The 55974-nt window shown below is 63.5% G+C and carries 57 protein-coding genes (1 of these 57 only partly in view); 27 read left to right on the top strand and 30 right to left on the bottom strand.

All coding sequences use genetic code 11. From position 1 onward, the window contains the following. Nucleotides 1–148 precede the first annotated feature (148 nt). On the top strand, nt 149–346 hold the full coding sequence (locus tag PQR32_RS29875; RefSeq protein WP_408235547.1) for a hypothetical protein: 198 nt from the start codon (nt 149–151) through the stop codon (nt 344–346). Between the two features lie 26 nt (nt 347–372). Here PQR32_RS29875 and PQR32_RS29880 read toward each other — a convergent pair whose 3' ends face one another. From PQR32_RS29880 to PQR32_RS29895, 4 genes are all read right to left on the bottom strand, one after another. Beyond that, a complete protein-coding gene (locus PQR32_RS29880; protein ID WP_408235550.1) occupies nt 373–1227 on the bottom strand; it encodes a helix-turn-helix transcriptional regulator in 855 nt (284 codons plus the stop codon). A gap of 131 nt (nt 1228–1358) precedes the next feature. Next, nucleotides 1359–2027, bottom strand: coding sequence for an OmpA family protein (locus PQR32_RS29885; RefSeq protein WP_408235553.1), 669 nt, complete (start codon nt 2025–2027; stop codon nt 1359–1361). Between the two features lie 72 nt (nt 2028–2099). Next, nucleotides 2100–2864 (bottom strand): flagellar motor protein, encoded by a 765-nt coding sequence (locus tag PQR32_RS29890; protein ID WP_408235556.1) that lies wholly within the window; start codon nt 2862–2864, stop codon nt 2100–2102. Between the two features lie 72 nt (nt 2865–2936). Beyond that, entirely contained in the window at nt 2937–4178 is a 1242-nt protein-coding gene (locus PQR32_RS29895) for a Crp/Fnr family transcriptional regulator (RefSeq protein ID WP_408235559.1), read from the bottom strand. A gap of 467 nt (nt 4179–4645) precedes the next feature. On the opposite strand from PQR32_RS29895, the gene PQR32_RS29900 reads away from it, so the two are divergent. The 3 genes from PQR32_RS29900 (at nt 4646) to PQR32_RS29910 (ending at nt 6118) form a co-directional block, all read left to right on the top strand. Continuing rightward, a complete protein-coding gene (locus PQR32_RS29900; RefSeq protein WP_165923924.1) occupies nt 4646–4795 on the top strand; it encodes a hypothetical protein in 150 nt (49 codons plus the stop codon). A gap of 64 nt (nt 4796–4859) precedes the next feature. Further along, the gene (locus tag PQR32_RS29905) at nt 4860–5210 is read left to right on the top strand and encodes a DUF4148 domain-containing protein (protein ID WP_408235562.1); all 351 of its coding nucleotides are present in this window, start codon (nt 4860–4862) and stop codon (nt 5208–5210) included. A gap of 113 nt (nt 5211–5323) precedes the next feature. After that, complete coding sequence (locus tag PQR32_RS29910; protein ID WP_408235564.1) at nt 5324–6118, top strand: alpha/beta hydrolase; 795 nt, start codon at nt 5324–5326, stop codon at nt 6116–6118. Nucleotides 6119–6168: 50 nt separating this feature from the next. Here the strand turns inward: PQR32_RS29910 and PQR32_RS29915 are convergent, their stop codons facing one another. From PQR32_RS29915 to PQR32_RS29940, 6 genes are all read right to left on the bottom strand, one after another. Next, nucleotides 6169–6669 carry a lysozyme inhibitor LprI family protein gene (locus tag PQR32_RS29915; RefSeq protein WP_408235567.1) on the bottom strand — a complete coding sequence of 167 codons (501 nt, stop codon included), beginning with the start codon at nt 6667–6669 and terminating at the stop codon, nt 6169–6171. Nucleotides 6670–7331: 662 nt separating this feature from the next. Beyond that, on the bottom strand, nt 7332–8183 hold the full coding sequence (locus tag PQR32_RS29920) for a carbohydrate ABC transporter permease (protein ID WP_012426475.1): 852 nt from the start codon (nt 8181–8183) through the stop codon (nt 7332–7334). A gap of 10 nt (nt 8184–8193) precedes the next feature. Continuing rightward, nucleotides 8194–9177, bottom strand: a complete 984-nt coding sequence (locus PQR32_RS29925; protein ID WP_408235571.1) for a carbohydrate ABC transporter permease — start codon at nt 9175–9177, stop codon at nt 8194–8196. A 46-nt stretch (nt 9178–9223) separates the two neighbouring features. Beyond that, nucleotides 9224–10477, bottom strand: coding sequence for an ABC transporter substrate-binding protein (locus PQR32_RS29930; protein ID WP_408235574.1), 1254 nt, complete (start codon nt 10475–10477; stop codon nt 9224–9226). 87 nt (nt 10478–10564) lie between these two features. Continuing rightward, nucleotides 10565–12550 carry a beta-galactosidase gene (locus PQR32_RS29935; RefSeq protein ID WP_408235577.1) on the bottom strand — a complete coding sequence of 662 codons (1986 nt, stop codon included), beginning with the start codon at nt 12548–12550 and terminating at the stop codon, nt 10565–10567. Nucleotides 12551–12561: 11 nt separating this feature from the next. Beyond that, the gene (locus PQR32_RS29940; RefSeq protein ID WP_408235580.1) at nt 12562–13716 is read right to left on the bottom strand and encodes an ABC transporter ATP-binding protein; all 1155 of its coding nucleotides are present in this window, start codon (nt 13714–13716) and stop codon (nt 12562–12564) included. Nucleotides 13717–13909: 193 nt separating this feature from the next. Between PQR32_RS29940 and PQR32_RS29945 the strand changes: the two genes are divergently transcribed. The 5 genes from PQR32_RS29945 to PQR32_RS29965 all read left to right on the top strand — a co-directional run bounded on the left by PQR32_RS29945 (nt 13910) and on the right by PQR32_RS29965 (nt 19732). Then, nucleotides 13910–14941 (top strand): LacI family DNA-binding transcriptional regulator, encoded by a 1032-nt coding sequence (locus PQR32_RS29945; protein ID WP_408235583.1) that lies wholly within the window; start codon nt 13910–13912, stop codon nt 14939–14941. 578 nt (nt 14942–15519) lie between these two features. After that, the gene (locus tag PQR32_RS29950; RefSeq protein ID WP_408235586.1) at nt 15520–16524 is read left to right on the top strand and encodes a sugar ABC transporter substrate-binding protein; all 1005 of its coding nucleotides are present in this window, start codon (nt 15520–15522) and stop codon (nt 16522–16524) included. Nucleotides 16525–16616: 92 nt separating this feature from the next. Then, nucleotides 16617–17603 carry an ABC transporter permease gene (locus PQR32_RS29955; protein ID WP_408235589.1) on the top strand — a complete coding sequence of 329 codons (987 nt, stop codon included), beginning with the start codon at nt 16617–16619 and terminating at the stop codon, nt 17601–17603. A 74-nt stretch (nt 17604–17677) separates the two neighbouring features. Further along, complete coding sequence (locus PQR32_RS29960; protein ID WP_408235592.1) at nt 17678–18475, top strand: ATP-binding cassette domain-containing protein; 798 nt, start codon at nt 17678–17680, stop codon at nt 18473–18475. Nucleotides 18476–18505: 30 nt separating this feature from the next. After that, nucleotides 18506–19732, top strand: coding sequence for an ROK family transcriptional regulator (locus PQR32_RS29965; protein WP_408235595.1), 1227 nt, complete (start codon nt 18506–18508; stop codon nt 19730–19732). 52 nt (nt 19733–19784) lie between these two features. On the opposite strand, the gene PQR32_RS29970 is transcribed toward PQR32_RS29965, so the two are convergent. Beyond that, the gene (locus PQR32_RS29970) at nt 19785–22865 is read right to left on the bottom strand and encodes a transglycosylase domain-containing protein (protein ID WP_408235598.1); all 3081 of its coding nucleotides are present in this window, start codon (nt 22863–22865) and stop codon (nt 19785–19787) included. 195 nt (nt 22866–23060) lie between these two features. Continuing rightward, nucleotides 23061–24044: a LysR family transcriptional regulator gene (locus PQR32_RS29975; RefSeq protein ID WP_408235601.1), complete on the bottom strand. Its 984-nt coding sequence runs from the start codon at nt 24042–24044 to the stop codon at nt 23061–23063. A gap of 162 nt (nt 24045–24206) precedes the next feature. Here PQR32_RS29975 and PQR32_RS29980 point away from each other — a divergent pair, with 162 nt between their 5' ends. The 5 genes from PQR32_RS29980 to PQR32_RS30000 all read left to right on the top strand — a co-directional run bounded on the left by PQR32_RS29980 (nt 24207) and on the right by PQR32_RS30000 (nt 29133). Next, a complete protein-coding gene (locus tag PQR32_RS29980) occupies nt 24207–25139 on the top strand; it encodes a dihydrodipicolinate synthase family protein (RefSeq protein WP_408235604.1) in 933 nt (310 codons plus the stop codon). Nucleotides 25140–25579: 440 nt separating this feature from the next. Then, nucleotides 25580–26149 (top strand): RNA polymerase sigma factor, encoded by a 570-nt coding sequence (locus tag PQR32_RS29985; RefSeq protein ID WP_408235607.1) that lies wholly within the window; start codon nt 25580–25582, stop codon nt 26147–26149. Beyond that, nucleotides 26149–26931, top strand: coding sequence for an anti-sigma factor (locus PQR32_RS29990; protein ID WP_408235610.1), 783 nt, complete (start codon nt 26149–26151; stop codon nt 26929–26931). Before PQR32_RS29985 ends, PQR32_RS29990 begins: the two co-directional genes overlap by 1 nt. Nucleotides 26932–27062: 131 nt before the next feature. Continuing rightward, entirely contained in the window at nt 27063–28343 is a 1281-nt protein-coding gene (locus PQR32_RS29995) for an NAD(P)/FAD-dependent oxidoreductase (protein WP_408235613.1), read from the top strand. 94 nt (nt 28344–28437) lie between these two features. Continuing rightward, the gene (locus tag PQR32_RS30000) at nt 28438–29133 is read left to right on the top strand and encodes a TetR/AcrR family transcriptional regulator (protein WP_310818013.1); all 696 of its coding nucleotides are present in this window, start codon (nt 28438–28440) and stop codon (nt 29131–29133) included. Nucleotides 29134–29208: 75 nt separating this feature from the next. Here the strand turns inward: PQR32_RS30000 and PQR32_RS30005 are convergent, their stop codons facing one another. Genes PQR32_RS30005 through aroQ form a run of 3 tightly spaced genes read right to left on the bottom strand, consistent with a single transcriptional unit; the run spans nt 29209 to nt 31980 of the window. Then, a complete protein-coding gene (locus PQR32_RS30005) occupies nt 29209–30588 on the bottom strand; it encodes an MFS transporter (protein WP_408235616.1) in 1380 nt (459 codons plus the stop codon). Nucleotides 30589–30637: 49 nt separating this feature from the next. Continuing rightward, entirely contained in the window at nt 30638–31528 is an 891-nt protein-coding gene (locus tag PQR32_RS30010) for a shikimate dehydrogenase (RefSeq protein WP_408235619.1), read from the bottom strand. After that, nucleotides 31525–31980: a type II 3-dehydroquinate dehydratase gene (aroQ, locus tag PQR32_RS30015; protein ID WP_408235622.1), complete on the bottom strand. Its 456-nt coding sequence runs from the start codon at nt 31978–31980 to the stop codon at nt 31525–31527. Before aroQ ends, PQR32_RS30010 begins: the two co-directional genes overlap by 4 nt. 317 nt (nt 31981–32297) lie before the next feature. On the opposite strand from aroQ, the gene PQR32_RS30020 reads away from it, so the two are divergent. From PQR32_RS30020 to PQR32_RS30030, 3 genes are all read left to right on the top strand, one after another. Further along, nucleotides 32298–34181, top strand: a complete 1884-nt coding sequence (locus tag PQR32_RS30020) for a bifunctional sugar phosphate isomerase/epimerase/4-hydroxyphenylpyruvate dioxygenase family protein (protein ID WP_408235625.1) — start codon at nt 32298–32300, stop codon at nt 34179–34181. A 190-nt stretch (nt 34182–34371) separates the two neighbouring features. Then, nucleotides 34372–34704: a hypothetical protein gene (locus tag PQR32_RS30025; protein ID WP_408235628.1), complete on the top strand. Its 333-nt coding sequence runs from the start codon at nt 34372–34374 to the stop codon at nt 34702–34704. A 146-nt stretch (nt 34705–34850) separates the two neighbouring features. Beyond that, a complete protein-coding gene (locus tag PQR32_RS30030) occupies nt 34851–35111 on the top strand; it encodes a hypothetical protein (protein ID WP_132377678.1) in 261 nt (86 codons plus the stop codon). Between the two features lie 113 nt (nt 35112–35224). On the opposite strand, the gene PQR32_RS30035 is transcribed toward PQR32_RS30030, so the two are convergent. The 6 genes from PQR32_RS30035 to PQR32_RS30060 all read right to left on the bottom strand — a co-directional run bounded on the left by PQR32_RS30035 (nt 35225) and on the right by PQR32_RS30060 (nt 40322). Continuing rightward, a complete protein-coding gene (locus PQR32_RS30035) occupies nt 35225–35554 on the bottom strand; it encodes a hypothetical protein (RefSeq protein ID WP_007177862.1) in 330 nt (109 codons plus the stop codon). 10 nt (nt 35555–35564) lie between these two features. Continuing rightward, complete coding sequence (locus PQR32_RS30040; RefSeq protein WP_408235631.1) at nt 35565–36332, bottom strand: AraC family transcriptional regulator; 768 nt, start codon at nt 36330–36332, stop codon at nt 35565–35567. A gap of 281 nt (nt 36333–36613) precedes the next feature. Beyond that, nucleotides 36614–37903 carry an FAD-dependent oxidoreductase gene (locus tag PQR32_RS30045; protein ID WP_408235634.1) on the bottom strand — a complete coding sequence of 430 codons (1290 nt, stop codon included), beginning with the start codon at nt 37901–37903 and terminating at the stop codon, nt 36614–36616. A gap of 67 nt (nt 37904–37970) precedes the next feature. Then, on the bottom strand, nt 37971–38249 hold the full coding sequence (locus PQR32_RS30050) for a (2Fe-2S)-binding protein (protein WP_408235637.1): 279 nt from the start codon (nt 38247–38249) through the stop codon (nt 37971–37973). After that, nucleotides 38242–39369, bottom strand: a complete 1128-nt coding sequence (locus PQR32_RS30055; RefSeq protein WP_408235640.1) for an NAD(P)/FAD-dependent oxidoreductase — start codon at nt 39367–39369, stop codon at nt 38242–38244. The genes PQR32_RS30050 and PQR32_RS30055 overlap by 8 nt, the downstream gene beginning before the upstream one ends. Further along, entirely contained in the window at nt 39366–40322 is a 957-nt protein-coding gene (locus PQR32_RS30060; protein WP_408235643.1) for a 4-hydroxyproline epimerase, read from the bottom strand. The genes PQR32_RS30055 and PQR32_RS30060 overlap by 4 nt, the downstream gene beginning before the upstream one ends. Before the next feature lie 349 nt (nt 40323–40671). On the opposite strand from PQR32_RS30060, the gene PQR32_RS30065 reads away from it, so the two are divergent. Next, nucleotides 40672–41577 carry a dihydrodipicolinate synthase family protein gene (locus tag PQR32_RS30065; protein WP_408235646.1) on the top strand — a complete coding sequence of 302 codons (906 nt, stop codon included), beginning with the start codon at nt 40672–40674 and terminating at the stop codon, nt 41575–41577. A 20-nt stretch (nt 41578–41597) separates the two neighbouring features. On the opposite strand, the gene PQR32_RS30070 is transcribed toward PQR32_RS30065, so the two are convergent. Beyond that, nucleotides 41598–42338, bottom strand: a complete 741-nt coding sequence (locus tag PQR32_RS30070; protein WP_408235649.1) for a response regulator transcription factor — start codon at nt 42336–42338, stop codon at nt 41598–41600. 394 nt (nt 42339–42732) lie between these two features. On the opposite strand from PQR32_RS30070, the gene PQR32_RS30075 reads away from it, so the two are divergent. Together PQR32_RS30075 and PQR32_RS30080 are read left to right on the top strand one after the other, a co-directional pair. Further along, nucleotides 42733–44034, top strand: a complete 1302-nt coding sequence (locus PQR32_RS30075; RefSeq protein WP_408235652.1) for an MFS transporter — start codon at nt 42733–42735, stop codon at nt 44032–44034. Nucleotides 44035–44179: 145 nt separating this feature from the next. Further along, a complete protein-coding gene (locus tag PQR32_RS30080) occupies nt 44180–45664 on the top strand; it encodes an MFS transporter (RefSeq protein WP_408235655.1) in 1485 nt (494 codons plus the stop codon). Nucleotides 45665–45780: 116 nt separating this feature from the next. On the opposite strand, the gene PQR32_RS30085 is transcribed toward PQR32_RS30080, so the two are convergent. The 6 genes from PQR32_RS30085 to PQR32_RS30110 all read right to left on the bottom strand — a co-directional run bounded on the left by PQR32_RS30085 (nt 45781) and on the right by PQR32_RS30110 (nt 48689). Further along, nucleotides 45781–46053 carry a hypothetical protein gene (locus tag PQR32_RS30085; protein ID WP_106277247.1) on the bottom strand — a complete coding sequence of 91 codons (273 nt, stop codon included), beginning with the start codon at nt 46051–46053 and terminating at the stop codon, nt 45781–45783. A 64-nt stretch (nt 46054–46117) separates the two neighbouring features. After that, nucleotides 46118–46549 (bottom strand): DoxX family protein, encoded by a 432-nt coding sequence (locus PQR32_RS30090; protein WP_408235659.1) that lies wholly within the window; start codon nt 46547–46549, stop codon nt 46118–46120. Nucleotides 46550–46762: 213 nt separating this feature from the next. Further along, on the bottom strand, nt 46763–47170 hold the full coding sequence (locus tag PQR32_RS30095) for a VOC family protein (RefSeq protein ID WP_408235662.1): 408 nt from the start codon (nt 47168–47170) through the stop codon (nt 46763–46765). Nucleotides 47171–47324: 154 nt separating this feature from the next. Next, on the bottom strand, nt 47325–47789 hold the full coding sequence (locus PQR32_RS30100; RefSeq protein ID WP_408235665.1) for an RbsD/FucU family protein: 465 nt from the start codon (nt 47787–47789) through the stop codon (nt 47325–47327). A gap of 78 nt (nt 47790–47867) precedes the next feature. Next, nucleotides 47868–48293 (bottom strand): hypothetical protein, encoded by a 426-nt coding sequence (locus PQR32_RS30105; RefSeq protein ID WP_408235668.1) that lies wholly within the window; start codon nt 48291–48293, stop codon nt 47868–47870. Nucleotides 48294–48320: 27 nt separating this feature from the next. Then, the gene (locus tag PQR32_RS30110; protein ID WP_408235671.1) at nt 48321–48689 is read right to left on the bottom strand and encodes a nuclear transport factor 2 family protein; all 369 of its coding nucleotides are present in this window, start codon (nt 48687–48689) and stop codon (nt 48321–48323) included. 277 nt (nt 48690–48966) lie between these two features. Between PQR32_RS30110 and PQR32_RS30115 the strand changes: the two genes are divergently transcribed. The 7 genes from PQR32_RS30115 to flhC all read left to right on the top strand — a co-directional run bounded on the left by PQR32_RS30115 (nt 48967) and on the right by flhC (nt 54105). Next, on the top strand, nt 48967–49338 hold the full coding sequence (locus tag PQR32_RS30115) for a type II toxin-antitoxin system RelE/ParE family toxin (protein WP_408235674.1): 372 nt from the start codon (nt 48967–48969) through the stop codon (nt 49336–49338). Beyond that, a complete protein-coding gene (locus PQR32_RS30120) occupies nt 49335–49637 on the top strand; it encodes an addiction module antidote protein (RefSeq protein ID WP_408235677.1) in 303 nt (100 codons plus the stop codon). Before PQR32_RS30115 ends, PQR32_RS30120 begins: the two co-directional genes overlap by 4 nt. A gap of 165 nt (nt 49638–49802) precedes the next feature. Next, nucleotides 49803–50669, top strand: a complete 867-nt coding sequence (locus tag PQR32_RS30125; protein ID WP_408235680.1) for a helix-turn-helix domain-containing protein — start codon at nt 49803–49805, stop codon at nt 50667–50669. 72 nt (nt 50670–50741) lie between these two features. Then, a complete protein-coding gene (locus PQR32_RS30130) occupies nt 50742–51278 on the top strand; it encodes a GNAT family N-acetyltransferase (protein WP_408235682.1) in 537 nt (178 codons plus the stop codon). A 167-nt stretch (nt 51279–51445) separates the two neighbouring features. Then, the gene (locus tag PQR32_RS30135; RefSeq protein WP_408235685.1) at nt 51446–52669 is read left to right on the top strand and encodes a YeeE/YedE family protein; all 1224 of its coding nucleotides are present in this window, start codon (nt 51446–51448) and stop codon (nt 52667–52669) included. 531 nt (nt 52670–53200) lie between these two features. Next, nucleotides 53201–53521, top strand: a complete 321-nt coding sequence (gene flhD, locus PQR32_RS30140; protein ID WP_007177882.1) for a flagellar transcriptional regulator FlhD — start codon at nt 53201–53203, stop codon at nt 53519–53521. A 14-nt stretch (nt 53522–53535) separates the two neighbouring features. Continuing rightward, nucleotides 53536–54105, top strand: coding sequence for a flagellar transcriptional regulator FlhC (gene flhC / locus PQR32_RS30145; RefSeq protein ID WP_007177883.1), 570 nt, complete (start codon nt 53536–53538; stop codon nt 54103–54105). A 150-nt stretch (nt 54106–54255) separates the two neighbouring features. On the opposite strand, the gene PQR32_RS30150 is transcribed toward flhC, so the two are convergent. Together PQR32_RS30150 and PQR32_RS30155 are read right to left on the bottom strand one after the other, a co-directional pair. Next, complete coding sequence (locus tag PQR32_RS30150; RefSeq protein ID WP_408235791.1) at nt 54256–55584, bottom strand: Nramp family divalent metal transporter; 1329 nt, start codon at nt 55582–55584, stop codon at nt 54256–54258. A gap of 60 nt (nt 55585–55644) precedes the next feature. Continuing rightward, nucleotides 55645–55974: the final stretch of an acyl-CoA dehydrogenase family protein gene (locus PQR32_RS30155; protein WP_408235689.1), read on the bottom strand. It continues 873 nt past the right edge of the window; only the last 330 of its 1203 coding nucleotides appear in the window; its start codon lies off the right edge, out of view; it ends in the stop codon at nt 55645–55647.

Consider the following 55974-nt stretch of genomic DNA (forward strand, 5'->3'; position numbering starts at 1 on the left):
TGGCGTTGGCGTTGGCGTTGGCGTTGGCGTTGGCGTTGGCGTCATGAGGAGCGCTCCGGGCGCTCCGCGTGAATTGGGTGCCCGGTGATCCGCTGGGTTGGATGCCGGCGTGCCGCAGCAGTCGTAGGCATTTCAGGCGGCAGCCAGCGTGATGCGCGTGATGTATCACGTCGACTCGTCGATGCGGACCGATACGTTCTGGGTGCCGCAACACAAGTTGAACCTGCATCCCGGCGAGCCCGTGATGAAGCTGACGTTCGACGCCGGTCAGATCTTTTCCGGCGACGTATCGGGTTCTTTCGTGCCGACGCCTTCGTTCAAATTCACGCCTGCGAAGGCGTCTTGACGCGGCATTGAACTGAACCGCGTCCGTCACGCAGCTTGAGTGGTTCGCGCGATGAGCGCTTGCACGGCGCGCAGGTCGGCCGCCGAAGCCGGTGAAAACACGACCATGCTCAGGCCGTCGCCGCCATCCACGGCGAAGGCCGAATACTCGAGCGTGATCGGCCCGGCTTGCGAGTGGCGCAGACGCTTCATTCCAATCCAATGGCTGCGCACGTCGTTCTCTGCCCAGAGGCGGCGAAAGTCCGCGCTGCTCGCCTGCAATTCGGCCGCAAGCGCCGCGGCTTCCGCAGACCCGCCGATGCGCGCGATATCGATGCGAAAGACGGCGAGCGCGGCACGCGCGCTTTCCTCCCAGTCCGGCTGGCTTTCTCGCACCGCCGGACCGCCGAACAGACGCCTGAGCACGTTGCGCTCGCGCGCCGGCACAGCTGCATAGTCGCCGAGTACCGCGACCGCGGCCTCGTTCCAGGCCACGACATCCCACGTCGGCGTCTTCACGATGGCGGGACTGCTGGGCATGCCGTCCAGTACGCGCTGCAAGGCCGGCGTGACTTGCGGCGGCGCAAACGGGCTGAGCGGCGGCGGCCGCTGCTGGGCCAGCAGGAACAGCATCTCGCGACCCGCGGCGCCGAGTTCCAGTGCGCGGACGAGCCGCTCCAGCACCTCGTTCGACGGCAGGCCGCCACGCCCCTGCTCCAGCCACGTGTACCACGCGACGCTCACGTTCGCCCGTGCCGCCACTTCTTCGCGCCGCAAACCCGGTGTACGACGCCGGCTCGGCGCGTCCGGCCCCGGTTGCAAACGCGAACGGCGGTCGCGCAGGAAGCTGCCCAATGAAGTGCATGCGGCACCGAGCGGATCAGGCAGAGTGTTGACGGGCATCGGGGATCTCGACAATTCGCGGGTTCGTCGGAATGCGTGGATTTGCGGCGGGGCCGCTGTCGCTACTCTAGCGCGAATGGGTACCTCGATACTGCGGGCCGCGCGTTAGCCTGTTCTCCACGCGCGGCAACTCAGTACTCGACGAGAATAGTCACGCGACGGTTCGCGGCGCGCGCCGCCGCGTCATTGCCGATGATCAAGGGGAAATTGTCGGCCCGGCCGATCGCCGCCATTCTGTGCGCTTCGACGCCTTTGTCCGCGAAGAAGCGAACCACCGCGCCGGCCCGTGCAGAAGACAGCTCCCAATTGGATTCGTATTTCGCCGTCGAGATGGGCGCGTTGTCCGTATGCCCTTCCACGAGAATGTTGTTCTTCGACTTGTCACGCAGCACGCCGGCAATCTGATTCAACACGCCGAGTGATTCCGGCAATAAACGCGCGTCGCCCGAATTGAACAGAATTTTTGCGTTGATGGCGATTTCCACGCCGTGAGCCGCGTTCGAAATCGTAATCTGGCGATTGTCCTGAAGTGGCTCCAACAGAGAAAGAAGCCGCTTCTTCGAGACATCCGGCGTAGCGGACGTCGCCTCGGTCACCACGTGGCGCTCCAGCGCCTTGATTTCGAGCTCCCTCGTTTTTGCCAACTGCAGCACATACAGCGCGAGGAATAACACCATCAGCGTGGTGATGAGGTCGGCGTAGGAGATCAGCCAGCGCCCGGACTGCTCCTCGCCCTCGTCGGCGGCATCGTAGCCGGTCTTGTCCGCCGTGAGGCGCTTGTTACCCGAGGAGGTGTTCATACCCGAAAGTCCGCGTCCGAAATTACGTGTGATGGGTCCCGGTCCGCTCGTTATCAGCGCGACCGGAACCGGCTAGCCCAGCAACTCGGCCGATCTTTCACGCACGTCGCCCGCGAGCCGTGTCTCGATGGTGTGAGGCGACTCCTTGCGTGAGATCGCGAGCAAGCCGTCGAGATATAAACGCCTGAAGCGCAACTCGCTATCCACTTGCGCCCTGATCTTTCCGTACAACGGCAGAAAGACCAGATTCGCCAACGCAAGGCCATATAGCGTCGCGACGAACGCCACCGCGATACCTTGCCCGAGTTGCGCGGGTTCGAGCATATGCCCGGTCACCTGAATCAGACCAAGCACGGCGCCCAGAATGCCGAACGTCGGCGCGTAACCGCCTGCCTGTTGCCAGATCCGCGCGGCCGCCATGTGATTGCGCTCATACGCATCCAGTTCCCGTTGCAAGGCGTCTTCGAGCACAGCCGTCGATACGCCGTTTGCCAGCAACTCCAAACCTCGCTTGGCAAACGGATTGATGCCGCCCGCCTCGATCGACTCGAACACCAGCATGCCGTTCAGCTTGGCCTGATCGCCCCATTCGAGCAGGACGGACAGGCTCTCCCGATCGACCTGCCGCGCCTTCACAAAAGCCAGGCGCAGTTGCTTGACGCCGTCGTAAAACCTCGCCCAGGTGTTCTGAATCATCACCGCACCGAGGGTGCCGCCCAGAACGATGACGAATGCCTCCAACTGAAACAGCGAAGTAAAGTGCCCGCCCTCGAGCGAAAAACCCGCGACGATCGCCGTCACGCCGAATACCGCGCCAAATAGCGTCAAAAGATCCATATGTCCTCTCGAATGGCCGCCCGCGCCTTCGAACCTCGAAGTCCACACTGCCTGCCGTTTGCGTGTTGCGCGTCAGGCCAGATTCGACAGCGGCGCAACCGTGGCCGCTGGAGCTTTGATCGCTCGCACGGTCTCGAGAAAGCGTTCTTCGATCTCGGCAATTTCGAGCGGATCGATCTTGATCTCACGACGCATGACCCAAGAGACTTCTTTCTTTCTCGCCTCCGTCATCACCGAGAGCAGGCGCTCGGCGATCGGTTGGCCTGTCACGGCGGAAAGCAGCTTCGCGAGGTCGTATGTGTCGAATGTGCTGACCGCTTCGAACAAGGTTCGTTGGTCGACAAACTCCAGATCGTCGAGCGACTTCAGCTCGCTCAAACCACGAGTATTGCGGCGCGAAAAATAGCTGATGCCCTTTTCTTCGACGTAGTTCAGCACCTTGGTCTTGCGAAAAGCGAAGATGTCTTCTGCGATTTCAGCGTGGGACAGCTTGTTGAGAATCACCTTCTTCTCGACGCCGATCAAGGCTTCCAGATCGTCCAGTTCGATCAGTTCCAACTCGCTGCTGATAGAGAGATCGAGATCGTGGTCCGCCACCTGTTGGGCGCGCTCGGTGATTCGCACCGGATCGAACGTGACCAGTTGCCGGCTCGTCGCGCCGTCCTGCGCGGAATAGCGCGCCGATGTGCTGCTCGTGCGATCGGACCGGCCCGGTTCGAGCGAGACGAGATTGAGTTTCTCCATCCGTTTGAGCATGGCCATCACATGCGGACGCGAATGGCCGGCAATGGCATGGCACTTCCTGATCACTTCGGGCAGAGGTACCGAGAATTCCTCGCCTTGCGCGCGGCGCATGCGGCCGTCCGGTCTGTCGGCGTTCTCGCCGCCCGCCATCAACGAAAGGACATGCGCGTACGACACGACGCCCGGCAGAAAGTCAGCGTGCGTATTGGTAGCGAGGACATCGTCCTTCTTTTTCACCCGCCGGATCAGCGTGCGTACGATATGGCGAAGCAACGGCGAGACGCGCTCGAGTTCTTCCTCCACCACGTTCGCCGCGATGACGGTCAATTGACAGAAGCTCAGCGCCTTCGCGGTGTGCGCTCGTGGTTCGGGCGGCAACAAAGCCGCCTCGCCGAAAAACTCGCCTTTGCCTAGCGTGGCGAGAATCACTTTCTTCTCGTCGCATTGGGTGGAGATTTCGACTTTGCCATCCGCAATGACGTAGACGACGGCGTCGCCCGCGAAGCCTTCGGAATAGATGACTTCGCCCGGAGCCGCTGTACGCGACCATGGCGATCGTTGGTGATTCAAGATGATTCCCCCGAAGAGCTATTTCCTCGTCCAGCGCTCGCCGTACTGAAGGCTCGCGCGTGCCCGATGGTCCACATAATTTGACTGGATAACGACATGCAAAACGCAAAGCTTTAATAAACGTAATCGTCAGACCTAACAGCGCAAACGTTTGGGAGCCTTACTGGATAAGGCTTTGCTCGATGCGGCTTTTTTCATTCCGTGACAGAACCGCCCGCAGTTGACACGCCGCACGTTCAGGAAAATGTAAGACTCAATCTTTTTGCCACGATCGCGAAAAAATTTGGAATAAGCGGAAACCCGCGGTGTTTGCCCCTACATGACAGCGACGAACGCTGCACGGTAGTGATGAAACAGGCATGTACGCGCTGCTCCCGTTGCAAGCGGGTCATGTTGGTGGACGAGCAAAGACGTAGCTTCACTTAATTCGCAAGGCATCTTCAATCTTTTACTAGTTAGGTATCCAAATGAAAAGCAAACTTTCCATCATTCTCTCGCTGATCGTTCTCGCTTCGGCAGGCTTCGCTACCCAAGCCTCGGCGAAGGAACATATGCACACTAACACGCAGCAGTGTGTCGGCCCCGCAGGTTTCTGCACCCCGTACTTCGGCAGCTAAATCAGCACACTTTTCCCGGCAATCGTTGCCTCTCAACTCATCGCATTTACAAAGGATTTTTATCATGAAAAAAGCTCTTGTTTGTTTCGCTCTCGCCGTCGGCACGTTGGCCGCTCCTGTTCTGAGCTTCGCACAATCGAATGCCCCTGTGACACGCGCCGAAGTGCGTGCCGATCTGGTGCGCCTCGAACAGGCGGGCTACAACCCTTCGCTCGGGGACGATGCTAACTACCCGGCCGCCATTCAGGCAGCCGAAGCAAAGGTCGCCGCGCAAAAACCCTCGCAAACGACGCAGTCGTCGTACGGCGGCGTGGCACAGAACGGCAGTTCGTCGTCCGGCATGCGCAAGCATGCGTCGACCGATTCCAGCTGCGTCGGCCCCGTCAGCTTCTGCAACGTCTTCTTCGGCAGCTGAATGATACGCATCGGGAATCCTGTTTCGCCCTTTATATCAACAGGATTCCTACTTTTCACAAGCCATTCGAAATTTTTCAAGAATAATTTCTTACTTATGAACCGGAGTTTGTCATGAAAGTTTTGCCTCTCGTCGCCACGGCCTTGTCGTTGTCTGCCGCCCTTTTCGCCTCGACTGCCGCGATGGCGCAAGACGCCAAACCGCAGAACGCGCCGGTCCACAACATCGTTCTCGTCCACGGCGCCTGGGTGGACGGCTCGGGCTGGAAACCGGTCTATGACAAACTGACCAAAGACGGTTATCACGTCACCATCGTGCAGGAACCGCTGACTTCGCTCGACGACGACGTCGCCGCGACCAAACGGGTGCTCGATCAGCAGAACGGCCCGACGATTCTCGTGGCTCACAGCTACGGCGGCTCGGTCATCACCGAAGCTGGCGTGCATCCCAACGTGGTGGGCCTGGTGTACGTGGCCGCGCACGCACCGGCCGTCGGCGAAGATGAAAGCGACCTTGGTAAAGGCATGCCGAGCTACACGTCAAAGCAGCCGGGCGCGATCATGAAGACCGGCGACGGGTATACCTACCTGAGTCCCGCGGACTTCCCCAAGGATTTCGCTGCGGATTTGCCGCTCAAGCAAGCGCAGTTCGAATCGCACGCGCAAATCCTGACGGCCGCAAAAGTCTTCTCGGCGCCGATGACGGTCGCCGCATGGACGACCAAGCCGAGCTGGGGCATCGTAGCGGCCGACGACAAGATCATCAACCCTGATCTCGAACGCTGGTATTACGCACGCGCACATAGCCATACGACGGTGATCCCGGGCGCGAGCCACTCGGTCTACGAATCGCGGCCGAAGGAAGTGACCGCTGTCATCGAGGACGCGGCGAAGCACGCGCAGTCTTGAACTGGCGTGCCGAGGCGTCCTGCCCGCCGGCGCGCCATCACCACCGGCAACTACTGCGCGCTGGCAGGCGTCGCATTCGCAACAGACTCGCCCTTCATCTTGCGAACCGCATCGGCCGCGGAAGGCGCGAGGTTCTGCCCGGCCAGCGACGCGTCGAACGCTTCGCGGCGCGCCTGCTTCGCCTGCTCGTAGTCGGCGTCCAGTTCAGCGATACGGCGGTCGTACCAGCTCTTCACGCAAGCCTGATCGGTACAGTTGTGCTGGCGCCAGAGCCATTGATGCGTACGCGCCGCTTCAAGCGCCGCCGTGTCGAGCGTGGTGTCTTTCGCGCGGTGCCAGGCGGCGGCGAGACGATCGTCGAGCGCCGACAGTGCCGGATCTTTACAGACGATCTTTTCCGACGCGGACGACCTGCTCGTGCACTTGAAGCTTGCCGCGGACGCGTCCACGGCAAGCGTGGCGCCTGCGACCAGCATGCCGATCGACAGCAGTGCGGACGGCATCGCGAAGCGTTGAAGGGTGCGGGAGAAAACGGTGTTCAAGGTGGACATACCGGGCCTCTGTTCAGGGAAGTAACCAGGCTCAGGCGTGGCGAGACTATGTCGCGGCCTGCTGCCATGCAATCAGGGATTGCGATAGCCGTGACAGCAGGATAGCGCCCGCGAGATGGCGCGATGGCGGGAGAACACGCCGTGATTCAAAAGTGCTTACACGATATTTCCACGCAGCGCCGATGGCATCGATCAAAGCAGCGACTGCGAAAGTTATGCAATCCAATCTATTTTTCTTATCGCGCGGACCGGCACACGCGACGGATCTGCTCCACGTATTGCCTCGCCGAACCGTGTGATACCCCGCCCTACCTCATCGATTCTGCGACGCTTTCCAATTAATGAAACACTCCAGATTGCGTCTGCAATTCGCTGCAACGGCCAGAAAGATTCGGATAGCTGTCAGCGGCAGATCCATTGTCGCGCTCATGGGCGCCGCGCTGATTGCGATGCTCGGCATGCCGATCAGGGGGCAATAACTGGAGCAGTTATCGTAAGGTTCCGACTCACTGGGACAACAACTGAGGTCAGACAGGCTTTACTGAACTCACTACGCTCCTGCTATCCGCACCTCTCGCAAGGCAATGCGGTTAGCAGGAGTTTCAGCAACAAAAAAAGCCCGCTTTCGCGGGCAACCCTTCTCAACACGACACACACCCCCTTCAACCCTTCGTCGCCCCAAACGTCAATCCGGCGACAAAATGCTTCTGCATCGCAAAGAACATCGCCACTGACGGCAATGCCGCGAGAATCGATCCCGCGGAAACGAGATTCCAAGCCGTGGTCCACTGGCCTTTCAATGCGGCCACGCCCACGGTAATCGGCGCAGCATCGTCGCCCTGCGTCAGACATAGCGCCCAGAAGTAGTCGTTCCACACAAACGTGAACACGAGAATCGCCAATGCTGCGAGCGCCGGCCGGATCAATGGCAGCACGATCTTGAAGAACACCGTCCATTCATTCGCGCCTTCGATGCGCGCCGCCTCGACCAGTTCGAACGGCAACTGCTTGATGAAGTTACGCAGAAACAGCGCGCAAAATCCCGTCTGAAACGACACATGAAACAGAATCAACGCGCTGACGGTATTGAACAGACCGAGCTGCAACGACAAATCCCGCACCGGAATCATCAGCACTTGCACCGGCACGAAATTCCCCGCCACGAACGTCGCGAACAAAGTCGAATTGCCACGGAACCGGTAGATCGCCAGAGCGAAGCCGGCCATCGCCGCCAATGCAATCGAGCCCACCACGGCAGGCACCGTGATCAACACACTGTTCCAGAAGTAATGCAACATCGGCGACGTGGTCAGCGCCTCGCGATAGTTATCGAACATCGCGAAGTGCTTCGGCCATCCCCAATAGTTGCCCTCGCTCAACTCTTCCGTCGAACGCACGGACGTGACGAGCACCGCGATCATCGGCAGCAGCCAGATCAGCAGCGCGACAGGCAACGTCAGTTTGTACATGCGCCGAGTGGCCGGCTTCCATTTGTCGATGGGAATCGGAAACATGGTCGGCTCCTTATTGCTCGGCGCGCAGCATCCGCCGCAAGTGATAAACGATGTACACCAGCATGATGGCGAACAGCACGACCGCCACCGCCGCCGAATAGCCGATGCGGTAATACTTGATCGCCTGGTCGTACATGTAATACGCCAACACGGTCGAGCTTTCGAATGGACCGCCGCTCGTCATCACCGAGATCAGATCGAAACTGCGCAGCGCGCCGATGATGGTCACGACGATCGCCATGAACGTGGTCGGCCGCAGTTGCGGCAGGATCACATGCCACAGCATCGACCAGCCGCGCGCGCCTTCCATGCGCGCGGCCTCGATCTGTTCGGCGTTCAGCGACGTCAAGCCGGTCAGATAAAGAATCATGCAATAGGCGGTTTGCGGCCACAGCGCCGCGAACACGATGCCGAACGTCGCATAACGCGGGTCGCCGAGCACCGGCACGCCGTGGCCGAGAATCATCGCGAGCAGGCCGAAGGTCGGGTCGTAGAACCACGAGAAGATCAAACCGACCACCACGCCCGACAACACGAAGGGCGCGAAGAACAGCGATTTGACGATACGGATGCCGGCCACCGCCTGATTCAGATACAACGCGACGGCGAGTCCCATCGGCGGCGCGAGCAGGAACAGCAGCAGCCAGATGAGGTTGTTCTTGAGCGCCGTGTAGAACGTCTGCGCATGGAACAACTCCACGTAGTTCGCAAGGCCGACGAACGACGGTTCGCTCATCCCATCCCAATTGAAAAAGCTCAGGCGGATGGTCGACAGGATCGGCCACACCACATAGATGGCCACCATCACGCAGGCCGGCGCGAGGAACAGGAAAGCGGCCCGCCGCTGCCGGCGCGCAGTGGGCGACGGACGGCGCCGCCGAACAGCGTCAGGCTTGCCGCGGTGCAAGGCGCCGCCCGGCGCGGGCAAGCCCGGACCGCCGGGTTCAGCGGGACCGCCGACAGTGTGACGGGTGACGGAATGCGACACGATCATTCTCCAGATCCGATGCAACGGAAGGCGGCCTCACAGCCGCCACCGCTCACTTCTTGTAGATCCGCTTGCGCGTCTGCTCGAGTTGCGCGAGCACGTCGTCGAGCTTCGTGGGGTCGGAGATGAACTGCTGCATCCCCTTCATGCCTTCGTCGGCCATTTCCTTGGTCATGTCGCGATCATAGAACTGCGCGATGCCGCCCTTGGTGTTCGCAAGAATCTGGAAGCCGATCTTGGAGATCGGATCTTCCGGTTCCGGCGACTTGCTGTTCGCCGACAGCGAGCCGAGCCCGGTTGCCAGCTTCGCGCCGATTTCCGGTGTCTCGACGAACGCGAGGAACGTGTGTGCGTCCGCCTTGTTTTTCGCCTTCGACGGAATATGCAGCGACTCCACCGGACCGTCTTCGGCGGTCGGCACCTTCGCGTCGATGATCGGGAACTGGAAGTAGCCCATTTCCGGCTTCACATTCGGCGGAAAACCGGCGGTAATGAACGTGCCCATCAGCATCATCGCGGCCTTGCCCTGGAACAGGAACGGTTGCACCGAATCAAGATCGTAGGAAAGCGAGTTGTCGATGAAATAGCCCGCGTCGATCAATTGCTTCCACGTCGTGTAGACCTTCTTCACGCGCGGATCGGTGTATGGAATCTCGCCCGCCATCAGCTTCTGATGGAATGCGTTGCCGTTCAGGCGCAGATCGAGATAATCGAACCAGCCGGCAAGCGTCCATGCGTCGCGACCCGCCACGGCGATCGGTGTAATACCGGCAGCCTTCAGCTTCTTGCAGTCTTCGAGAAACTGATCCCATGTTTTCGGCTCGCCGCTAATGCCGACCTTCTGGAACAGGTCCTTGCGATAGAACATGCCCCACGAGTAGTACACGGTCGGCGCGGCATACTGCTTGCCCTTATACGACGATGCTTCCTTGGTCGACGCATACATGTCGTTCCAGCCGTTCTTTGCCCAGTCGCCGCTCAGGTCTTCGAACAGGCCGCGCTGGGCGTAATAGGCCATCCGTTCGCCGTCATGCCAGTTGACGATATCGGGCGCGACGGTGGTCAGCCAGCCGGGCAATTGCACCTTGTACGCTTCTTCATCGACGAACGACACCTTCACGTCGATGCCGGGATGCGCCTTCTTGAAGTCGTCGACAACAGACTGCCAGACCGCCCGCTGGCTCGCGCCCTTGAACGCGATATTGGCCGTAAGCGTACCCGCCTGGGCCGTGCTGACGGCCGACGTCCCCGCAGCCGCGGCGGCCAGCGCGAGTGCCAACAGAATCTTGCGTGGTTTCATTTTCATGTTGCCTGTCTCCTTGATTCCTTGATTTTGCGTCGTTGTCGTTACTGCATGGAATTTCGTTGGACACTACGTCGGTGCATCAACTCGTCATTGCGTTCGATAGACGGCCACGCCCTGCGGTTCGATTGCGTGTGAGCCGATCACGAAGGCGTCGTCGGCTACATCGGTGAGCGTGTGCGTCGCGTCGCCGTAGTTGAACACGTAGGTCAGCGCGCCGCGACGGCTCACGCGAACGCTATCGCCGAGCGGCATCGTTGCCACACCCGCCTCTTGCACGATCCGCTCGAACACGCGCACCGTAAGCGCATCATCGAACAGACTTGCGAGGTAGTGGAACGCGCCGCTTCGCACATACGCGGGATGGCCGTCCGCGAATCGCGCGCGCACGTCGAGCGAATCCGCCGCGTCGCTTTCGATGAAATCACGCCAGTGACGCCCAAAGCCGTCTGCTTCACTCGTGCTGGCGTTGTCCGACAGCCGCACCGCTTCGGTCACATTCGGCCGCATCGATTCGACGCGCCACACGCGCAGCGGCAACGCCGAGGTAAGCGCACCAGGCGGCAGATTCGCGGGAATCTGCAAATCGGCGGTCTTCGATCCCGTGCGCGGCCCGAGCACAACCTGCGCACCCGAACTCGCCAGACGCTCTGCAAAATCTGCCGGCACGACCGGCAAGGGCGGCACGACGATCAGGCTGTAGCCATCGAGCGGCGCATCGACCGGCACGATATCCACGTCGAGGCCGAGCGCACGCAATGCCGAGTAATACTCGAAGGCGAAGCGCGGATAATGAAAATCCGCACCCTGCGGATGAATCTCGAACAGCCACTTCGCCTCGTAGTCGTAGACGAGCGCGACTTTCGAACGGATCGCAGCATTAGCGTCGGCGTTCGCGGCGAGCACCGTGCGAATCTCGGCGGCTACTTGCGTCGCCTCGTTGCCGCCCACGTCGAGCCGGTTATCGGGCGTGTTCAGTCCCGCATGCATCTGTTCCTGCGCGAACGGCGCCTGACGCCAGCGGAAGTACGACACGCAGCCGGCGCCGTGCGCGAACGCCTCCCAACTCCACAGCCGCACCATGCCCGGCAACGGCGCCGGATTCCACTGCGCCCAGTTCACCGGACCCGGCTGCTGCTCCATCACCCAGAACGGCAGCTTCGACATGCCACGATAGACATCGTGATTGAACGACGCGAAATCAGGATGCCCGCTGCGCAGCCAACGCGCCTTCACGTCCGGCGCGAACCATTGCTCTTCGAGCGCGCCGAGCGGATAGCTGTCCCACGTCGCCACGTCGAGATCGGCGGCGACCTTGTAGTGATCGAACTCGGTAAAGAGCTGCATGAAGTTGTGCGCGACCGGCCGCCCCGGCGAATGCGCGCGGATGATCTCGACCTGCATGCGGTTATAGCGCGCCACCTCGTCGGACGCGAAGCGCCGGTAGTCGAGGCGATGCGAAGGATGCGCTTCCGTCACGGTGGCCACCGGTGCGTCGATCTCGTCGAAACTGCGGTACTCCATGCTCCAGAACACCGTGCCCCACGCGCGGTTCAGTGCGTCGATGCTGTGATAGCGCGCTTTGAGCCACTCGCGAAAGCGCCCCACCGCCGCCGGCGAATAACTGACTACCGTGTGATGGCAGCCGAACTCGTTGTCGGTTTGCCAGTAAGCGACAGCCGGATGCTTGCCGTAGCGCTCGGCCACCGCCGTGCAAATCCGCTGCGACGCTACGAAATACGACGGCGACGAGAAGTCGTAATGACGCCGCGAGCCGAACGCACGAGGACGCCCATCCGCGCCGACCGGCAGAATGTCGGGATGGCGGTCGATCAGCCACTTGGGTGGCGTCGCCGTCGGCGTGCACATCACCACCTGCAGGCCAGCCGCGCCCAGCACATCGATCGAGCGATCGAGCCAGCCCCAATCGTATTCGCCCGGCGTCGGCTCGATCCGGCTCCAGGCAAATTCGGCGATTCGCACCTGTTCGATGCCGAGGGCTTTCATCCGGCGAGCGTCGTCTTCCCACATCGACTCCGGCCAGTGTTCCGGGTAATAACAGACTCCAAGGCGCATCCGAATGTCCTCTATGCGTAGTGTTCGACGGATTCGAGCGAAGCGGCGGCAAAGCCGTCTTCGGTAAACAAATGGCAGGCGGGACGGGGCACGCCCAAGCTCGCGCGCTCGCCGGGCGCGAGGCGTGTATTGCCCGGCGCTTTGGCGATCAGCGCGGCGCCGCCGGGCTGATCGAGGTGGACATAGCTGTGTTCGCCAAGCTGTTCGACGAGCGACACGATGCGCGTCAGCACGGCGTTGTCAGGCGTGACGAAGGACGGATCGACAAATTCCAGGTGTTCAGGGCGCACGCCGAGCGTGACCGTTTGCGAGGTTTGCAAGCCCGCGCCGTTCACCGGCACGCGCACGGTTTCTTCTGTGTGATCGAGCGTGACGCTCACGCCTTGCGCATCGACCGAGGCCACCCGTCCCGGCAGAAAATTCATCCGCGGCGAGCCGATGAAACCCGCGACGAAACGGCTCTTCGGACGGTGGTACAACTCGAGCGGCGCGCCGATCTGCGCGATGCTGCCGTAGCGCTCGGTGTCCTTGCCGGCATGCAGCAGCACGATCTTGTCGGCGAGCGTCATCGCTTCGATCTGATCGTGCGTCACGTACACCACGCTGGCCTTGGCGAACTGCTTGTGCAGCCGCGCGATTTCGATGCGGGTCTGGCCACGCAGCGTGGCGTCGAGATTGGAAAGCGGCTCGTCGAACAGAAACACGCCGGGCTCGCGCACGATGGCGCGGCCGATCGCCACGCGCTGCCGCTGCCCGCCCGACAACGCCTTGGGCTTGCGCTCGAGCAACGCTTCCAGTTGCAGAATGCGCGCGGCCTCCCGCACCTTGCGGTCGATTTCATCCTTCGGGGTTTTTGCGAGCTTCAGGCCGAACGCCATGTTCTCGAACACGCTCATATGCGGAAACAGCGCGTAGCTCTGGAACACCATCGCCACGCCGCGTTGCGCGGCCGGCACGTCGTTCATGAGTTGCCCGCCGATCGACAGGTCGCCGTCGCTGAGGTCTTCGAGGCCGGCGATCATGCGCAGCAGGGTGGACTTGCCGCAGCCGGACGGACCGAGAAACACGCAGAACTCGTTTTCGCCGATCTCGAGATCGACGTCGCGGATCACCAGCGCGCCGTCGCCATACGCCTTCTGCACGCCTCTTAACGAAATGCTCGCCATCGCATCGACTCCGTGATTTAATCGGCTCGAAGACGGAGATTAAGCGCTTAATCAGCAGGGCCGAAAAAAATCGATCGCTTGCGATCGTTGGGCCTTGCCTGTCTCCGATATCGTTTTGTCTGTGCGACAGATGGTGCCGCGCCTTGGCTCGTGATGCAAATGCCGGGCAGGCATCCCAAATACTGAAAACACCATGACCACACTCAGCGAAGTCGCGCTTCATGCCGGCGTCACCCCGGCCACGGTGTCCAACGTGCTGCGCGATCGCGGCCGAGTCGGCGCGACCACTCGACAACGCGTGCTCGAGGCCGTCGAAGCACTCGGCTACCGCCCGCATCTGGCCGCCCGCGCCCTCGCCGAAGGTCGCGCCCCGACGCTCGCGCTGATGGTGTCGAGCATCGCCAATCCGTTCTATCCGGAGTTCGCGCTCGCCGTCGAACGCGCGGCGCGCACCAGCGGCCATTTCGTGATCATCTGCAATACGAACGAAGATCCGCTGACTGGCCGCGCGTATCTCGACCAGATCGCCGGCACGCTCTCCGAAGGCGTGCTCGTGACGAATGCGAACCTCGATTTCGCCGACCTTCACACGACCGAGTCGCGCGGCACACCGGTCGTGCTGTGCATGTGGGAGCGGCCAAACGAACCGCCGGGTCTGCCGTGCGTCGCGGTCGATTTCCGGCGCGCGGGCGAGCTGGCCGGCGCGCATTTGCTGGAGCTTGGCCATCGGCGGATCGGCGCGATTGTCGGCAGCAAAGCGTCGGGCATCCACGCGGCGCGCTACGAAGGTTTCGTCGATGCGCTGCGCGCCGGAGGCGCGCCGAAGGGCCGCGTGAAACATGGAGCCGACACGATTCAGGGCGGCTACGAAGCCGCACGCGCGCTGCTCGAAACCGATCCGAAGCTCACAGCGATCTTCGCGACCAACGACCTGCCCGCGCTCGGCGCGATGCATGCCGCCGCCGACCTCGGCCTGAACGTGCCGGCGGATCTGTCCGTGATCGGCATCACCGACATCCAGCTCGCGCGCGAGTCGCGCCCCGCGTTGACCACGGTCGCCGTACCGACGGTCGAAGTCGCCGGACTCGCGGTATCGCTGTTGCGCGAGCTGATCGAGTCGTCGTATGGACAGGCGGATCGCGACGCGGCCAGCGTGCCGATGCGGATTGCCTCGCCGCCCGAACTGGTTGTACGCGCATCCACCGGCGCGCCGCGTTCGCGGTGATGTGGCCGTAACGGCATCGCGGACCGCCGACGAACGCTTCGGCTCGCTCGAAAACAGCACGGTGCTGCGCGACCTCGCCGCGCAACTCGAACCAGGCGGCAAGCGCTCGCGCTGCGCAGGTAAGTCCGTTCTCCGAAGACATCGCGGTGACCGCGGTGACCGCGAGGTCCGCGCACTTCAGGATTCGCTGAATACCCTAGCGACGCAAACCATTCGCCGTCGATAGACCCAATTAGCCTTCAATTTACTTTCACTCGAGCCAGGACTTTCCCCAAGCCCGAGCGGCCGATCTCGCACCGCACCACTCCTCCAGGCCACGCCACATAAGGCGCACAGCCTTCCGCCGAGTTTTCACCCGCCATCTCCCATTCCGATGAATTCCTTGACGCGCGTCGACGCGCCTGCTGTACTAAATCAACCAAAGTGATTTAGGCGGCGCGAATCAACCCGAGTCCAGGTCGATTCGAACCACCTTCATCCCGCATCAGGCAGCAAACCAGGTTGTCGAGCGCGCAGCGTTCGCGCAGACATCCGCCAGCAGTCCACAACGTCGTTGCCAAAAACCGGAGGAGCGTCCCATGAATCTGAATTCCCGCAGGCTTCCTGTCGCCAGGAAAATCGTGTCGATGTGCGTTGCGGCATCGGCGGTATGGTGTGCGAGCGCGAGCCAGGCGGCGGACCAGCCTGTCGTCGGCCTCATCACCAAGACCGACACCAACCCGTTCTTCGTGAAGATGAAACAGGGCGCCGAAGCGGCCGCCTCGAAAGACGGCGCGAAGCTGATCACCGCCGCCGGCAAGTTCGACGGCGATAACGCAAGCCAGGTCACCGCCATCGAAAACATGATGACGGCCGGCGCGAAAGCGATTCTGATCACGCCGAGCGACACCAAGGCGATCGTGCCGAGCATCAAGAAAGCCCGCGCCGCCGGCGTGATGGTGGTCGCGCTCGACACGCCGACCGATCCGCAGGACGCCACCGACGCCCTCTTCGCCACCGACAACTTCAAGGCCGGCGTGCTGATCGGCAAGTACGCGAAAGCCGCGCTCAACGGCAAGCCCGCGAAGATCGCCACACTCGACCTCGCGCCCGGCGTCTCGGTCGGCGTGCTGCGTCATAACGGCTTCCTGGAAGGCTTCGGCGTGAAGGAAGGCGATCCCTCAGTGGTCTGCAGCCAGGACACGCGCGGCGATCAGGCCAAGGGCCAGACGGCGATGGAAAACTGCCTGCAGAAGTCCCCCGACATCAACGTGGTCTACACGATCAACGAACCGGCCGCGGCGGGCGCTTACCGCGCGCTCAAGGCGGCGGGCAAGGACAAGAGCGTGATGATCGTCTCGATCGACGGCGGCTGTGAAGGCGTGCGCAACGTCAAGGCCGGCGCCATCGCCGCGACCTCGCAGCAATATCCGTTGAAGATGGCCTCGCTTGGCGTGACGGCCGGCGTCGAGTACGCGAAGACCGGCAAGAAGGTGTCCGGCTATCAAGATACCGGCGTGACGCTGATCACTGACAAAGCGATGTCCGGCATCGACAGCAAGGACACCAGGTTCGGCCTCGACAACTGCTGGGGCAACAAGTAACACGTACTGAGTAGAGCGGCCCGCTTCGCCGGGCCGCCATCGGATTTGCCGCGTGGCGGGAACGCCACGCTCATGCATCGAGGTCATCCATCATGTCGACTCCTTCCGCGCCCGCCGGCCACTCGCGTTCGTTCGCCGAGCGCATGCCATCGCTTGCCGAAGTCGGGCCACTCATCGCACTGGTGCTGGCTTGCGGCTTCTTCATTTCGCAAAGCAACCGCTTCCTGTCGTTCCAGAACCTCTCGCTGATCCTGCAGCAAACCATGGTGGTCGCGGTCATCGCCATCGGCCAGACGCTGATCGTGCTGACCGGCGGCATCGACCTGTCGTGCGGCATGGTGATGGCGTTCGGCTCGATCATCATGACCAAATTCGCGGTCACGCTCGGCGTGCCGCCGGCCCTCGCGATTCTCTGCGGGGTTGGCGCGAGCACGCTGTTCGGCGCGCTCAACGGCGTGCTGATCACGCGCATCAAACTACCCGCCTTCATCGTCACGTTGGGTACGTTGAATATCGCGTTCGCACTCACGCAGATCTATTCGAACGCCGAGAGCGTGTCGAACCTGCCGGACGCGATCATGTTCTTCGGCAACACGTTCAAGCTCGGCCCTGCTGATGTTACGTATGGCACCGTGCTCACCTTGCTGATGTATCTCGCCACATGGTTCGTGTTGCGCGACACCGTGCCGGGCCGGCACCTGTACGCGCTCGGCAACAATCCCGAAGCCGCGCGCCTGATGGGCTTGTCGTCGCAGAAGATCCTGCTGACCGTGTATTCGCTGGCCGGCGCGATCTATGGCATCGCCGCGCTGTTGTCCGTGTCGCGTACCGGCGTGGGTGATCCGCAGGCGGGCCAAACCGAGAATCTCGACAGTATTACCGCGGTGGTGCTCGGCGGCACGAGTCTGTTCGGCGGACGCGGCTCGATTGTCGGCACGCTGCTCGGCGCGTTGATCGTCGGCGTGTTCCGCAATGGTTTGACTCTGATCGGCGTCTCTTCGGTCTACCAGGTGTTGATCACCGGCATGCTGGTGATTCTCGCGGTGGCCGCGGACAAACTTTCCCATCGTCGCGGTTAAGTACACAACCGCACTATCGTGCATGGGGCCCGAGTAAGCGCTGAAGCGCCAACTCGGGCCGACAGGAGCCCGTCATGTCGACACCTACTTCCGCTTCCGCTGCGATGCCCGTTCTGCAGGCGCGTGGCCTCATCAAACGCTATGGCAACGTGACCGCGCTCGACGGTTGCGATTTCGAAGTGCTACCCGGCGAAATCATGGCCGTGATCGGCGATAACGGCGCGGGAAAATCGTCGTTGATCAAGGCGCTGTCCGGCGCCACGGTGCCGGACGAAGGCGAGATTCTGCTCGACGGCAAGCCGGTCAAATTTCGCAGCCCGCTGGATGCCCGCGCGCAAGGCATCGAGACGGTGTATCAGGAACTCGCGGTGGCGCCGGCCATGAGCATCGCCGAAAACCTGTTCCTTGCACGCGAACTGCTGAAACCGGGCTGGCGCGGCTCGATCTTCAAGATGATCGACAAACGCCGCATGCTGGACGAAGCGACCGCGCACATGAAGGACCTGCAGATCGGCATCCGTTCGATGCGCCAGGCCGTCGAAACGCTCTCGGGCGGCCAGCGCCAGGGCGTGGCCGTGGCGCGCAGCGCAGCGTTCGCGCGGCACGTGGTGATTCTCGACGAACCTACCGCCGCGCTCGGCGTGAAGGAAGGCAACATGGTGCTGGAACTGATCCGGCGCGTGCGCGATCGCGGCTTGCCGGTGATCCTGATCAGTCACAACATGCCGCACGTGTTCGAGATCGCGGACCGTATCCATATCCAGCGGCTCGGCCGGCGCGCGGCGCTCGTGAACAGGAAAGACATCCACATGTCGGAAGCCGTGGCGATCATGACGGGCGCAAAGGAAGCAGACGTCAAGGCGATTGCATGATGCCAGCATCCTGCTGAGCGGGCTCTCACCATGGAAACCACCGGCACCCGCTCGCCCCTCAAACGCACGGTCGGCTCGAATCAGGTCGGCATGCGGCAGTTCAACGAGCGCATCGTGTTGCAGGCGATCCGCTTGCATGGGCCGCTGCCGAAAGCCGACGTGGGCCGTCTTACGCGTCTTTCGATGCAGACGGTGTCGATGATCGTCGAGCGTCTCATCGACGACGGCCTGCTCGAAAAGCAGGCGCGCGTGCGCGGCAGGATCGGCCAGCCGTCGGTGCCGATCGCGTTGCGCGCGCAAGGCGCGTACACCATCGGCATCAAGGTGGGACGCCGCAGTCTCGATGTGCTGGCCATGGATTTCGCCGGCCACGTGGTACACCGCGATGTCTTCGACTACGCCTACCCGGATCCGCGCACGTTGTTTCCCGCGCTTGAAAGCAAGCTGGCGCGCGTGAATCAGACGCTCGGCGCGAAGGCCAGCCAGGTGGTCGGCGTGGGCGTCGCGGCGCCGTTGTGGCTCGGCGGCTGGCGAGACTTTCTCGGCGCGCCGCCCGATGCGCTGGAAGCGTGGCACGAGATCGATCTGCGCTCGCGCATCGCCGCCATGACGGGCCTGCCCGTCGAGTTCGCCAAAGACACCACGGCCGCCTGCGCCGCCGAACTCGTGATGGGCCAAGGGCGCGGCATCCACAACTTTCTGTATCTGTTCGTCGGCACGTTTATCGGCGGCGGTCTCGTCATCGACGGCCGTTTGCACGGCGGCCCGCACGACAACGCGGGCGCGGTCGGCTCGATTCCGTTGCGCGAAGGCGGCCCCCGTAAACCCGCGCGCCAGTTGCTGCACGCGGCGTCGGGCTTCGTCCTTGAAAAGCTATTGACCGATGCGGGCGCGCCGGCCGCGGCCGCGCACGATCATCGCGCGTTGTCGCCGGAAATGTGGCGGCACACCGAGCAATGGCTCGATAGCGCGTGCCCCGCGATCGCCAACGCGCTGACCAATGCGGCCGCGTTGCTCGATCTCGACGCGATCGTGATCGACGGCGAACTCGACCGGCAACTGGTGCGGGAAATCATTCGACGTACCGAGCGCGTGCTCGACCGCTTCGAGTGGGAAGGCATGGTGCGCCCACAATTGCTGGAAGGCGCGATCGGCGCCGATGCGCGTGCGATGGGCGGCGCGATTCTGCCGCTCTACGCGCATTTCGCACCGGTGCATGAGCTCTTTCTGAAGCCGGCGGCGGAGACGGTTTATTAGACGCTGCCGGTGCGGTTCATCAACACCAACACCGGCACGCTTCACCCCATCCTCATTGCGCGGCAACCTTCGTAACGGAAGCCGTCTTCACAGGCGGATCATTCAGCAACGGCTGCAACACCGGCGCCAGCGACTTCAGCAACTGCACCGACAGCGCGCTCGTGAATTCGTAATGCGCGGCATAGGGTTCATGCACCCACGCAGTCAAGGTGCCGTAGAAGCGGTCGCCCATCGCGAACACGAAGGTCGCACTGCGGTTCACCTTACGCGACTCGATGAGCCGCGCGCCTTTGGCGAACACATTGAAGCGCTGATCGCCGGTGCCCGTCTTGCCGTACACCTCGAGCGTCTGGCCATCGGGGAACGTCATGCCTTGCGCGAGACGCTTCGCCGTGCCGCCGGTCACGACATCGCGCAACAGCACTTTGACGACGCTCGCGATTTCCGGCGACAACTGCTGCTCCGGCGCAACCGCCGCGCGCTTGAAGTGCGTTTCGTAAGGCGTGTCTTTCGCGAAGTCGAGTTGCGTGAGGCTTTCGGTCGGCACCTTGTTGCCGTTGTTGGCGATCACGCCGATCAGTTGCGCGAGCGCTGCCGGCCGGTCGCCCGACGCGCCGATTGCCGCGGCATACGAAGGCGTGAGCGTCGCGAACGGATAACCGAGCGCCTGCCATGATTTACCGATCGCATCGTAGGCACGCAATTCGACCATCCGTTTGATGCGGCGGTCCTGCGTCGCGTGATAGCGCGTCTTGAAGAGCCACGAGTACGTCGACAGACGCACGTCGCGGCTCGCGTTCTGGATCTGGTCGAGCGTGGCGTCGGGATGCTCGCGCAGATAGTTGAGCGTCCACAGTTCCAGCGGATGCACGCTCGAGATATAACCGCGATCGTTCAGATTGAAGCGGTCGATTGCGTATTTGGCATACAGGTTTGCCAGGTCTTCGTCGTCCAGCACGGAGGCGGCAGGTGTGTTTTTCAGCGCCGCGCGCATCCTGGCGTTGAACCACGCATTCGACTCGTCCGGCGCGACGCTGCGCAACACCGTCGCCACTTTGGGCGGCGATTTACGCACACCGAGCAGCAGTAGCGCCAAGGCCTGATCGGGCGTCTTGCCGTGATACTTCGTGTAGAAACGATTCATGTACACGCGGCTTTCCTGATCGGCGAAACGCGTCAGATACATCTTGCGGATCGCCGGATCGCCCAGCCATTGCGCCGACGGCCCGGTGGTCTGCACCATTTCGTAATGGACGATGTCGCGCATCAGCCGCACGAACACCAGATTCACCGAATGCTGGAACGCGCGATGCACGGTCAGGATGCGGCTGTTGTCGTCGGATTCGAAATTGTTGAAGGTCTGCGCTCCGCCGCCCGTGTAGAACGTTTCACCGGGACTGGCCGAGTATTTGCGCTCCACGGCCGCGTCGAGCATGGCTTGCAGCGAACGGTCCGAAGTGTGCGTGAGATAGTCGAGCGCCCAGCGCGTGAGCTGGTCGTTCGGATCGTACTTGACGGCTTTCAGCTCCGCTGTGCTCAGCGGTGCATAACGCTTGTGCAGGTCGGAGACGATCTGCAAATACGTCACCACGGTACGCAGTTTCGCCGTCGAACCCAGATTCAGACGCGCGCCGGAATTGATGTCGAACGGCTGGTTGACGCTATCGGTTTGCACCCGCACGAGGTTGGCGCCGTCGCGCCGCTCGAACAGCGTGAAGCTATAGGCGATTCTCGACGGATCGTCCGACGCGCGCAGCATTTCAAAGCCGACCAGACCCGCGGCTTTCGCGCCGTCGCGCGTGGCAGCGGCGGCGAGCCGGTCGCTCACGGCCTGCTGAACGGCGTTGTTGAGCGTGCCTTTCGCCTGCAGATCGAGGCGGTCGAGTTCGTAGAAACTCGGCATGCCGAGCGCGGCCAGCAGATGCGAACGCATGGACGTCACCGCTTTGCGCGACACGAAGGAATCCGTACTGGCCGTCTTAACGGGCGCGCGGTGCAAATCCACCACCGCGGACAGCGCGGCATCGCGCAGCGGAATCGAAACGATCCCGCCGTTCGCCAGCAGCCGCAGATAACTGTCGGTCAGCCGTTCGAGTTCCTTATAGCCGTGATGCAGGAAATACGACGGCGCGCGTTGCGCGATCATCAGCGAAAGCACCTGGCGGAACGCCACGCCCTGCTCCGGCAGGTTCTGTTCGGTCGACGGCGCTGCAAGGATGCGGTTGACATCGTTGAAATCGCGGCCATACCAGGCGGCGAGACCGTCGCCGATACCGTTGATTTCGCCGATGCCCGGCTGCGCCGCGAGCGGAACCGAGTTGAGATAGTGGACGACGATCTGCCGGCGTGCCGGCATGGTTTGCGGGCCGTTCAGATAAGCGCGCACCGAAGCCGACGCGATCTGCCGCAATTTCTCCGGCGGCGTCGCCGTGCGGCCGCCCGCCGAGTGGCGGAATTTTTCGATCTGCGTGGCGAGCGTGCTGCCGCCGGGCTGCGACTGATGATGATTGAATACCCGCACGCCCTGGTCGGCCAATGCGCGGCTGAAGCGCCCCCAGTCGATTGCCGGATTGCGGTTCGGCTGGCTCGGATCGAGCAGATAACGGTCTTCGACAAACAGCAGCGAATTCACGACCAGCGGCGGAATCGCGTCGAAGTCGTCGTACACGCGGCCGGGATACTGCGCGGCGAAGAGCGGCGCGCCGGTGCCGTCGAAGAGTTGTAAGCCCGCCCGATCTTTTTCCTCGTAGGGCAGAAAGAGGCCGTTATCCGCCAGCGACAGCATCCGCTCGGAATCGCGCGCCTGGACGGTGATTTCGAAGCCGCGTTGCAGCAGGCGCTGCTGGAACGACGGCAGCAGCGCATAGCCCAGGCGGCTGTCGTAAGGGCCTGTGTCGGCCTGGGGAAAACGGATGGAATGGCTGGGACCGTCGGCGACGGAAAAGCCTACGTCGCGAGTCAATTCGGAGAGATAGTGCGCCTGCAATCGCGAGGTTTCGATCTCGTTCTGGCAAAAGCGTGCCGCCAATGCCAGCGCGAGCAAAAATGCCGCCACCAGCGCCCATTTGATCCACTTGCGGACAGACGTCGTGCCCGTCGCGCGAAACGGTAACCGAACCAGCGGCCGATTCATGGTGCTCTCCCCGAGCGGGCGCCGGTTTCTTCAGGCCCGGCGCACCTTCGAAGCAGTGTAGCGCGGAACGCGAAGTCGCAATCGGTTCGGATTTACCCGAGAGTGTCGCGGCTACAACACCCTTTCGCGAAGCATGGCGCGGCGCCGGTTGCCATGAGATATTGAGCGTCTTTCGCTTGATGAAAAACCGCCGCTTCAGGCGGTTTTTTGCTTTCTAGCCGCATGCGCAGGCAACCGGGCTTGCGCCTGCTCCGCCGGCTGCCCGCGCAGCAATTCGATGAACTGTTCCGCCGGTGGCGACAGCACGCCGCCCTTGCGCGTCACGATACCGAAAGTTTGCGAGGGCGATTTGAGCTTCACTGGCACGAGACGCAGCATCTTTTGCCGGACGAACAAGGCGGCGATCGCCGTCGGTAGTAACGAAACCAGGTTGTGACTGCTTTGCAGGAGCGCGACCGTCACGAACGTCGAGGCCGTCGAAACCGGGTTATCCGGCATCTCCAGACCGGCCAGATCCATCTCGCGCTCGAGCAGCGCATGCAGCGGCATATGCGACGGATACATCACCCAACGGTGGCCGGCCAGATCGCGCAGCTTCACCTCTTTCTTCGGCAATGGCGGATGGCCGTAGCCCACCACCACCGAGAGCGGCTCGTCGCCCAGCGGAAGATAGTGATATTTCGACGGATCCGCCGCCACCGCCGCGCGGCCGATCACCAGATCGAGCCGGCCGTCGTCGAGTTGCTGCAGCATGCGCGCGCTCGTATCTTCCACCACTTCGACGGAAAGATTCGGCTGGCCCGCATGCAGTTGATTCAGTGCCGGCACGACGCACTCCGGAATCGCCCCCATGATCGCGCCGATCGCGAGACGCCCGCCGCGCCCGGAACGTATCTCGGCGACGTCCTGGCACAGCGCGGTGAGATCGGTTGTCACGAGGCGCGCGTAGCGGATCACGCAGTGGCCGAGCTGGTTCGGGATCATGCCGCTTTTCGAGCGCTCGAAGAGCGGCGCCGCGAGCATCGACTCCAGTTCCTGCAAGGCCTTGCTGGCGGCCGACTGCGTCATCGACATCGCGCCGGCGGCTTTGTGCAGCGACTTCAGGTCGTCGAGCGCGATCAGCAATTGCAGTTGCTTGATGCGCAGTTTCGACAGCAGGACGTTCAGGGTGTCTTTCATGCGGGGTGAGTCGCAAAAGCGATCACAGGATGGAAACAATTCAATATACCTGCCGTGTTCAGCGCCGTATAGTCGGCTGCGTTGCATGGGACCAGAGTAAGCGCCAACGCGCCAACTCTGGTCGACACGGAGACATCCCAACCCACGAAAACGCAAACCACCATGACCCAGGCACACAATCCTGCTGCATTGCGCGGCGTGTTCCCCGTCGCGCCGACCATCTTCGACGACGCCGGCCGTCTCGACCTCGAAGGCCAGAAACGCTGCATCGACTTCATGATCGACGCGGGTTCGAACGGGCTGTGCATTCTGGCGAACTTCTCCGAACAGTTCGCCCTCTCCGACGACGAGCGCAATACGCTGATGCACGTCGTTCTCGAACACGTCGCGGGCCGCGTGCCGGTGATCGTCACGACCACGCATTTCAGTTCGTACCAGTGCGCCGAGCGCAGCCGCAGCGCGCAGGCCGCGGGCGCCGCGATGGTCATGGTCATGCCGCCGTATCACGGCGCGACGATCCGCATCGGCGAACGCGGCATCTACGAGTTCTACCGCACCGTGTCCGACGCGATCAGTATCCCGATCATGATTCAGGATGCGCCGGTCAGCGGCACGCCGTTGTCCGCGCCGTTTCTCGCCCGCATGGCGCGCGAGATCGACAACGTCTCGTACTTCAAGATCGAAGTGCCGCAGGCGGCGAACAAGCTGCGCGAGCTCATCGAATTGGGCGGCGATGCAATCGTCGGTCCGTGGGACGGCGAAGAGGCGATCACGCTGATGGCCGATCTGGATGCGGGCGCAACCGGTTCGATGACGGGTGGCGGCTACGCCGACGGCATCCGTCTGATCATCGACGCCTATGCGGCCGGCGACACCGAGGCAGCCGCCGCGCACTATCAGCAGTGGCTGCCGCTGATCAATTACGAGAATCGCCAGGGCGGCCTCGCATCGTGCAAGGCGCTGATGAAGGAAGGCGGCGTGATCCGTTCGGACGCGGTACGCCATCCGTTGCCGCAGATGCATACGGCCACGCGCGAAGGACTATTGAAGGTTGCGCGACGGCTCGATCCGTTGGTGCTGCGCTGGGGGCGTTAAGGCGTGTCGAAGAGCAACCAGGCGCAAACGGACCAGGCAAAGCCCGCACGAATATGCAAGCCCATTCCGGTCCGGGCGGTTGCCGACCAATCGGTAACCGCCCGGACCTCATCAGGAATGAGCCGTGCACCCCGTACTTCGTCATGCCGCCCGCGACGCGTTTTCCCTCCTGCATCGCGTGGCTCCGTTGCTGGCCTCCCGCTTTCATCAGGCTAGCGCAACGGCCCTACCCTCACTGCACACGCACCCCGTGTCCAGACTGCCCTGCAAGCGCCGCGCAGCGCGCCATATCGTCATGGCGCAAGCACACGCAACGCCGGGCCTTGCTGCCACTTACGCAAACCTCAGCTCATCGGATGCAGGCCGACGAAAAAAAACCGCATATAAGGCGGCGGAGAAATTGAGTAACATAGGCTCGCAAGCTCACCCTCACTCTTTCCATGACCGCCAATCCTCGAGAACTGACGCCGGAAACCCTCGCCGAGCTGCTCGAACGTGTCGCCAAACAGGACTCTGCGGCGTTGCGCGAGCTCTATGATCTTGCCGCCCCGAAACTGTTCGGCCTCGCGCTCCGTATATTGAGCAGGCACGAGTGGGCCGAAGAAGTTTTGCAGGACAGCTTCGTCAATATCTGGCGCTTTGCCGGCGACTATCGCCGCGCACTGTCCGCTCCGATGACGTGGATGTCGGCGATCGTCCGCAACCGTGCTCTTGATCACCTGCGACGAGTCAACACGCAGGAAACGGAATGGAGCGATGTGTTGGACGATCTCGTGGCGACCGGCGATCCGGATCCCGAAGCGCTGACCGCGGTCAGCCTGCAGGCGCGTCTGCTCGCCGGCTGCATGCAGCAACTGGAACCGGCGCAACGCCAGGCCGTCGCCCTCGCCTACCTGCGCGATCAAAGTCATAGCGAGATCGCCGATGTGCTGGCGGTGCCGCTCGGCACCATCAAGTCATGGATCCGGCGCGGCCTTGCCAAGCTGAAGACCTGTCTGGGAGGCGAGTGATGAATCTCAGTCGCTATCCTCAGCTCATCGATCTGCTGGCCGCCGAATATGTGCTCGGCACGCTGCGCGGCGGCGCACGGCGCCGCTTCGAACGCTACGCGGACCATGACACGACGATCCGCAAAGCCGTCGACGAATGGCAGCGGCGCATCTCGCCGATGGCCGAACTCGCCGAGCCGCGCATGCCGCCGGCCGCCGTATGGGACGCCATCGAACGGCGTCTCGGACTCGCGGCCACGCGTGAGGCGGCACGTCCTCGCACCGTGGTGGAAACACCCGCGCGACCATCGCGCAGCATCTTCGAGAACCTGGCGTTCTGGCGCGGCTGGGCACTCGGCGTCACGGGCCTCGCCGCGGTTGCCGTGGTGGTCGCCGTGCGTTCGCTGTTGCCGTCCACTACGCCGCCCGTCACCGCGCCGATCGTTGCTCAGCAACCCGAAACGGCGGTGTCGCATGTCGCCGTGCTGAACAATAAGGACGCGCACCCGGTCATGCTGGTCGCGTGGGATGAAGCGCATTCGACCATGACCGTGCATCCGCTCGGCAAGGTCGATCTGCCCGCGGGCCGGGCGATGGAACTGTGGGGCATTCCGGCGAGCGGCCATCCGGTCTCGCTCGGCATGCTGCCGGACAGCGCGAACGGCAAGGTCACGGCCGGCCAGCAGAAGCCGGAGAATTATGCGGCGCTGGCGGTGTCGATCGAAGCGCCGGGCGGCTCGCCGGATCACAACGCGCCAAGCGGTCCGGTGGTGTTCACCGGCAAGCTGCTGCCGGTGTCCTAGGCGTTTCATGATCAGCGGGAGAAGGCCGGCATTCGCTCGACGCGGGTGCCGGCCTTTTGTTCATACTCTCTTCGACGCGGGGAACGCGCGACGGCTGGACGCGAGCGCGCGATTGCCGCTACCCTAGCCGTATGCAAAGTTTTTACGAAGCCACTGTCACCCGTTCGTCCGCCTATGCGCCGCTGGCTGGCCGGCGTAGCGCCAATGTCTGCATCATCGGCGGCGGCCTGGCGGGCTTGTCCACGGCGTTGGGACTCGCCGAGCGGGGCGTCGCCGACGTCACCGTGCTCGAAGCCCGGCAAGTGGGTTTCGGCGCGTCCGGGCGCAACGGCGGGTTCGTGTTCGGCGGCTATAGCCTCGATTGCGCCGACCTGCTCAACACCCTCGGCGCCGCGCGCGCCCGCGAACTCTATACGCTGACCACCGACGCCGTCGATCTGATGAGAAAGCGCATCGCGCGATATCACATCGAGTGCGACGCGACCGACGCCGGCGTGATCCTCGCCAACTGGTTCGACGAACCGGCGCGGCTCGAGTCGCAGCGGCGCCTGATGCGCGATTCGTTCGGCGTCGAGTGGGAATCGGTGGCGGCGCAGCAGCTCGCTGCGCAACTGAAAACGCGCCGTTATCACGGCGGTCTGTTCGAGCGCAACGCGTTCCATTTCCATCCGTTGAAGTACGTTCTCGGCGTGGCTAACGCCGCGGCGCATGCGGGCGTGCAAATCCATGAGGATTCGCCGGTCGTGCGTCTTGAGCGCGACGGCGCCGGCTTCGTGGTGCACACGCAGCACGGCGCGCTCGAAGCGCAACACGTCGTCATGGCGGGCGGCGGCTACGCACGCCGCGTCTGCCCGTTGGTCGAACGCGCGGTGCTGCCGATCGCCACCTACGTGATGGCGACCGAACCGCTCGGCTCACGTCTGAAAGACGCAATCGACACGCGCGCCGCCGTCTACGACACCCGCTTCGCCTTCGACTACTACCGGCCGCTGCCCGACACGCGCATTCTGTGGGGCGGCCGCATCTCGGTGCGCGACCGCGCGCCCGAGGTGATCGCGCGCCTGTTGCGGCGCGATCTGCTGAAGGTCTATCCGCAGTTGCACGACGTGCGTATCGAGTACGCCTGGGGCGGCCTGATGAGCTACGCGCGGCACAAGATGCCGCAGATCGGCCGCAGCACGGATGGCGTCTGGTACGCGGTCGGCTTCGGCGGACACGGCATGGCGCCGACCACCGTGTCCGGCGAACTGCTGGCGGCGGCGATTGCCGGCGAGCGTCCGGTGCCCGAGGCATTTGCGTCGTTCGGTCTGACGCCCGCTTACGGCGCGCTCGGTCTGGCGGCCGCGCAACTGACCTACACCGCCATGCAGACACGCGACGCGCTCGCCGCGCGTCGGCGGCCTGCCGTTTGATGTCGACCAATACGTGGCCGCTTATGCCCGAGACCCGCTCCAGAGGCCAATTTCGCCATGCTAGAATGCGCCGTCACTGCCGCTCGAATACACAATGAAAAAGGGAAGCAAGGCTGCCGAGCCTGATACCAACGGCATCCCGTCCGACAGTCCGCGTACCGACGCCCGGCGCAAGTACGATCCCGAACAGACGAAGCGCAACATCCTCGAGGTCGCGACCCAGGAGTTCTCCGCGATGGGACTGACGGGCGCACGCGTCGACGCGATCGCGGAGCGCACGAACACCACCAAGCGCATGCTGTACTACTACTTCGGCAGCAAGGAAGGGTTGTACCAGGCGGTGCTGGAAAAGGTGTATGGAGACATTCGCGCGCTCGAACAGGATCTCCACGTCAGCGAACTCGATCCGATCGAGGGGATGCGCGCGCTCGTCGAGTTTACGTTTGACTATCACGACCGTCAGCGCGATTTCGTGCGGCTCGTGACGATCGAAAATATTCACGGCGCGAAGTACGTCGAGCAGGTCAAGACTTTCAAAGGCCGCAACGTCACCGTAATTCATACGATCGAGGATCTGCTCGCGCGCGGCATCGCGGCTGGGCAGTTCCGCAGCGACATCGATCCGATCGATCTGCATCTGCTGATCAGTTCGCTGTGCTTTCACCGTGTCGGCAATCGCCATACCTTCGGCACGGCGTTCGGCCGTGATCCGTCGCATCCGCGGTTGCGCGCGCGGCATCGCGCCATGATCGTCGATGCGGTGCTGCGGTTCGTGCGCAAGGACGATTGACGCCTGCAAGCCTCAAGTAAAAAACGGGACGTGGCCTGCGCCACGTCCCGTTTTTTTCGTCCGGCCTTTCGTCGCTCAATCCACCAGCACGATCCGCTTGATATCGCCGACGATGAAGATGTACGACAGCGCGCCGACCAGCGCAATCGCGCCGATGAACACCAGCGCGCCGACAAACGAGCCGGTTGCCGCGACGATGAAACCCACCACCAGCGGCGTCACGATGCCGGCCAGGTTCGCCGCGAAGTTGAAGATGCCGCCGGTCACGCCGAGCAGACCGTCCGGCGCGATGTCGGACACCAGCGTCCAGCCCAGCGCGGCCATGCCCTGCGCGAAAAAGGCCACCGACAGAATCGCGATCACCAGCACGTTGCTCTCGACATAGTTGGCGAGAATGATGGTCGACGCGAGCAGCAGGCCGGCAATGATCGGCAGCTTGCGCGCCACGTTCGGCGACTTGCCGCGGCGCAGCAGCCAGTCGGAAAAGAAGCCGCCGAACATCACGCCGATCGACGCGGCAATGAACGGCATGATCGCGAAGAAGCCAATCTTCAGCCAGGCCATATGGCGCTCGGTGGCGAGATACGTCGGGAACCAGGTGAGGAAGAACACCAGCGTCGAGTTGCCGGCGAACTGGCCCAGACAGATGCCCGTCAGTTGACGATGCTTGAGCAGGCGTCCGATGGTGCGCCATTCGAAGCCGCTCTTCGCCGATGCCGCCGATGCACCCGCAACACTCGCTGTATCGGCATCCTTCTTCCGATGTGTGAGACCGCCGCCGGCTTCGATATAGTCGAGCTCCCCCTGATTCGCCGACGGATGATCGCGCGGCTCACGATAAAACATCCACCAGATCACGCCGAACACGAGGCCCACGCCGCCCACTACATAGAACAGCGAACGCCAGCCGAACGCGCCCATCAGCATGAACAGGAACGGGCTGAAAAAAGCGAGGCCGATATATTCGCCGACCGTGTACGTGCCGGTCGCCATCGCGCGTTCGCTCTGCGGGAACCACGTGGCCACCACGCGGCTATTGGTCGGAAAGCACGGCGCTTCCGAGACGCCCAGGCCGAGGCGGAACGCGAACAGCGCGCCGATGCCGTGCACCAGCCCTTGCGCGAGCGTGCACAGCGACCAGAAGGTCATCGACATGAAATACGTGACCTTGCTGCCGAAGCGGTCGAGAAACAGTCCGCCCGGAATCTGCGCGGCCACATAGCTCCACGAAAATACGGAAAACAGCAGCCCCATCAACGCGGCGTTGATGCCGAGCTCCTTGGTCAACTGCGGCGCCGCGATGCCGAGCACCGTACGGTCGAGATAATTGATCATCGTCCCGACCGCGAGCAGCGCCAGAATCTGAAAGCGGGCTTTCGAGCGGCGCGCGGTGCTCACCGTGACGCCTTGCGGCGTGGCGGCGTCGACGGGAGTGGATTGAATCGGTTGCTGCATGGGGTGTGCGTCTCCTCGATCTGGTTGTTACCGGTTGGCGCGCTACCGGTTAGCGTTGCAACAACGACTGAAAATGGGTGTACACCCGCTCAGCGTCCGGTTCGAGACCGGTAAAGATGCGCATGGCGTCGACCGCCTGATACACAGCCATGCCGCCGCCGCTCAGCGTGCGGCAGCCGAGCGCTTCGGCCGCCTGCAAAAGCGCGGTGCGGATCGGGAAATAGACGATGTCCGCGACCCACAGATCGCGGTGCAGCAATTCGACCGGCAACGGCAAGCCGGGCAATTTCGCCATGCCGGTGGGCGTCGCGTGAATCAGGCCATTGGCGGCCGCGAGCGATTCGGCGAGCGAACTGCCGGCGCTGACAGTGGCGGCCGGGAAACGCTTCTGCAATTCCTCGGCGAGCGACGCGGCGCGCGTGGCGTCCACATCGAAGAGCGTAAGCGACTTCGCGCCCATGTTCAGCGCGGCGTGAGCGACCGCCGCGCCGGCGCCGCCCGCGCCGAGTTGCACGACGCGCTCCAGCGACACGTCCGGCAAGCCGCGCTGAAACGCACGCGCGAAACCGGACCAGTCCGTGTTGTGGCCGACGCGTTTGCCGTCCTTGAACAGCACCGTATTGACCGCGCCGAGTGCGCGCGCGTCGTCGGAGAGTTCGTCGAGCAGCGGAATCACGGCCTGCTTGCACGGGTACGTGATATTCAGACCGTTGAAGCCCATGCGTTCGGCGGCCATGAGCAGATCGGGCAGCGCCGCAACGTCGAGTTTCAGCGCTTCCAGATCGATACGCCGGTACACATAGTGCAGACCGAGCTTGCTGCCCTCTTCCTCATGCATCGCGGGCGTCAACGATCCGCCAATGCCCGAACCGATCAGGCCGACCAGATAGGAATGAGGCGTCGCCTGTGAGTTCGCTTGTACGTTCGCTTGTACGTTCATTTCGCCGCCCTATTCTTAAGAATGGTCGCCATCCGCTCCAAAGCCAGTACATAGCCTTGCGTGCCGCAACCGATGATGATCGCGTCCGCCACGGCCGACACGTACGAGTGATGCCGGAACGCCTCGCGGCGATGCACGTTTGAAATATGCACTTCGATGACCGGCTTTTCGATTGCCGTGAGCGCGTCGGCGATGGCCACCGACGTATGCGTGTAGGCCGCCGGATTGATCACGATGCCGTCGACCTTGGACCGCGCCGCGTGCAGCCAGTCGATCAGTTGGTGTTCAGCGTTCGACTGGCAGAAGTCGATCGCGAGATTCAGCCGCTCTCCCGCATCGCGGCAAAGCTTCGCGACGTCGTCGAGCGTTTCCGAGCCGTAGATGGTCGGCTCGCGCGTGCCGAGCAGATTGAGGTTCGGTCCATTGAGGACCAGTACTGACGCAAAACTCATGACAACCACTCCTGCTAAGTAGGCAACAAGCCAGCCACGGCAACCGCCGTGTTTTGCAACGTGAGCGAAGTGTGCGCGCATTGCGCGTCGCCGTCATTCGGGGTTTCTACGAATTTGTACCATCTAGTTAGTTTGTGTAAACTGTCGAGAACTTCGGTTAGAGTGGGTGATTGCGGCCTGCCTCTGCTGACACGTGTAACGAACTGGTCCATTTTCCGCATTGCAGCATGCCAGCCAGCGGGATCTGCGAGCGTCGCGCGCCCGGCCGTTGCGCGCCCTATTCAACAGCCGTTTGATTGTTTTTGCAGGAGCCGTCCATGCAACGTTCGATTGCCACCGTGTCGATCAGCGGAACCCTCGTCGAGAAGCTGACCGCGATCCAGGCGGCGGGCTTCGAAGGCGTCGAGATCTTCGAGAACGATTTGCTGTATTTCGACGGCTCGCCCGCCGACGTGCGGCGCATCGCCGAAGATCTCGGACTGAAAATCATGCTGTTTCAGCCGTTCCGCGATTTCGACGGTGTCAGCCCGGAGCGTCTCGAGCGCAATCTCGATCGCGCCAGGCGCAAGTTCGACGTGATGCATGAACTGGGCACGGACCGGATTCTGGTGTGCAGCAACGTTTCGCCCGACACCATCGGCGACGACTCGCTGATGATCGACCAGCTCGGCGCGCTGGCCCACGCGGCCGAGGCGGCCGGCGTGTTCGCGGGCTATGAAGCGCTTGCGTGGGGCAAGCACGTCAAGACCTACCGGCACGCGTGGAAGCTCGTCAACGCCGTCAATCATCCGAATCTCGGGCTCGTGCTCGACAGCTTTCACACCCTGTCGCTCAACGACACGGTGGACGCGATCGCCGACATCCCGGGCGAGCGCATCGCCTTCGTGCAGATCGCCGACGCGCCGAAACTCGCCATGGACGTGCTCGAATGGAGCCGCCACTACCGCTGCTTCCCTGGTCAGGGCGATTTCGATCTGGCCAATTTCACGGCGCAGGTCGTGAAAACCGGCTACAGCGGGCCGCTTTCACTGGAAATTTTCAACGACGGCTTTCGCGCCGCTCCGACCACCATCACGGCCGCGGACGGTCATCGCTCGCTGCTGTTCCTGGAGGAACAGACCCGCGCGCTGCTCGAAAGCACGCAGCAGCCGGTCGGCGACCTGTACCGCTCGCCTGCCGCGCCCGCGCACGTCGGCTATCAGTTTCTGGAGTTCGCGGTCGACCACAGTACGCGCGCGCAACTCGTGGACTGGCTCGGCAAACTGCGCTTTCGCGAGGCGGGCCGGCATCGTTCGAAGGAAGTCACGCTGTATCAGCATGGCGCGGCCTCGATCGTGCTGAACGCCGAGCCGGATTCGTTCGCCAACGCGTTCTTCCAGCAGCATGGCTTGTCGCTGTGCGCGTCGGCCTTTCGCGTGGACGACGCCAATCAGGCGTTCGAGCGCGCCGCCGGCTTCGGCTACGCGCCGTTTTCCGGGCAAATCGGCCCGAACGAGCGTGTGCTGCCCGCCGTGCAGGCGCCTGACAGCAGCCTGAATTATTTCGTCGACGAAACGCCGGATCAGCCCACCTTGTTCGAGGCGGATTTCGTCCTCACCGACATCAACGGCCCGACCGAGGTGGGGCCGCTCAGCCGTATCGATCATGTGTGCCTGTCGGTGCCGGCGAATTCGCTGGATACATGGGTGCTGTTTCTGCGCACTGCCTTGGGCTTCCAGGCCGAGCCCGGCGTGCTGGTGCCCGATCCGTACGGCCTCGTGCGCAGCCGCGCGCTGCGCAGCGGCGACGGCTCGGTGCGTATCGTGCTGAACGCCTCCGTGGACCACCACACGGCAGTGGCCGAGGCGTTGCACACCTATCACGGCTCAGGTCTGAACCACGTCGCCTTCAGCACCGGCGACATTTTCAGCGCGATCCCCGAGTTCGTCGCCGACGGCTTGCCGGTGCTGCGCATCCCGCGCAATTACTACGAGGATCTGGCGGCCCGCTACGCGTTGCCGGACGAGACGCTCGAGGCGCTGCGCGCCAATAACATCCTGTACGACCGCGACGAGCGCGGCGGCGAGTTTTTCCACGCTTACACGGAACAGCTCGACCAGCGGTTCTTCATGGAGATCGTCGAGCGGCGCGGCGGTTACGACGGCTATGGCGCGGCCAACGCGGCCGTGCGGCTCGCCGCGCAGGCACAGCGGCGCAAATAGGCTTTCAGCTGGTCAAGCGGGCAACTTCGGATCCGGCGATTCGGGCCAGGCGGGCACGGCGTGTGCGGCATCGGCGGGGGTAGCCGCGCCGCACCGATATAATGGCGCCTGATTCGCGGCAGATGCCGCGCGGCTGTGGCACGTGCGGGCGTCGCACGTAACGTCAGCCGAATGTAACGCCAGGAGAGATATGAAGAAGCTTGCCGTAGTCCTGTCAGTTCCCCTGCTCCTCAGCGCTTGCGCGTACTTCCAGAAGAATCCGGATGCCGGCGAGCCCGTCACGGACACCACCACGCAGCGCTCCGTCAACGACGTGGTCTCGTGCCTCACGCAATTGGCCACCAGTCACGACGCCGCGTTCAAATCCACGGCAATCCCGCAAGGCCAGATGCTCGACTTCGGCGATTCGAATATCGTCAAGGTGCGAAGCGACAACGGCGCCACGACTTACCGTTTCTATGCGGGCAAGCGCCACGTGAGCAATCTGTGGATCGAGTCGGCGGGCAAAACCTGCGCCCCGTGAGCGTCGGCGGGCGTAAGTGTGACAATCGGTAACATGGTCCGGTGCAATCATCGTGTCACGGTGTTACAGGACAATGCTGTCTTAAGAATCGTTTAAGACTTCGTCCGCATCATCCACCCGACACTACCCCGCAGAAGGTGCGAACCATGAACCAGCCCGATCACAACACGAACGACGCACCGGCGCCGGCCAAGCGGCCCACTATCCTGCGCCGCCTGCTGAGCCACCACGAACTGGCGACGCTGCTGCTGTTGCTGCACGCGCCGATCGACGCGTCCGCGAAACCCGAGATTCCGCAGCTTCACGAAGCCGGCCTGATCGAAACGATTTCCGGCGACGCGGGCGCTTCGCATATCCGTTTGACGCCTGAAGGCAATGCCGTGCTGCGTGGCCTCGGCGTGAAGTAACGCACACTGTCATATTCGAGTTCGAAGGCGCGCGCGTACCGGTCTCAAGCCCTTTTAATCTAGCCGGGCACCGGCCGGACCTTGTGACGAACGCCACGGCCGCATCCCACGGCTTACGCCTGCCACACGCCATACCCTGCTTCGCGTAGTCCAATCGCCAATTCCACTTCCATGTCCTGTGCGCCGCGGTAAGGCATGGGATTGAACACCTCATACAGTTCGGGCACGAGGCGCAAGCCGTAATCGCGCACATAGCGATTGGCCTGAATGCCGGCCTTATGCCGGTCGAAGCGCAGATCCGGGTCCAGTCCCGTCATTCCTACGTACACGCAAGGCTTGTCGAACCGGTAGTCCGGATTCGCGCGGCGAAAGCGCGCCTCGTTCCATACCTTGTCGTCCAGCGCGACGACGTAGACGTAGTAGTGATGCTTGCGACGAGCCATGTGTAGCGGTTCAGCTCCGCGAAGTACCGTGCAGCAGCATGCGGTATTCGGTCGGCGTCACGCCGACGGTCGCCTTGAACTGCCGCGTGAACGCACTGTGGTCGGTGTAACCGCACAGCGCGGCGACGTCGGTGACCTTGTCGTGCGAAACCAGCAGCGCCGTGGCGGCGTCCAGCCGGGTTTTCAGCAGCACCTGACGCGGCGTCAGATGAAACACTTTGTGAAAGTAGCGTTCCAATTGCGCGACGGACATATCCGCCATCGCCGCGAGCTGCTTCAGATTCAAAGGCTGAACGTAATTTTCCTGGATGGACTGCACGACCGCGGCGAGGCGGCTGTAGGCCGGATGGCTGCTTTCGTCCGCTTTCAGATCGCGGGAAATGCCGGCGAGACCGACCACCTTGCCAGCGGGATCGCGCAGCGGCTGCTTGCAGGTCAGACACCAGCCCGGCTGGCGGCCGGGATACAGATGCAGTTCCAGTTGATCGATCATCTGATTGCCGACGTTGATGATCGCCTTGTCCTGTGCCGTGTAGATGCGTCCGAAGCGGCGCGGGAACACGTCCTCGGCGGTCCGGCCGAGCAGCGCGGACTTTTCCTTGAAGCCGCAGCGCGAGGCGAGCGTGCGGTTGACCAGCGCGTAGCGCGCCTCGGCGTCCTTGACGAAGAACACGACGTCCGGCATCGCGTCGAACACCGGCTCGAGCAGCCTGAAGTGCGAGAGCATGCCGGACAGCGTTGCGTCGTCCGGTTCGAGCGGATGAGCCAGCGTGTGCATCGGGCGGGTTCCGTTGGTCCGTGCGTTGATGGGGGGCAGTCGGGCGAGCGTTCGGTTTTGCGGCGTTGGGTGCTTACGGTTGCGTTGTTGCCGGTTGACGCTTGCCGGTTGACGCTTGCCGGTTGTTGGTTGCCGCTTGCCGCTTGCCCGTTGCCGGTTGCCGCTTGCCGCCTGGCGACCGGCGCCCGGGGCTTGAGGCCTCGTGCCAGGTGCCAGGCACGTGCGGTCGATTATAGGGCCGCGCCGCCGCCGACAATATCCGCCGGCGTGTCGGCGAACGGTCATTCGAGCTGAGGCGGCTCCGCGACAGCCGCCATCAACGTGCCGATTTGCGCTGGACTGAAGGGCGGGCGCGGCGCTCCGGACTGCCAGCCGAAGTACAGGTTCGCCGCCGTGCCGCAAATTCGTCCCTGGCAGGCGCCCATGCCGCAGCGGGTGTGCAGCTTGGCCTCGCGCCAGTCGGCGAAGGCGCGCACCTCGCCAATGCTCACGTCCTCGCAGCGGCAGAGCAGCGTGGCATCGGCGGGTGGCGTGCGCGCGGCTTCCCGCAGGGCGAAGGCGATTTCGACGCGGCGGCCGAACCGGCGCCAGCGCGCGCGCTGGGCGTCGAGGGCGGCATGGTCCGCGGCGACGCCACCGCTTGCCAAGAGGCCGGCAATCTCGCCCTCCACGCCGGCCAGTTCCGCGCCTCCGACGCCGGTGCACTCGCCCGCCGCGAACACGCTCTCGACAGACGTATGTTGCTCGTCGTCGACGACGATCTCGCCCGCCTCACTGATCGCGCAACCGAGCGCCTGAGCCAGCGTGATGTTCGGCACGAGTCCATAGCCGCACGCGACGCGGTCGCAGTCGAGCACGACGCGCTTGGCTTCGCGGCCGCGCCGGATGGTGACACGCTCGACGCGGCCGTCGCCCTGCGCCTCTTCCACGATGCTGCCGGTCCAGTAATGCAGGCCCGCGAACCCGCGCGTCATGCTAACGGCTTGCCGCAACTTGGCGGGCGCGGCCAGCAGCGAGACGCCGAAACGCGCGACGTCGAACGCCGAAGCTTGCTCCACCACTGCCACCACCCGCGCGCCCGCTGCACGCGCAGTAGCGAGCGCCGCGATCAGCAAAGGCCCGCTGCCGGCAATCACGATCCGCTCGCCACGCGCCGGCATGCCGCCTTTGATGAGCGCCTGCAGCGCGCCCGCGCCGGTCACGCCGGGCAAGGTCCAGCCGGCGAACGGAAGAAGCCGTTCACGTGCGCCGGTCGCAAGAATCAGGCGCTCATAGGTGACACACGCGCCGCCGTGCTCCGCCGATTCGAGCAGCAAGCCGCGTGGACCCAGCGGCGCGATCACGCGAGTCGACGGCCAGTGCGTGACGGTGCTTTGCCCGCTGATCACGGTGAGGAGGTTGTGCAGCGGCGCCTGCGGCGCGTGGCCCGGACCTTGACGCCAGATCTGGCCGCCCGCGCGTGGATTGTCGTCGAAGAGCGCGACCGTAGCGCCCGCGCGCGCAGCGGCGTGTGCGGCGTTCAAACCCGCGGGACCGGCGCCGACGATGACAATATCGAAGTGCTGTCTCATCGCGTGCCCGCCGCTTCGCTAAACTCGCCCAGGTTGGCTCCGACGACCACAACATAGAAGTGCTGTCTCATCGCGTGCCCGCCCCATCCTGGGTACGAACGATCTGGCCTTCGCGACACAGAGTCTGACACGCCAGCGCATGTGCCCGGCCGTCGATCGACACGCGACACTCCTGGCACACGCCCATGCCGCACAGCGCGGCGCGAGGCTGGCCGTTCACCGAGGTTCGCGTACTGCCGACGCCCGCTAACACGAGCGCCGCGGCCACGGTCGTGCCGGCCTCGACGTCGATACTGTGGCCGTCGATCGTCAAGCTCACGCGTGCGGTGGCCTTCGCGCTACTCATGAACCACCTTCTCAACAAAACGAACGGGCAGATAAGGTTCGACAGGAATCGGCGCGACGGTCCCTGCGATCTGCGCGGCAAGCAACTTCGCGGTGGCAAGCGAGGTCGTCACGCCTAAACCCTCGTGACCGGTGGCAAGCCATACGCCGGGAGCGAATTCGCCGGCCGGACCGATCAGCGGCAAGCCGTCCGCCGAGGCCGCGCGAAACCCGGTCCACGCGCGAATCCCATTGAGCGTCGGCAGCACCGGGAGATAGCGTGCGGCGCGCTGCAGCATCTGCGCGAGCACGGGCATCTCGACGGCGGGGTCCGTGGTGTCGAACTGGCGCGACGAGCCGATCAGCAATTGTCCCGTGGGCCGCGGCTGCACATTGAACGCCACCGAGGTGCCGACCGCATGATGCGCGCTCTTGATGTAGCCGAGTTCGAGCAACTGATGCCGGATCAGTCCAGGATAGCGGTCCGTGATCAGCAGGTGGCCTTTCTTCGGCTGCAATGGCAGTGACGGCACCAATTGCTGCGCACGCAAACCGTTGGCCACGATGACGTGCGCCGCGCCAACGCGCTCACCGTCCGCGAGCGTAACGCCGCCCGCGCTGACCGATGCCACCGCGGCCCCCAAACGCATATGGATATTCGCCGCGCCCGGCGACCGCGTCAGCAGCCATTCGGCGACAGTCGGCGCATACACGATGCTGTCGTGCTCGATCCGCAAACCACCCGCCATCGACGCCGCTAGCGCCGGCTCGCAAACCCGCAACGCGGGCGCGTCGAGCAATTGCGCGGCAACGCCGTGAGCCTCGAACGCGGCCCGCATTGCGCGGGCGGCCTGCCACTCTTCTTCGTCGGCGGCGACCCAGAGGGTGCCGCAGCGCGCGAACGCGTCGCGCGGACGCAGTTGCGGCGCGAGTTCCAGCCACAAGTCTCGTGAATAGCGGCTCAACGCGAATTCGGCCGGCGAGTCGTTCATCACGACGATGTGGCCCATGCCCGCCGCCGTCGCGCCGCCACCGATGCCCTGCGCGTCGAGTACCTCGACCCGCATGCCGAGCGCCGCCAGTTCCGCCGCGCACGCCGCGCCGACAATGCCTGCCCCGACGATCAGCGCGTCCGCCATCATGCCGTGCGGATGCCCCAGGCGAAGGGATCGCGCTCGTCGAAGCACAGGCGCCCTTCTGCCGTGACGTACGCGTGACCGGTGATGGTGGGAATCACGTGAACGCCATCGCCGGCATCGCGATAGCTCGCTTCGAACACGCTGCCGATAATGCTCTCCTGCCGCCACACCGCGCCCTCGGCCAGTTTGCCGTCGGCGGCGAGGCAGGCCACTTTGGCGCTCGTGCCGGTGCCGCATGGCGAGCGGTCGTACGCACTGCCGGGACAGAGCACGAAGCTGCAGCTGTCGATACCATCGCGCGAACCAGGTCCGAATAACTCGATGTGGTCGATCAACGCACCGTCCGCGCCGGTGATGCGCTGCGCGATCAGCGCGTCACGAATCGCCCCGCTGAACGCCGTCAATTCGCCGATCCGGGACGCCTCCAGCGCGCGCCCGTGGTCTGCGACGAGAAAGAACCAGTTGCCGCCCCAGCCGATATCGCCGGTCAACACGCCGTGACCCGGCACGTCCACTTGCACGGACTCGCGATAGCGATACGCCGGCACGTTGCGCACGGTAACGCTGCCGTCCTCGTTGAGCGTCGCTTCGACGACGCCGACCGGCGTCTCGATCCGATGGCGCCCCGGACCGATCCGTCCCAGGTGCGCCAGCGAGACGACGAGACCGATCGTGCCGTGCCCGCACATGCCGAGATAGCCGACGTTGTTGAAAAAGATCACGCCGGCCGCGCACGCAGGGTCGTCCGGCTCGCAGAGCAGCGCGCCCACCACCACGTCCGAGCCGCGCGGTTCGGTGACGATGCCCGCGCGCCAGTCGTCGAACTGCGTGCGGAACACGTCGAGCCGTTGCGCCAACGTGCCGCCGCCGAGATCCGGGCCGCCCGACACCACGAGGCGGGTCGGTTCACCGCCGGTGTGCGAGTCGATGATGTCCAAGGTTTTCATGATGCTCATGGTAGAAACCGCGGCCGGTCGAGTCTTGGTGTGCTTGCGCGTGGATTGTGACGATTTCGGCATAACTATGCGATGCGGCGGCGACCTTGCTCGCTCGCGCACACCGCGGCCCGAGTACGCGTGCCGGGCGCACAACGGGCGTGCCCCCGAGCGCATGCCGTCGTGCCAGTCACGCGCTGCCGACGCGCCTCGCCCTCCATCCTCGAATAAGCCAGCCGCCTTGGTCCAGCGACTCTCCAAGCAAAGCGACTATGCTGAAATCGTCATTCGTCACGCGCGATTCACGCAAGACGGCAGGATTTTCCCTGCTTACACTGCGCTTGAACACATCACACTCAGGAGAGCAGTCGTGGCGCATATCTGGGAAGGCGTATTGCCCGCAGTCACCACCAAATTCAACGCGGATTTCAGCATAGACCGTGCATGGACCGGCAAGAATATCGAGGCACAGATCGAAGCGGGTGTGGACGGCATCATCGTGTGCGGATCGCTGGGCGAAGCATCGACGCTCTCGCTGGATGAAAAGCTGCAGGTGCTCGACGTCGCCGTCGAAGCCTCGCGCGGCCGCGTGCCGGTGCTGTTGACGATCGCCGAGAACAGCACGCTCGACGCCTGCCGTCAGGCCGAAGCGGGAGGCCGTCATGGCGCGGCCGGCTACATGGTGTTGCCGGGGCTGCGCTATCTGTCGGACCGCCGCGAGACGCTGCACCATTTCCGCAGCGTCGCTGACGCGAGCGCGCTGCCGCTGATGATCTACAACAATCCGCTCGCCTACGGCGTCGACATGACGCCCGAGATGTTCGCGGAAATCGCCGACGAGAAGAAGATCGTCGCGATCAAGGAATCATGTGGCGACGTGCGGCGCGTGACCGACCTGATCAACGCGGTCGGCGATCGTTTCGCGATTCTCTGCGGCGTCGACAATCTCGCGATGGAAGCGATCCTGATGGGCGCGCATGGCTGGGTGGCCGGTCTCGTGTGCGCGTTTCCGCGCGAGACGGTGGTGATCTACAAGTTGCTGAAGGCGGGACGCCTGGAGGAAGCGCGGGCGATCTACCGCTGGTTTGCGCCGCTGCTCGCGCTCGACGTGTCGGCGAAGCTGGTGCAGAACATCAAGCTCGCCGAAGCGATCGTCGGATTGGGCACGGAGCCGGTGCGGCCGCCCCGCCTGCCGCTGGCTGGCGACGAACGCACAGCAGTCGAGGCATTGATTCGCAAGGCGCTCGAAACGCGCCCCGCGCTACCGCAGATTTGATGCGACGAGGCCGGTTGGCGTCAGGCCGCTTGCTTCTCGACGTCGATATCCGAATCGATATCGGCGGCTGCGCCCTGACGCAGATGCAGCAGCCGGTAACCGCTTTTATAAACCGGTTGCAGCCGGAATTCATTTTGCGGCTCGATCTCGAGCAGAAGGCGCAGCCGCGAAACGTGACTGTCGATGGTGCGGGTAAATTCGCGGAACTCGCGGCCCCACACCATTGCGAAGATGTGATCGCGCGACAGCACGCGGCCGATGTTGGAGAAGAATAGCGACGCCAGCCGGTACTGGGTGCCGGACAGTTGGACCGGCTGGCCGCGCAGCATGACGAGTTGGCGGTGCGTGTCGAAGTGGTACGGACCGACATCGAAACTCGCGGAACTGAACCGGTCTGGATACGCCCGCCGCAGCAGCGCCGCGACCCGCTCGCGAAATTCGGCCGCGCGCAGCGGCAACGCGACGTAGTCGTCCGCGCCGGCGACGAAGGCGCGCACGATGTTTTCCTCCGCCGTGTCCGCCGATGCGAACATGACCGGCAGGCGGTCGCCGCCCACCGCGCGCGCCGCGCGCAAAACCTCGGCGCCGGACAGACGCAGACCCTGCCAGTCGAGCACCAGCAGATCCACGGTGGAACGCGCGAGCGTTCTCGACATGCTCAGGCCGTCGTCAAATGTCGTGCAGGAATGACCGGTGCTCGTCAGGACCTTTTCGATCGACTGACGCATGACCAGGTCACGTTGAAGAATGGCAATACGCATGGGATGACTCTTAACTGATAGCTCGGACGCGATTCTCAGAGGCGGGCCCATTCCATCCCATAGGAGCAATCCTAATTTACATATGAATCAATCCACTCTGACAGCGCTACATCACATTCCTACATGCGATTGCGAAATTTCCTAAGACAGAGTCCTATTGCTACTGAAAAGTACCGTTCGGGGAACTTTCCCCAATCTAATTAAGCACTTCCCGAAGCATTCCGCTTTCATCCTGTAAAATCCCCGCCTGGCCTCAATCGTCATCGCGCATGCCCTACCCGGGCCGGCGCGCGGGTGTCCCGTGCTCTACCCAGCGCTTGCCCACTTCTCGCCCGACGACCGCCGTATTTCCACGCGCTACGTGTGGCTCCCAATTCAAGACAAGACACAAGCAATGCAAGCGACAAATCTGGGTGGAGCGCAGCCTGTCACCCCACGCCCTCTCGGGCGCAGCGATTACAAGACGCTCGGCCTCGCCGCCCTCGGCGGGGCGCTCGAGTTTTACGACTTCATCATTTTCGTGTTCTTCGCGCCGGCCATCGGTCAGCTGTTCTTCCCGGCCGCGATGCCGGACTGGCTGCGTCAGGTGCAGACGTTCGGCATCTTCGCCGCGGGGTATCTGGCGCGGCCGCTCGGCGGCATCATCATGGCGCATTTCGGCGATCTGTTCGGCCGCAAGCGCATGTTCACGCTCAGCGTGCTGCTCATGTCGGTGCCGACGCTGATGATGGGCCTGCTGCCCACCTACACCAGCATCGGCGTGCTGGCGCCGGTCCTGCTGCTGCTGTTCCGCGTGATGCAAGGCGCGGCGGTCGGCGGCGAAGTGCCGGGCGCCTGGGTGTTCGTCTCGGAGCACGTGCCGCAGCGGCACATCGGCTATGCGTGCGGCACGCTGACGGCCGGCCTCACAGCAGGCATCCTGCTCGGCTCGCTGATTGCCTCGGCGGTGAACCGTAATTTCGCGCCGGCGGAAATCTCCGCGTACGCGTGGCGCATTCCGTTCCTCGTGGGCGGCGTGTTCGGCATGTTCTCGGTCTACCTGCGCCGCTGGCTGCATGAGACGCCGGTGTTCGCCGAACTCAAGCAGCGCAAGGCGATTGCCGCCGAAGTGCCGCTCAAGGCCGTGCTGCGCGACCACGGCCGCGCCGTGATCGTCTCGATGCTGCTCACGTGGATGCTCTCGGCCGCCATTGTCGTGGTAATCCTGATGACGCCGACGCTGCTGCAAAAGCAGTTCCACATCGCGCCGGCCACCGCGCTGCTGGCGAACTGCGTGGCGACGCTGTGCCTGACGATCGGTTGCGTGCTGGCGGGCTCGATTGCCGGCCGCATTGGCGCGGGGCGCACGATTTTCATCGGCGGCCTGGCGCTGGCGGCGACGTACTACGTGATGTTCCAGCAACTCGCCACCGATAGCTCGGCGCTGGTGCCGCTATACGCGGTGGCGGGCCTGTTCGTCGGCGTGATTGGCGCGATTCCGTTCGTGATGGTCAAGGCGTTCCCGCCGGTGGTGCGCTTCTCGGGCATCTCGTTCTCGTACAACGTCGCATACGCCGTGTTCGGCGGCCTCACGCCGATCGCCGTGTCGCTGATGATGAAGTCGAACCCGATGGCCGCGCCGATGTACGTCGGCGCGATCTGCGTTCTCGGGGCATTGACCACGCTGTTCATCAAGGACGCGCCGCAAAAACGTTAAATCGGCTGCTTCTGCTTTGCAAAGACGGCGCGCCGCGAACGGTGCGCCGTTTTTGTTTGCATCATCGGGCTCGACGCCCTGCGCTTGCGCGTGACATCGACACTTCACGCGGCTCCGAAACATGGTGCGCTGCATCGGGCCTACGATGTATCGCATGAACTCCTCAAATTCCCCCCACTCGTCCGCACTCGGCCGTGTTCTCGCGACGGTCAGTGTCGGCTTCGTCGTCACGCAACTCGACGTGACCATCGTCAACATCGCGCTGCCGAGAATTGGCGCGGATCTGCATGCGAATGTCGCGGGCCTGCAATGGGTCGTCGACGCCTACACGCTCGCGTTCGCCGTGCTGATGCTGTCCGCCGGCGCGCTCGGCGACCGTTTCGGCGCGCGGCGCCTGTACGCGGCCGGCATCGTGCTGTTCGCGCTTGCGTCGCTCGCCTGCGGCCTCGCGCTCGACGCGACCATGCTGGTCGCCGCGCGCGCACTGCAAGGCGTGGGCGCCGCCGCCATGCTGCCGAACTCGCTGGCGCTGCTCAATCAGTCGTATGGACACGATCCCAAACTGCGGGCTCGCGCGGTCGGCCTGTGGACCGCGGCGGGCGCGATTGCGATCGCGGCCGGACCGGTGGCCGGCGGCCTGCTGATCGCGGCGTTCGGCTGGCGCAGCATCTTTCTCGTCAATCTGCCGATTTGCGCCGCCGGCTTTCTGGCGACCTTGCTATGGGTGCCACGGCCCGAGGCCACGACGCGTCAAGGCCCGCAATCGGCGACAGCCGGCGCTCCCGACACGAAGCCGCGCGGCATCGACCTGAGCGGCCAGTGTCTTGCCATCGTCGCGCTGACCACGTTCGTCGCCGCCGTGATCGAATGGCGGCCGCTGGGGCTCGGTCACCCGCTCGTGGCCGGCGGCTTCGTGCTGGCGCTGATCGCTGCGGGCGCCTTTATCGTGGTGGAATCGCGCGTCGCGGCGCCGATGCTGCCGCTCTCGCTCTTCAGCCAGCGCTCCTTCAGCGTGGCGGTGCTGTTCGGCATCTGCGTGAATCTCACCTACTACGGCATGGTGTTCGTGCTGAGCCTGTATTTGCAGCGCGTGCGCGGTTATACGCCGTTGCAGGCGGGCCTTGCCTTCCTGCCGTTGACGGGCGGCTTTCTGCTGTCGAATGTGGCGAGCGGCTGGGTGGTCGGCCGCTTCGGCGTACGGGTGCCGATGATCGCGGGCGCGATCACGGCCGGGCTCGGCTATGGGCTGCTGCATTTCGTCGGCGCCGGCACGCCGCTCATCGGCCTGCTGCTGCCGTTCCTGCTGATTCCGTCGGGCATGGGCCTGGCGGTCCCGGCGATGACCACGGCCGTGCTCGCCTCGACGGACGCGGCACGTGCCGGTACGGCATCCGCCGTGTTGAATACAGCGCGGCAGGCAGGGGGCGCGGTCGGCGTGGCGGCCTTCGGCGCATTGGCGAGCGGCGCCGCCGCCACGCAGATCGTCTCGGGCATGCGGGCGTCGACGGCCGTCTCGGTCGGCTTGCTGGCGATCGGCGGCGTGCTGAGTTGCTTCGTGCATCCGCAGCCGCAGTCGTCGGACTCCGCTCATCGCCATCCTTGTCGCGAACGGGTCGGCGAATCGCGCTAAGGGTGGCGCCTCCCGATATCGTGCGCACAAAAAACGACCCCCGCGATGCTTGCGCATGGCGGGGGGTGATGACCGGCAGTGTGGCGGTAGCGCGCTACAACCCTGCACTACCTGGCTTATAGCGACGCTTCCTGAATCGTGCCGGTGTCGATTGCGCGCTCAATCAGCCCTTCGTTTTGTGCTTTGGCGATGGCGTCGGCGATCAGTTTTTCCGGCTCCTCGATCTCGGCCTTGATCGTGCTGATGAACCCGGACGCATCCAGAACCACCAGTGTCTTCGCCGAATCAGCCAGGCTGATAATCACCCGATGCGGCGTGGGCCCTTCACCAAGACTCGCGCACAACTGCGTGACTTTGCCGCCAATGGTTTGCTCAAAACTTTGGATCATTATTTGCTCCCTTGGTTACAACCAGAATCGAAAGCGACCCGCACAGACTACCTCAACTGCCGCGTCAAAGCCCGAGTCCGCCACGCGGTGCTCGCGCACCGTCGATGCTGAGACGCCCCGCCCCCGTCACGAACAGCAGCAGGAAACCGCCGGCAATGCCGATGTTCTTCCAGAAATGGATGACCATGTCGCGTTGCAAGGCGGCGTCGGTGACGTTCCAGAAATCGTGGCCCAGCACCGCCGTCGCCACCGTGTACACCGCCATGACGAGCGCGAGCGGGCGCACCTTGAAGCCGACGATCAGCAACAGACCGCCGAGCGCCTCGACCGCTGTTGCAATCGGTGCGGCGACCTGCACGAACGGCACGCCCTTCGAATGGAGGTAGCCGACAAAACCCGCATAGCCCAGCAGTTTCATCACACCGCCCCACAGGAACAGCACGGCAAGGGCAAGACGAGCGATGAGGATAACGCCGGAATCGACGGGACGCGACATGAGGGGCTCCTGTAAATGAATAAGCAGCAGACCCGGCCAACAGCCCGCAGTTCCCCACTTTGCACCTGACAATAGGCGGTTTGCCGGCCTTTTCCTAGCTCGGGCAAGGGTGAGCGGCGCGGGACGCGCCGCATGTCGGGAAGGGAAAAGGTGTCCGGGCGGTGCGCTCGCTAGCGTCCGCGGCGCATGCCGATGGCAGAACCGCCGCCGTGCTTATGCTTGAGGATACGTTGCGACTTCGATCAGATTGCCGTCCGGATCGCGGCAATACACTGAGATCATCTTGCCGCGCGCACCGTCGCGCTCCACCGGGCCGGCCTCGATTTCGACGCCTTGCGCGAGCCAATGCGCCTTGACCTCGGCCGGGCTCGTGGTCGTGACGAAGCACAGATCGGCGCTGCCGGGCACCGGCTCGCGGCCGGTGAACCACGCCACGGTATCGGCGGTCGCGGGACGCAGATTGATCTTCTGATTGCCGTAAAACATCGCCACCCGCGTACCGGTGCGCGACTCGAACTCGGTGCGCCGCATGCCGAGCATACGTGCGTACCACGCCGCGCTGACTTCCACGTCGGCGACGTTCAGAACGAGATGATCGAGACTGTCTATCGAGAAGCTCATGGTTTTCGTCACCGTGATGTGAGCGACGCGCCGCGATGGATCAGGCCGATCCGCCGCCAGCGGCCAGACGAAAAGTTAGCACGTGCGCGAGATTCGGGTGCGGCGGCCGGCATGTTGCGCGCATGGCATTGCGCCGCGATGGCGCTGACGAAAGTTACGACTGAGGCGCGTCCGGCGCGAGCAGAACGCCCTTCGTGAAGACGAAGCAACCATAGCCGCGTTCCTCGCCGGTGGCGATCACGCAATACGCTTTGCGCGCCCGTACATAAAACGCAAACCGCTCGATCGACGCGAACGGCACATCGCGCCCTTCCGCTGCGTTGACCTCGACCTGTGCCTCGCGCTGCACGGCCGGAATCGTGTGCGGCTCGCCCACCACTTCCATGCGCGACGCGGGATGCTCGATGAACGTATCCAGCGGCAGCACCGACAGCACCGCGCGAATCGCGCGCGGCGCGCTCACGCCGTCGAGTCGCAGCACTTTGCCGAGCACGCTCTCGCGCGCCACCGAGTCGCCGGGAAAATTGGCGTCGCAGATGACGAGTTCGTCGCCATGGCCCATCGCGCGCAGCGCATGCAGTATGTCGGCGTTCAGCAGCGGGTCCAGATTCTTCAGCACGGTGTCTCCTTGTGGTCCGATTGGCGGCTGGCCGCCGGGGTTTGGACGTTGGTTATCGGGTCGCGCGAAGCGAGCGGTTCACGGCCGCGTTCGAGTCAGGCCGAAGCGGGAGGTGCCCGGCTCGACGAAAGCGTGTCCGCGCGTCGAATCGCATTCCAGCGGACGATTGTAGCAAGCAACCTTGCTGGCATTCGTCGAGGGTGGCGCGTGGCCGCTGCACGTCGCGTCGCCAGAGCGAGTCGTCGGCCGAACGTTCCGCATCGCCGGCAGAGCCGCAGCCGCGCCACACTGCCAGCGCAACCAGCCAATCACGGCCAGCAGCACGAGACCCGCGCCGCCCAACACCGGCTCGCGCCAGCCCAGCAGCGCGATGAACATGAACGCGCGCGCACCGGCGAGCAGCGCGAAACCGGCGATTACGCTGGACAGCGAGTCGACCGCGCCCGACAGGCGCGCAAATGCGATCGCCGTTTGGGGAGCAACGGCGGCAGCGGGCTCGTGCATGATTGTCTCCGTAAAAAAGAATGGTGGTCAGACGCCGTCCGGCACCTGGTCGAGGAAGCCGGTGACGGCCTGCAAGCGTCCACGCGGATCGACCACGCCGAAGTCGGATCCCTTCACGATCGCATCGCCCGCGGGCGTAGTCAGTTCCCACGAGAAGCGCAGCCGGTCGGCGAAGCCGTCGACCTGGCCCGTACGGCGAAACGTGTGATGCGGGAAGCGCTCGTGCACCGCGCGGATCATCGCGTCGATGCCGTCGTGGCCGGCGCCTGCCAGCAGCGGGTCGCGATAGTCGGCGTCGGCGCTCCATGTCGCGGCGATCAGCTCACGACGGCGCGCGCCATCGGTTTCGTTCCAGGCGTCGAAATAACGGTCGATCAGATCGGTATGCGCGTTCATCTCAAGACTCCTTCATTGGCATGACTGAGCACTACGCTCGGCAGACACGTTGTATGCGGCGGGCTCGGAGTGAAGATTGACGGCTTGGGCGCGGTGCGTCGATTACGTGAGAGGTAAGCATTCGCGCGCGCTTCGTCGTGCGTCGGATTGGCCATCCGGCCGAGTCGTCAGTTGCGGCGGCAGCCGCTAACCTCATGTGGCAAATGGGGGCCGCGCGGCGCTGACGCGCGGCATGTCACGTACCCGACTGACACGGAAACGGGGGCGCTTTTTCAATATGGTTTTCACACTTGCAAGACCGTATCCGCAAGGATACAATGCTCAGCAGATCGGTTCACCACCTGTGTACGAGGTCAACCGCACCGAGGAATTCGACGCATGGCTTGCGCGGCTCGCGGATTTACGAGCGAGGGCAAAGATACTCGTGCGGATCCGGCGCGCGGAACGCGGGCATTTCGGCGACGTGAAATTGCTGGAAGACGGTGTATCCGAGATGCGCATCGACTGCGGGCCGGGCTATCGGGTCTACTTCGCGCGTGAAGGGCGTATGGTGTATCTGCTGCTCTGCGGTGGCGACCAGGCCATCCAGCCGGCCGATATCAAGCATGCCAAAACAATGTGGGCAGCAATCAAAGAGGAATTGTCATGAGCAAGATCAAAACCGCACGGTTCGATGCGTCACACTACCTCGACAGCGAGGAAGTGATCGCTGAGTATCTCAACGCAGCGCTTGAAGACGGCGACGCCGACGTCCTGCTCGCCGCAATCGCCGACATCGCCAAAGCGCGCGGTATCGCCAAGGTTGCGGCAGACGCGGGACTCGGGCGCGAAAGCCTCTACAAAACGCTCGCGCCCGGTTCCAAACCGCGCATGGACACGGTGTTCAAACTGCTGCGCGCGCTCGGCGTCAAACTCAACGCGGTGCCGGTAAGCGTGGCGGCGGCCTGAGTCGTGGCTCCCGTTCTGCCGGCTTCGCAGTTCACCAGTACGGTGGATTGGCAGTGCTGTCAGGCGTGTTTCCGGAGTTTCGTAGGCGTGGCCGGGTGCGTTCCGGGGTATTCCATTACCTCTCAGGTAATGGATCGCTAGCTCGGTTTGGCTATCATCGGTGGCATGAACACACTCTCTCTTGCGCAAACCGTCCCGTCGCATGCGCCGGCGGCCAGCCGCACAGTCGGCGATCTGCTGCGTGAATGGCGTCAGCGGCGAAGAATGAGCCAATTGCTGCTCGCGGCTGAAGCCGATATTTCGACCCGGCATTTGAGCTTCGTCGAATCGGGCCGCGCGGTGCCGAGCCGGGAAATGGTCATGCATCTTGCCGAACGGCTCGACGTGCCGCTGCGCGCACGCAATGCGCTGCTGATCGCAGCAGGTTACGCGCCGCTGTTCCGGGAGCGTCCGCTATCGGATCCACAGTTGGCCGCCGCGCGCGAGGCCGTCGACCTGGTGCTGAAGGGACACGAGCCCTACCCGGCGCTCGCCATCGACCGGCACTGGACCATCATTGCCGCGAACAACGCGCTCGCGCCCCTGCTGACCGGCGCCAGTCCGGAACTGCTGAAGCCGCCGGTCAATGCGCTGCGCCTGAGCTTGCATCCGGAGGGCATTGCGGCGTCGATCGTCAATTGGCATGCGTGGCGCGAGCACATACTGGCTCGGCTGCAGCGGCAAATCGACGTGAGCGGCGACGACACGCTGAGCGCGCTGCGCGAGGAGCTGGCTGCGTATCCTGCGCCGCCGGACGCGGAAGCGACCGAGCACGACAACGCCGCCGTCAATCAGATCGCGGTGCCGCTGCGGCTGCGCACACCGATCGGCGTGCTGTCGTTTTTCAGCACGACCACGGTGTTCGGCACACCGGTCGACGTGACGCTCTCGGAACTCGCCATTGAAGCGTTCTTTCCCGCCGATCAGCAAACCGCGGCGGCATTGCGCGAATTCGGCGAGAGCCAACGCGCCGAGGCGGCACGCCAACCGTAGCCCGACGGTAGAAGACGAGGCACACTGCTGCATCGAGCCTTTGTCCTTTCACTCGCTGATTGACGCGGAGAGATGCACTTGAACGACAACGCCGTACTCGTACGCCAACTCGGTCCCGACGACCGCGACGACTACTTCCAGCTTCGCCTGCGTGGACTGAAGGCGCATCCGGATTCGTTCGGCCAGAGTTACGAGGAAGCGCTCGCCAAAGGTGCGTCACAACACGATGCAATGCTGAAGGGCTCGCGTGCGGCTGAAGGCGATTTTTTGCTCGGCGCTTACGCATCGGCCGGAACGCCGTTGATCGGCGTAGTGGGCCTGATCCGCAACCTTAGCGACAAGCAGCGACACAAAGCCGCGGTGATCGGCATGTATGTCGCGCCGGAAGCCGCAGGCCGCGGCGTTGGGCGCGCGCTGCTCAATGAATTGCTGGCGCGGGCCTCGCGCGCGGAGGGTTTGCGGCAAATCCAGTTGCACGTCGGCAGCCGTAACGAAGCGGCGCGAAAACTGTATGAGTCGCTCGGCTTTCGCAAATTTGGCTGCGAGGTCGGCGCGCTGAATGTCGACGGTGTGTTTCATGATGCGGATCTGATGGCGCTGTTTATCTAATTACTGGCGCGGCGGACGTCGTCCCTGGTCACTCTCATTCAACCGCCCTGCCTCAGCACGCGATCCGTGCTATTTTTTTGACTGCCTTGTCGCCACACCCGCCCCGAAGCAGTTCTCCAGCCGTCCTCGGGCTGCCCTCGACCCGTCGCTTGTCAGTCAACTCACACATGTCCGACCTCTCCACTTCGCTTCCGCGCGTACCCCGCCGTTTCGATATCAATCCGAAACCGCTCGTCTCCGCGCTGGTTCTGATCGCGCTCGGCGCCGTTTATCTGGCGCAGACCGTCAGCGGCCGCCAGGCGGCGCTCTATCTCGTCGGCGCCCTGCTCGGCATGTCGCTGTATCACGCGGCATTCGGCTTCACTTCGGCATGGCGGGTTTTTATCGCCGACGGCCGCGGCGCCGGCCTGCGCGCCCAGATGCTGATGCTCGCGCTCGGCGTGTTGCTCTTTTTCCCGGCGCTGCAAGCCGGCACGCTGTTCGGCCATCCGGTCGTCGGACTTGTCGCGCCGGCGGGCACATCAGTACTGGTCGGGGCCTTCATGTTCGGCATTGGCATGCAATTGGGCGGTGGCTGTGCGTCCGGCACGTTGTACACCGTGGGTGGCGGCAGCACCCGCATGATCGTTACGCTGGCGGCGTTCGTTATCGGCTCGGTCGTGGCGACCGCGCACATGCCGTTCTGGACCGCATTGCCGTCGCTCAAACCGCTTTCGATGGTGACCGCGCTCGGCGCGGGCTGGGCCATCGTGCTGAACCTGATCATGTTCGCCGCCATCGCGGCACTCACCGTTCTGATCGAACGGCGCCGTCATGGCCAACTGATCAATGAGCCGCCGCGCCAACCGCATACGTCGCCGTGGCTGCATGGTCCGTGGCCGCTGTTCGTCGGCGCGATCGCGCTGGTTCTGCTCAACTTCGCAACGCTGGCGCTCTCCGGGCGTCCGTGGGGCGTGACGTCCGCGTTCGCGCTCTGGGGCGCCAAGCTCTTTGCCGTGCTAGGCATCGACGTGGCCGATTGGCCGTATTGGGCCGCTCACGCCAACGCAGGCTCCCTGGCCGCCCCTGTTACACATGACGTCACCTCGGTGATGGATATCGGCATCGTGCTCGGCGCAATGGCAGCCGCAGCGCTGGCCGGACGGTACGCGCCGGTGTGGAAAGTGCCGGCGCGCTCGCTAATCGCCGCAGTGGTCGGCGGCCTGATGCTGGGCTACGGAGCCCGCCTGGCCTACGGTTGTAACATCGGCGCGTACTTCAGCGGCATCGTGTCAGGCAGCTTGCACGGCTGGCTGTGGCTGGTCGCTGCTTTTGCCGGAAACGTGCTGGGCACGCGTCTGCGGCCGGGCTTCGGTCTCGAAGTCGAACGCGTTCGATCCACCGGCTGCTAGATGTTACGTAGGAAGTTACAAATGCGGCCTCGTTTGTAACCGGGGCCGCACCAACCTGTTACATCCCTGTTTTGTCCCCATTGCAGCGCCGAATAGCGGTATTTATTACTCAATATTGCGCTCGCTTTCTATTTCCTTTCTGAACCGAGCGGAATTACCGATTCGCAACAGGCCTGCTCGCTTTCCTCAGACAAAAAAGCGAAACGCCTGTCATACAAGGGTTTCCATGGATCAGACAAACACCTCCGATAGCGGGAAATTCGCCAGGCATTGCCTATTACGGAACCATGAAAGAGTTACCGAAATTTGATGTATCTTTTTGAGATATTTTTTTGAGAAGGGATTGATTTCTTGTTTTACCCTTCATACAATTCGTCCCAAGCTGTTACGAAATGTAACGCGATGTATCAAAAAGTCGCTGTCTGTATCAGGCGGTGACAGTAGCCGGAGGACAACGTTTCCGGCGAGGCACAAAAGACATAACGGCAAAAAATGCCGACATAGTAATTCGGGGCTTCGGAAAACACAGAAATGGACCGTAGCAGCGAGACGCTGGATTCAATCCGCGAGATCAACTTGTCTTACATCATGCTCGCGCAACGCATGTTGCGCGAGGACAAACCGGTCGGCATGTTCCGGCTAGGACTGTCGTCGGAACTGGCTGATTTGCTTGCCGGGCTGTCGCTCGCGCAGATCGTCAAGCTGGCCGCTTCCGATCAGCTTTTGTGCTTCTTCCGCTTCAACGACCACTCGATGTTGTCGGCGTTGACGCAAACGACGAAGCACACCGCAGTGGCACCGACTCACGCGGCGATCCTGCTTGCAGGCCAGCCGGCTGAACAGTTCGCTTAATCGAGGTGACTGCGATGCTCAAGCGTAGCCTGACGGAAGACGCACAGGAAGTATTCCGCGCCATTGCGCTGATCGAACTGGGCGCACGCATGCAGGTGCTCGAGAGTGAATTGACGCTCTCGCGCGACCGCATGATCCGCCTGTATCGTGAGGTCAAGGGCGTATCGCCGCCTAAGGGCATGCTGCCGTTTTCGGCGGACTGGTATATGACGTGGCTGGCGAACATCCATGCGTCGTTGTTCTACAACACGTACCTGTTCCTGAAGAACGAAGCGCGTTGCTCGCATCTGGATGCGCTGACCAAAGGGTATCGGCTGTATCTGGAACATTGCCAGCACAGCGAAACCGAACCGGTGCTGGACTTGACGCGTGCGTGGACGCTGGTGCGTTTCTTCGACGCCGACATTCTGCAATTGACCAAATGCTGCCGTTGCACCGGCAAGTTCGTGGCGCACAAACACGATCTGCAACATAACGTGGTGTGTGGCGCTTGTCAGCCGCCGTCGCGTGCCGGCAAGACGAAGAAAGCCGCGGCCGCCCGCCAGGAAGCGCTCGAAGCAGCGCAGATCGCGCAAGCCGCGTGATCGCATCGATGAGGGCAGGTCCAGCCCGATTCGAACCGAAGCCTTGATTGGAAAGTCCGCCTCCGCGCGGACTTTTTTTTCGTCCCATCCGCGCCAGCGGTCGGCTGCGGGCAACCGGCGGTAGGCACAAGCTCCCGGCGAAAGGCCGGATCAGCCGGCCAATCCCACCGTCTGCACCACCAGCCACAGATTGGCTGCACTGATCACCGCGAACAGCGTCCACGAAACGAACCGCGTCAGCAGCGTGTTGGCGAATTCGCCCATCAACGACCGGTCGCTGGTCATGCGGATCAGCGGATAAAGCGCGAACGGCAATTGCAGGCTCAGCACGACCTGGCTGGCGACCAGCAGTTTGCCGACCGCGCCGTTGCCCATCATCTGCACGCCGATCAGCGCGGGGATCAGGGCGAGTGCCCGCGTAATGAAGCGCCGCTGCCAGCACGGAATCTTGAGCTTCAGGAAGCCTTCCATGATGACCTGCCCCGCCACGGTGCCGGTGAAGGTCGAGCTTTGTCCCGAGGCGAGCAAGGTCACGGCGAACAACACCGCCGCGAAACCAGTGCCGACGATGGGCGCGAGCAGCTTGTAGGCGTCTTCGATTTCGGTGACCTGATTGTGGCCGGTGGCATGGAACGCCGCGGCGGCAAGAATCAGGATCGCCATGTTGATCAGCAGCGCGAATACCAGAGAGGCGATCGTGTCGATGCGCGACATGCTGATCGCCGATCGGATGCTGGCGGGGTCGCGCTTCACCGCGCGCGTCTGCACGATCGACGAATGCAGATAGAGGTTATGCGGCATGACCGTCGCGCCGAGAATGCCGATCGCCAGATACATGGGTTCGCGCGAACTCAAAGCCTGCCACGACGGAATCAGCCCCTGCGCGACCGACGGCCAATGCGGCTGTACCAGCGCGAGCTCGATGATGTATCCCACGCCGATGGTCGCGATCAGGCCGAGCATGATCGCTTCGAGATCACGGAAATTCTTGCCCTTCAGGCCGAGCACGATCAGCGTATCGAACGCGGTCAGCAATACGCCGGTGGTCAGCGAGCATTTGAATAACAGATGGAAAGCGAGCGCGCCGCCCAGCACTTCGGCCAGGTCGCACGCCACGATGGACAGCTCCGCGAGCAGCCATTGAAAGCGCGCCACAGCCGGCGAATAACGATCTCTCGACAACGCCGCGAGATCACGCCCGGTCGCGATGCCAAGGCGCATGCTCAGGCATTGCAGCGCCATCGCCGCGAGACTCGACAGCATGACGACGAACAGCAGACTGTAGCCATAGCGGGATCCGGCTTCGATGTCGGTGGCCCAGTTGCCGGGATCCATATAGCCGATCGAGATCAGCAGGCCGGGGCCTGCGAACTGCAGGATCTTCTTCCAGAAAGGCGCGCCTTGCGAGACGGCCACCGAGCCCTGCACTTCGGATGGGCAAAACGGCGCCGTTGCGGTGGTCGGTAGTTTGAACTGCAATCCGGGAATCTCTTGAAGGGGATAAAACACGGCGCATCGTGCGGGCCGCCGCGAACCGCCTCAAGTGTACAAAGAAACTTCCGGTAACGCGCCGGTGAGCGCGTAGCGGCCGACGTCGCGCAGGCGATAGTCGAGCGGGTCATGCAGCGTATGCACGCGGGCGTTGCGCCAGAAACGGTCGAGCGCGAGCGGCGCGTGCGTCGCGCGCGCGCCACAGGCGTCGAACAGTTTTTCGCTGACGTCGAGCGCGGCGCGATGCGCGATGATCTTCGCTTCCGATGTCGCGAGCGCAACCTGCGCGCGCGTTTCCGCGGAAAGCGACGGACCTTGTTGCCACGCGTCTTCGAGCAACCAGGCCGCACGCGTGGCCAACGCTTCGGCGCTCACCGT

Origin of the sequence: Paraburkholderia dipogonis (genome assembly GCF_046027395.1) — a bacterium.
GTDB classification, from domain to species: domain Bacteria; phylum Pseudomonadota; class Gammaproteobacteria; order Burkholderiales; family Burkholderiaceae; genus Paraburkholderia; species Paraburkholderia dipogonis_A.

Bases quoted from the DNA above. Each gene is read 5' to 3' on its own strand.
- PQR32_RS29925 (WP_408235571.1), bottom strand. From the start codon at position 9,177: ATGATCGTGTCGCATTCCGTCACCCGTCACACTGTCGGCGGTCCCGCT.
- PQR32_RS29900 (WP_165923924.1), top strand. From the start codon at position 4,646: ATGAAAAGCAAACTTTCCATCATTCTCTCGCTGATCGTTCTCGCTTCG.
- PQR32_RS30070 (WP_408235649.1), bottom strand. From the start codon at position 42,338: ATGCGTATTGCCATTCTTCAACGTGACCTGGTCATGCGTCAGTCGATC.
- PQR32_RS30075 (WP_408235652.1), top strand. From the start codon at position 42,733: ATGCAAGCGACAAATCTGGGTGGAGCGCAGCCTGTCACCCCACGCCCT.
- PQR32_RS30020 (WP_408235625.1), top strand. From the start codon at position 32,298: ATGCAACGTTCGATTGCCACCGTGTCGATCAGCGGAACCCTCGTCGAG.
- PQR32_RS30025 (WP_408235628.1), top strand. From the start codon at position 34,372: ATGAAGAAGCTTGCCGTAGTCCTGTCAGTTCCCCTGCTCCTCAGCGCT.
- PQR32_RS30105 (WP_408235668.1), bottom strand. From the start codon at position 48,293: ATGCACGAGCCCGCTGCCGCCGTTGCTCCCCAAACGGCGATCGCATTT.
- PQR32_RS30060 (WP_408235643.1), bottom strand. From the start codon at position 40,322: ATGAGCATCATGAAAACCTTGGACATCATCGACTCGCACACCGGCGGT.
- aroQ (WP_408235622.1), bottom strand. From the start codon at position 31,980: ATGAGTTTTGCGTCAGTACTGGTCCTCAATGGACCGAACCTCAATCTG.
- PQR32_RS29945 (WP_408235583.1), top strand. From the start codon at position 13,910: ATGACCACACTCAGCGAAGTCGCGCTTCATGCCGGCGTCACCCCGGCC.
- PQR32_RS29980 (WP_408235604.1), top strand. From the start codon at position 24,207: ATGACCCAGGCACACAATCCTGCTGCATTGCGCGGCGTGTTCCCCGTC.
- PQR32_RS30035 (WP_007177862.1), bottom strand. From the start codon at position 35,554: ATGGCTCGTCGCAAGCATCACTACTACGTCTACGTCGTCGCGCTGGAC.
- PQR32_RS29985 (WP_408235607.1), top strand. From the start codon at position 25,580: ATGACCGCCAATCCTCGAGAACTGACGCCGGAAACCCTCGCCGAGCTG.
- PQR32_RS29880 (WP_408235550.1), bottom strand. From the start codon at position 1,227: ATGCCCGTCAACACTCTGCCTGATCCGCTCGGTGCCGCATGCACTTCA.
- PQR32_RS30030 (WP_132377678.1), top strand. From the start codon at position 34,851: ATGAACCAGCCCGATCACAACACGAACGACGCACCGGCGCCGGCCAAG.
- PQR32_RS29940 (WP_408235580.1), bottom strand. From the start codon at position 13,716: ATGGCGAGCATTTCGTTAAGAGGCGTGCAGAAGGCGTATGGCGACGGC.
- PQR32_RS30090 (WP_408235659.1), bottom strand. From the start codon at position 46,549: ATGTCGCGTCCCGTCGATTCCGGCGTTATCCTCATCGCTCGTCTTGCC.
- PQR32_RS30045 (WP_408235634.1), bottom strand. From the start codon at position 37,903: ATGAGACAGCACTTCGATATTGTCATCGTCGGCGCCGGTCCCGCGGGT.
- PQR32_RS29910 (WP_408235564.1), top strand. From the start codon at position 5,324: ATGAAAGTTTTGCCTCTCGTCGCCACGGCCTTGTCGTTGTCTGCCGCC.
- PQR32_RS30010 (WP_408235619.1), bottom strand. From the start codon at position 31,528: ATGAACGTACAAGCGAACGTACAAGCGAACTCACAGGCGACGCCTCAT.
- PQR32_RS30110 (WP_408235671.1), bottom strand. From the start codon at position 48,689: ATGAACGCGCATACCGATCTGATCGACCGTTATTTCGACGCCTGGAAC.
- PQR32_RS29995 (WP_408235613.1), top strand. From the start codon at position 27,063: ATGCAAAGTTTTTACGAAGCCACTGTCACCCGTTCGTCCGCCTATGCG.
- PQR32_RS29970 (WP_408235598.1), bottom strand. From the start codon at position 22,865: ATGAATCGGCCGCTGGTTCGGTTACCGTTTCGCGCGACGGGCACGACG.
- PQR32_RS29905 (WP_408235562.1), top strand. From the start codon at position 4,860: ATGAAAAAAGCTCTTGTTTGTTTCGCTCTCGCCGTCGGCACGTTGGCC.
- PQR32_RS30135 (WP_408235685.1), top strand. From the start codon at position 51,446: ATGTCCGACCTCTCCACTTCGCTTCCGCGCGTACCCCGCCGTTTCGAT.
- PQR32_RS30125 (WP_408235680.1), top strand. From the start codon at position 49,803: ATGAACACACTCTCTCTTGCGCAAACCGTCCCGTCGCATGCGCCGGCG.
- flhC (WP_007177883.1), top strand. From the start codon at position 53,536: ATGCTCAAGCGTAGCCTGACGGAAGACGCACAGGAAGTATTCCGCGCC.
- PQR32_RS29955 (WP_408235589.1), top strand. From the start codon at position 16,617: ATGTCGACTCCTTCCGCGCCCGCCGGCCACTCGCGTTCGTTCGCCGAG.
- PQR32_RS29930 (WP_408235574.1), bottom strand. From the start codon at position 10,477: ATGAAAATGAAACCACGCAAGATTCTGTTGGCACTCGCGCTGGCCGCC.
- PQR32_RS29890 (WP_408235556.1), bottom strand. From the start codon at position 2,864: ATGGATCTTTTGACGCTATTTGGCGCGGTATTCGGCGTGACGGCGATC.
- PQR32_RS29990 (WP_408235610.1), top strand. From the start codon at position 26,149: ATGAATCTCAGTCGCTATCCTCAGCTCATCGATCTGCTGGCCGCCGAA.
- PQR32_RS30050 (WP_408235637.1), bottom strand. From the start codon at position 38,249: ATGAGTAGCGCGAAGGCCACCGCACGCGTGAGCTTGACGATCGACGGC.
- PQR32_RS30005 (WP_408235616.1), bottom strand. From the start codon at position 30,588: ATGCAGCAACCGATTCAATCCACTCCCGTCGACGCCGCCACGCCGCAA.
- PQR32_RS30080 (WP_408235655.1), top strand. From the start codon at position 44,180: ATGTATCGCATGAACTCCTCAAATTCCCCCCACTCGTCCGCACTCGGC.
- PQR32_RS30055 (WP_408235640.1), bottom strand. From the start codon at position 39,369: ATGATGGCGGACGCGCTGATCGTCGGGGCAGGCATTGTCGGCGCGGCG.
- PQR32_RS30085 (WP_106277247.1), bottom strand. From the start codon at position 46,053: ATGATCCAAAGTTTTGAGCAAACCATTGGCGGCAAAGTCACGCAGTTG.
- PQR32_RS29975 (WP_408235601.1), bottom strand. From the start codon at position 24,044: ATGAAAGACACCCTGAACGTCCTGCTGTCGAAACTGCGCATCAAGCAA.
- PQR32_RS29960 (WP_408235592.1), top strand. From the start codon at position 17,678: ATGTCGACACCTACTTCCGCTTCCGCTGCGATGCCCGTTCTGCAGGCG.
- PQR32_RS29885 (WP_408235553.1), bottom strand. From the start codon at position 2,027: ATGAACACCTCCTCGGGTAACAAGCGCCTCACGGCGGACAAGACCGGC.
- PQR32_RS29915 (WP_408235567.1), bottom strand. From the start codon at position 6,669: ATGTCCACCTTGAACACCGTTTTCTCCCGCACCCTTCAACGCTTCGCG.
- PQR32_RS30040 (WP_408235631.1), bottom strand. From the start codon at position 36,332: ATGCACACGCTGGCTCATCCGCTCGAACCGGACGACGCAACGCTGTCC.
- PQR32_RS30130 (WP_408235682.1), top strand. From the start codon at position 50,742: ATGCACTTGAACGACAACGCCGTACTCGTACGCCAACTCGGTCCCGAC.
- PQR32_RS29965 (WP_408235595.1), top strand. From the start codon at position 18,506: ATGGAAACCACCGGCACCCGCTCGCCCCTCAAACGCACGGTCGGCTCG.
- PQR32_RS29935 (WP_408235577.1), bottom strand. From the start codon at position 12,550: ATGCGCCTTGGAGTCTGTTATTACCCGGAACACTGGCCGGAGTCGATG.
- PQR32_RS29920 (WP_012426475.1), bottom strand. From the start codon at position 8,183: ATGTTTCCGATTCCCATCGACAAATGGAAGCCGGCCACTCGGCGCATG.
- PQR32_RS29950 (WP_408235586.1), top strand. From the start codon at position 15,520: ATGAATCTGAATTCCCGCAGGCTTCCTGTCGCCAGGAAAATCGTGTCG.
- PQR32_RS30120 (WP_408235677.1), top strand. From the start codon at position 49,335: ATGAGCAAGATCAAAACCGCACGGTTCGATGCGTCACACTACCTCGAC.
- flhD (WP_007177882.1), top strand. From the start codon at position 53,201: ATGGACCGTAGCAGCGAGACGCTGGATTCAATCCGCGAGATCAACTTG.
- PQR32_RS30115 (WP_408235674.1), top strand. From the start codon at position 48,967: ATGGTTTTCACACTTGCAAGACCGTATCCGCAAGGATACAATGCTCAG.
- PQR32_RS30095 (WP_408235662.1), bottom strand. From the start codon at position 47,170: ATGAGCTTCTCGATAGACAGTCTCGATCATCTCGTTCTGAACGTCGCC.
- PQR32_RS30000 (WP_310818013.1), top strand. From the start codon at position 28,438: ATGAAAAAGGGAAGCAAGGCTGCCGAGCCTGATACCAACGGCATCCCG.